At 42.5% G+C, this 56,960-nt stretch carries 60 protein-coding genes, 1 tRNA gene and 3 pseudogenes (2 of these 64 running past the window's edge); 13 read left to right on the top strand and 51 right to left on the bottom strand.

Annotated elements, in window-relative coordinates:
• The 3 genes in view from B5F08_RS01105 to B5F08_RS01095 are tightly spaced (at most 44 nt apart) and all read right to left on the bottom strand, a layout consistent with a single transcriptional unit that may run on beyond the window.
• On the bottom strand, window positions 1-782 hold the 5' portion of the coding sequence (locus B5F08_RS01105; protein ID WP_143256339.1) for a DUF58 domain-containing protein. 313 nt of this gene lie to the left of the window's left edge; 782 of the gene's 1,095 nt are visible here — the first part of the coding sequence; it begins with the start codon at window positions 780-782; the stop codon falls past the left edge of the window.
• Window positions 779-1,735, bottom strand: a complete 957-nt coding sequence (locus B5F08_RS01100; protein ID WP_087375981.1) for an AAA family ATPase — start codon at window positions 1,733-1,735, stop codon at window positions 779-781. Before B5F08_RS01100 ends, B5F08_RS01105 begins: the two co-directional genes overlap by 4 nt.
• A 44-nt stretch (window positions 1,736-1,779) precedes the next feature.
• Complete coding sequence (locus tag B5F08_RS01095) at window positions 1,780-2,343, bottom strand: flavodoxin (protein WP_087375980.1); 564 nt, start codon at window positions 2,341-2,343, stop codon at window positions 1,780-1,782.
• Between the two features lie 207 nt (window positions 2,344-2,550).
• Between B5F08_RS01095 and B5F08_RS01090 the strand changes: the two genes are divergently transcribed.
• Genes B5F08_RS01090 through B5F08_RS01080 form a run of 3 tightly spaced genes read left to right on the top strand, consistent with a single transcriptional unit; the run spans window position 2,551 to window position 5,436 of the window.
• Window positions 2,551-3,288 carry an N-acetylmuramoyl-L-alanine amidase gene (locus B5F08_RS01090; RefSeq protein ID WP_087375979.1) on the top strand — a complete coding sequence of 246 codons (738 nt, stop codon included), beginning with the start codon at window positions 2,551-2,553 and terminating at the stop codon, window positions 3,286-3,288.
• Between the two features lie 21 nt (window positions 3,289-3,309).
• Window positions 3,310-4,680, top strand: a complete 1,371-nt coding sequence (gene radA / locus B5F08_RS01085; RefSeq protein ID WP_087375978.1) for a DNA repair protein RadA — start codon at window positions 3,310-3,312, stop codon at window positions 4,678-4,680.
• A 3-nt stretch (window positions 4,681-4,683) separates the two neighbouring features.
• Window positions 4,684-5,436, top strand: a complete 753-nt coding sequence (locus B5F08_RS01080; RefSeq protein WP_087375977.1) for a DUF6873 family GME fold protein — start codon at window positions 4,684-4,686, stop codon at window positions 5,434-5,436.
• Window positions 5,437-5,760: 324 nt separating this feature from the next.
• On the opposite strand, the gene B5F08_RS01075 is transcribed toward B5F08_RS01080, so the two are convergent.
• Window positions 5,761-6,000, bottom strand: a complete 240-nt coding sequence (locus tag B5F08_RS01075) for a helix-turn-helix domain-containing protein (protein ID WP_087375976.1) — start codon at window positions 5,998-6,000, stop codon at window positions 5,761-5,763.
• 382 nt (window positions 6,001-6,382) lie between these two features.
• On the opposite strand from B5F08_RS01075, the gene B5F08_RS01070 reads away from it, so the two are divergent.
• The 4 genes from B5F08_RS01070 to B5F08_RS01055 are packed head-to-tail and all read left to right on the top strand — an operon-like array spanning window position 6,383 to window position 9,003.
• Entirely contained in the window at window positions 6,383-7,399 is a 1,017-nt protein-coding gene (locus tag B5F08_RS01070; protein WP_087375975.1) for a tyrosine recombinase XerC, read from the top strand.
• Between the two features lie 21 nt (window positions 7,400-7,420).
• Complete coding sequence (locus tag B5F08_RS01065; protein WP_087375974.1) at window positions 7,421-7,846, top strand: GNAT family N-acetyltransferase; 426 nt, start codon at window positions 7,421-7,423, stop codon at window positions 7,844-7,846.
• A 12-nt stretch (window positions 7,847-7,858) separates the two neighbouring features.
• A complete protein-coding gene (locus tag B5F08_RS01060) occupies window positions 7,859-8,443 on the top strand; it encodes a chromate transporter (RefSeq protein ID WP_087375973.1) in 585 nt (194 codons plus the stop codon).
• Window positions 8,440-9,003 carry a chromate transporter gene (locus B5F08_RS01055; RefSeq protein ID WP_087375972.1) on the top strand — a complete coding sequence of 188 codons (564 nt, stop codon included), beginning with the start codon at window positions 8,440-8,442 and terminating at the stop codon, window positions 9,001-9,003. The genes B5F08_RS01060 and B5F08_RS01055 overlap by 4 nt, the downstream gene beginning before the upstream one ends.
• A 47-nt stretch (window positions 9,004-9,050) precedes the next feature.
• Here B5F08_RS01055 and B5F08_RS01050 read toward each other — a convergent pair whose 3' ends face one another.
• Together B5F08_RS01050 and B5F08_RS13350 are read right to left on the bottom strand one after the other, a co-directional pair.
• On the bottom strand, window positions 9,051-10,748 hold the full coding sequence (locus B5F08_RS01050) for a carbohydrate-binding domain-containing protein (protein WP_087375971.1): 1,698 nt from the start codon (window positions 10,746-10,748) through the stop codon (window positions 9,051-9,053).
• A gap of 148 nt (window positions 10,749-10,896) precedes the next feature.
• The gene (locus B5F08_RS13350; RefSeq protein WP_087375970.1) at window positions 10,897-11,058 is read right to left on the bottom strand and encodes a hypothetical protein; all 162 of its coding nucleotides are present in this window, start codon (window positions 11,056-11,058) and stop codon (window positions 10,897-10,899) included.
• 260 nt (window positions 11,059-11,318) lie between these two features.
• On the opposite strand from B5F08_RS13350, the pseudogene B5F08_RS01040 reads away from it, so the two are divergent.
• Window positions 11,319-11,750: pseudogene (locus B5F08_RS01040) on the top strand (IS110 family transposase); the annotation flags it as partial.
• Here B5F08_RS01040 and B5F08_RS01035 read toward each other — a convergent pair.
• From B5F08_RS01035 to B5F08_RS01025, 3 genes and pseudogenes are all read right to left on the bottom strand, one after another.
• A pseudogene (locus B5F08_RS01035) lies at window positions 11,736-12,173 on the bottom strand (P-type ATPase); the annotation flags it as partial. The pseudogenes B5F08_RS01040 and B5F08_RS01035 overlap by 15 nt on opposite strands.
• Entirely contained in the window at window positions 12,149-12,343 is a 195-nt protein-coding gene (locus B5F08_RS01030) for a DUF3784 domain-containing protein (RefSeq protein WP_087376005.1), read from the bottom strand. The pseudogene B5F08_RS01035 and the gene B5F08_RS01030, both read right to left, overlap by 25 nt.
• A 157-nt stretch (window positions 12,344-12,500) precedes the next feature.
• Window positions 12,501-14,087 (bottom strand): peptide chain release factor 3, encoded by a 1,587-nt coding sequence (locus B5F08_RS01025; RefSeq protein WP_087375969.1) that lies wholly within the window; start codon window positions 14,085-14,087, stop codon window positions 12,501-12,503.
• 289 nt (window positions 14,088-14,376) lie between these two features.
• Here B5F08_RS01025 and hemW point away from each other — a divergent pair, with 289 nt between their 5' ends.
• Window positions 14,377-15,501, top strand: a complete 1,125-nt coding sequence (gene hemW, locus B5F08_RS01015) for a radical SAM family heme chaperone HemW (protein ID WP_087375967.1) — start codon at window positions 14,377-14,379, stop codon at window positions 15,499-15,501.
• A gap of 2 nt (window positions 15,502-15,503) precedes the next feature.
• Here the strand turns inward: hemW and B5F08_RS13475 are convergent, their stop codons facing one another.
• A complete protein-coding gene (locus B5F08_RS13475; RefSeq protein ID WP_242968160.1) occupies window positions 15,504-16,121 on the bottom strand; it encodes a hypothetical protein in 618 nt (205 codons plus the stop codon).
• Between the two features lie 14 nt (window positions 16,122-16,135).
• On the bottom strand, window positions 16,136-16,588 hold the full coding sequence (locus B5F08_RS01005; protein WP_330395794.1) for a cell wall hydrolase: 453 nt from the start codon (window positions 16,586-16,588) through the stop codon (window positions 16,136-16,138).
• Window positions 16,589-17,317: 729 nt separating this feature from the next.
• Here B5F08_RS01005 and B5F08_RS01000 point away from each other — a divergent pair.
• Window positions 17,318-17,406: transfer RNA gene (locus B5F08_RS01000), tRNA-Ser, on the top strand.
• 176 nt (window positions 17,407-17,582) lie between these two features.
• Here the strand turns inward: B5F08_RS01000 and B5F08_RS00995 are convergent.
• From B5F08_RS00995 to B5F08_RS00940, 11 genes are all read right to left on the bottom strand, one after another.
• Window positions 17,583-18,749 (bottom strand): tyrosine-type recombinase/integrase, encoded by a 1,167-nt coding sequence (locus B5F08_RS00995; protein ID WP_087375965.1) that lies wholly within the window; start codon window positions 18,747-18,749, stop codon window positions 17,583-17,585.
• Between the two features lie 91 nt (window positions 18,750-18,840).
• Entirely contained in the window at window positions 18,841-19,059 is a 219-nt protein-coding gene (locus B5F08_RS00990) for a helix-turn-helix domain-containing protein (protein ID WP_087375964.1), read from the bottom strand.
• Window positions 19,056-19,421, bottom strand: a complete 366-nt coding sequence (locus B5F08_RS00985) for a type II toxin-antitoxin system PemK/MazF family toxin (protein WP_087375963.1) — start codon at window positions 19,419-19,421, stop codon at window positions 19,056-19,058. Before B5F08_RS00985 ends, B5F08_RS00990 begins: the two co-directional genes overlap by 4 nt.
• 577 nt (window positions 19,422-19,998) lie before the next feature.
• The gene (locus B5F08_RS00975) at window positions 19,999-20,427 is read right to left on the bottom strand and encodes an ECF-type sigma factor (protein WP_087375962.1); all 429 of its coding nucleotides are present in this window, start codon (window positions 20,425-20,427) and stop codon (window positions 19,999-20,001) included.
• Between the two features lie 445 nt (window positions 20,428-20,872).
• Complete coding sequence (locus tag B5F08_RS00970; RefSeq protein ID WP_087375961.1) at window positions 20,873-21,598, bottom strand: transglycosylase domain-containing protein; 726 nt, start codon at window positions 21,596-21,598, stop codon at window positions 20,873-20,875.
• Between the two features lie 24 nt (window positions 21,599-21,622).
• Window positions 21,623-22,021, bottom strand: coding sequence for a GntR family transcriptional regulator (locus B5F08_RS00965; RefSeq protein WP_087375960.1), 399 nt, complete (start codon window positions 22,019-22,021; stop codon window positions 21,623-21,625).
• 155 nt (window positions 22,022-22,176) lie between these two features.
• The gene (locus B5F08_RS00960) at window positions 22,177-22,677 is read right to left on the bottom strand and encodes a hypothetical protein (protein WP_087375959.1); all 501 of its coding nucleotides are present in this window, start codon (window positions 22,675-22,677) and stop codon (window positions 22,177-22,179) included.
• Between the two features lie 15 nt (window positions 22,678-22,692).
• Complete coding sequence (locus tag B5F08_RS00955; RefSeq protein ID WP_087375958.1) at window positions 22,693-22,977, bottom strand: hypothetical protein; 285 nt, start codon at window positions 22,975-22,977, stop codon at window positions 22,693-22,695.
• Window positions 22,978-22,984: 7 nt separating this feature from the next.
• Window positions 22,985-23,755, bottom strand: a complete 771-nt coding sequence (locus B5F08_RS00950) for an ABC transporter permease (RefSeq protein WP_087375957.1) — start codon at window positions 23,753-23,755, stop codon at window positions 22,985-22,987.
• Window positions 23,752-24,474, bottom strand: a complete 723-nt coding sequence (locus B5F08_RS00945) for an ABC transporter permease (protein WP_087375956.1) — start codon at window positions 24,472-24,474, stop codon at window positions 23,752-23,754. The genes B5F08_RS00950 and B5F08_RS00945 overlap by 4 nt, the downstream gene beginning before the upstream one ends.
• Window positions 24,471-25,226 (bottom strand): ABC transporter ATP-binding protein, encoded by a 756-nt coding sequence (locus B5F08_RS00940; protein ID WP_087375955.1) that lies wholly within the window; start codon window positions 25,224-25,226, stop codon window positions 24,471-24,473. Before B5F08_RS00940 ends, B5F08_RS00945 begins: the two co-directional genes overlap by 4 nt.
• A 155-nt stretch (window positions 25,227-25,381) precedes the next feature.
• Here B5F08_RS00940 and B5F08_RS00935 point away from each other — a divergent pair, with 155 nt between their 5' ends.
• Together B5F08_RS00935 and B5F08_RS00930 are read left to right on the top strand one after the other, a co-directional pair.
• A complete protein-coding gene (locus tag B5F08_RS00935; protein ID WP_087375954.1) occupies window positions 25,382-26,086 on the top strand; it encodes a response regulator transcription factor in 705 nt (234 codons plus the stop codon).
• 1 nt (window position 26,087) lies between these two features.
• Complete coding sequence (locus B5F08_RS00930; protein WP_087375953.1) at window positions 26,088-27,476, top strand: sensor histidine kinase; 1,389 nt, start codon at window positions 26,088-26,090, stop codon at window positions 27,474-27,476.
• A gap of 140 nt (window positions 27,477-27,616) precedes the next feature.
• On the opposite strand, the gene B5F08_RS00925 is transcribed toward B5F08_RS00930, so the two are convergent.
• The 9 genes from B5F08_RS00925 to B5F08_RS00880 all read right to left on the bottom strand — a co-directional run bounded on the left by B5F08_RS00925 (window position 27,617) and on the right by B5F08_RS00880 (window position 35,862).
• Window positions 27,617-28,045, bottom strand: coding sequence for an ECF-type sigma factor (locus B5F08_RS00925; RefSeq protein WP_087375952.1), 429 nt, complete (start codon window positions 28,043-28,045; stop codon window positions 27,617-27,619).
• Between the two features lie 482 nt (window positions 28,046-28,527).
• Window positions 28,528-28,698, bottom strand: coding sequence for a cysteine-rich KTR domain-containing protein (locus B5F08_RS00915; protein WP_087376004.1), 171 nt, complete (start codon window positions 28,696-28,698; stop codon window positions 28,528-28,530).
• Window positions 28,699-28,726: 28 nt separating this feature from the next.
• Window positions 28,727-29,362: an ABC transporter ATP-binding protein gene (locus B5F08_RS00910; RefSeq protein ID WP_087375951.1), complete on the bottom strand. Its 636-nt coding sequence runs from the start codon at window positions 29,360-29,362 to the stop codon at window positions 28,727-28,729.
• A 44-nt stretch (window positions 29,363-29,406) separates the two neighbouring features.
• Entirely contained in the window at window positions 29,407-30,672 is a 1,266-nt protein-coding gene (locus tag B5F08_RS00905; protein WP_087375950.1) for an ABC transporter permease, read from the bottom strand.
• 15 nt (window positions 30,673-30,687) lie between these two features.
• Window positions 30,688-31,956: an ABC transporter permease gene (locus B5F08_RS00900; protein ID WP_087375949.1), complete on the bottom strand. Its 1,269-nt coding sequence runs from the start codon at window positions 31,954-31,956 to the stop codon at window positions 30,688-30,690.
• Window positions 31,957-31,966: 10 nt separating this feature from the next.
• Window positions 31,967-33,307, bottom strand: coding sequence for an ABC transporter permease (locus B5F08_RS00895; RefSeq protein WP_087375948.1), 1,341 nt, complete (start codon window positions 33,305-33,307; stop codon window positions 31,967-31,969).
• A 259-nt stretch (window positions 33,308-33,566) separates the two neighbouring features.
• Window positions 33,567-34,967: a sensor histidine kinase gene (locus tag B5F08_RS00890; RefSeq protein WP_204245143.1), complete on the bottom strand. Its 1,401-nt coding sequence runs from the start codon at window positions 34,965-34,967 to the stop codon at window positions 33,567-33,569.
• Window positions 34,951-35,625, bottom strand: a complete 675-nt coding sequence (locus B5F08_RS00885) for a response regulator transcription factor (RefSeq protein ID WP_087375947.1) — start codon at window positions 35,623-35,625, stop codon at window positions 34,951-34,953. Before B5F08_RS00885 ends, B5F08_RS00890 begins: the two co-directional genes overlap by 17 nt.
• A gap of 15 nt (window positions 35,626-35,640) precedes the next feature.
• On the bottom strand, window positions 35,641-35,862 hold the full coding sequence (locus B5F08_RS00880) for a helix-turn-helix domain-containing protein (RefSeq protein ID WP_087375946.1): 222 nt from the start codon (window positions 35,860-35,862) through the stop codon (window positions 35,641-35,643).
• Window positions 35,863-36,062: 200 nt separating this feature from the next.
• Between B5F08_RS00880 and B5F08_RS00875 the strand changes: the two genes are divergently transcribed.
• Window positions 36,063-36,422 (top strand): helix-turn-helix transcriptional regulator, encoded by a 360-nt coding sequence (locus B5F08_RS00875; RefSeq protein WP_087375945.1) that lies wholly within the window; start codon window positions 36,063-36,065, stop codon window positions 36,420-36,422.
• 24 nt (window positions 36,423-36,446) lie between these two features.
• Here B5F08_RS00875 and B5F08_RS00870 read toward each other — a convergent pair whose 3' ends face one another.
• The 20 genes and pseudogenes from B5F08_RS00870 to B5F08_RS00780 form a co-directional block, all read right to left on the bottom strand.
• Window positions 36,447-38,189 (bottom strand): CHAP domain-containing protein, encoded by a 1,743-nt coding sequence (locus B5F08_RS00870; RefSeq protein ID WP_087375944.1) that lies wholly within the window; start codon window positions 38,187-38,189, stop codon window positions 36,447-36,449.
• A 36-nt stretch (window positions 38,190-38,225) separates the two neighbouring features.
• Complete coding sequence (gene srtB / locus B5F08_RS00865) at window positions 38,226-38,999, bottom strand: class B sortase (protein WP_087375943.1); 774 nt, start codon at window positions 38,997-38,999, stop codon at window positions 38,226-38,228.
• An 81-nt stretch (window positions 39,000-39,080) separates the two neighbouring features.
• The gene (locus tag B5F08_RS00860) at window positions 39,081-40,376 is read right to left on the bottom strand and encodes an ATP-binding protein (RefSeq protein WP_087375942.1); all 1,296 of its coding nucleotides are present in this window, start codon (window positions 40,374-40,376) and stop codon (window positions 39,081-39,083) included.
• A 147-nt stretch (window positions 40,377-40,523) separates the two neighbouring features.
• Window positions 40,524-42,857 (bottom strand): VirB4-like conjugal transfer ATPase, CD1110 family, encoded by a 2,334-nt coding sequence (locus B5F08_RS00855; protein WP_087375941.1) that lies wholly within the window; start codon window positions 42,855-42,857, stop codon window positions 40,524-40,526.
• Window positions 42,841-43,257, bottom strand: a complete 417-nt coding sequence (locus tag B5F08_RS00850; protein ID WP_087375940.1) for a PrgI family protein — start codon at window positions 43,255-43,257, stop codon at window positions 42,841-42,843. Before B5F08_RS00850 ends, B5F08_RS00855 begins: the two co-directional genes overlap by 17 nt.
• Window positions 43,258-43,270: 13 nt before the next feature.
• On the bottom strand, window positions 43,271-44,107 hold the full coding sequence (locus B5F08_RS00845) for a hypothetical protein (RefSeq protein ID WP_087375939.1): 837 nt from the start codon (window positions 44,105-44,107) through the stop codon (window positions 43,271-43,273).
• Between the two features lie 87 nt (window positions 44,108-44,194).
• Complete coding sequence (locus tag B5F08_RS00840; protein WP_087375938.1) at window positions 44,195-44,551, bottom strand: glutamyl-tRNA amidotransferase; 357 nt, start codon at window positions 44,549-44,551, stop codon at window positions 44,195-44,197.
• Between the two features lie 16 nt (window positions 44,552-44,567).
• A complete protein-coding gene (locus B5F08_RS00835; protein ID WP_021425625.1) occupies window positions 44,568-46,358 on the bottom strand; it encodes a VirD4-like conjugal transfer protein, CD1115 family in 1,791 nt (596 codons plus the stop codon).
• Window positions 46,345-46,542, bottom strand: a complete 198-nt coding sequence (locus B5F08_RS00830; RefSeq protein WP_032521084.1) for a hypothetical protein — start codon at window positions 46,540-46,542, stop codon at window positions 46,345-46,347. The genes B5F08_RS00835 and B5F08_RS00830 overlap by 14 nt, the downstream gene beginning before the upstream one ends.
• A gap of 15 nt (window positions 46,543-46,557) precedes the next feature.
• Window positions 46,558-47,421 (bottom strand): hypothetical protein, encoded by an 864-nt coding sequence (locus B5F08_RS00825; protein WP_087375937.1) that lies wholly within the window; start codon window positions 47,419-47,421, stop codon window positions 46,558-46,560.
• A 6-nt stretch (window positions 47,422-47,427) separates the two neighbouring features.
• Window positions 47,428-48,243 (bottom strand): PcfB family protein, encoded by an 816-nt coding sequence (locus tag B5F08_RS00820; protein ID WP_087375936.1) that lies wholly within the window; start codon window positions 48,241-48,243, stop codon window positions 47,428-47,430.
• Window positions 48,218-48,916 carry a hypothetical protein gene (locus B5F08_RS13720; RefSeq protein ID WP_242968158.1) on the bottom strand — a complete coding sequence of 233 codons (699 nt, stop codon included), beginning with the start codon at window positions 48,914-48,916 and terminating at the stop codon, window positions 48,218-48,220. Before B5F08_RS13720 ends, B5F08_RS00820 begins: the two co-directional genes overlap by 26 nt.
• Complete coding sequence (locus tag B5F08_RS13715) at window positions 48,901-49,653, bottom strand: relaxase/mobilization nuclease domain-containing protein (RefSeq protein ID WP_242968156.1); 753 nt, start codon at window positions 49,651-49,653, stop codon at window positions 48,901-48,903. Before B5F08_RS13715 ends, B5F08_RS13720 begins: the two co-directional genes overlap by 16 nt.
• Window positions 49,593-49,922, bottom strand: coding sequence for a plasmid mobilization protein (locus B5F08_RS00810; RefSeq protein WP_087375935.1), 330 nt, complete (start codon window positions 49,920-49,922; stop codon window positions 49,593-49,595). Before B5F08_RS00810 ends, B5F08_RS13715 begins: the two co-directional genes overlap by 61 nt.
• Window positions 49,882-50,034: a DUF3789 domain-containing protein gene (locus tag B5F08_RS00805; RefSeq protein ID WP_087376002.1), complete on the bottom strand. Its 153-nt coding sequence runs from the start codon at window positions 50,032-50,034 to the stop codon at window positions 49,882-49,884. The genes B5F08_RS00810 and B5F08_RS00805 overlap by 41 nt, the downstream gene beginning before the upstream one ends.
• An 87-nt stretch (window positions 50,035-50,121) precedes the next feature.
• Window positions 50,122-50,415, bottom strand: coding sequence for a hypothetical protein (locus tag B5F08_RS00800; protein ID WP_087375934.1), 294 nt, complete (start codon window positions 50,413-50,415; stop codon window positions 50,122-50,124).
• A 74-nt stretch (window positions 50,416-50,489) separates the two neighbouring features.
• Window positions 50,490-51,473, bottom strand: coding sequence for a DUF3991 and TOPRIM domain-containing protein (locus B5F08_RS00795; protein WP_087375933.1), 984 nt, complete (start codon window positions 51,471-51,473; stop codon window positions 50,490-50,492).
• A gap of 108 nt (window positions 51,474-51,581) precedes the next feature.
• A complete protein-coding gene (locus B5F08_RS00790) occupies window positions 51,582-51,908 on the bottom strand; it encodes a DUF6664 family protein (RefSeq protein WP_087375932.1) in 327 nt (108 codons plus the stop codon).
• Window positions 51,909-51,983: 75 nt separating this feature from the next.
• Window positions 51,984-56,402, bottom strand: a pseudogene (locus B5F08_RS00785) (helicase-related protein); the annotation flags it as partial.
• Window positions 56,403-56,618: 216 nt separating this feature from the next.
• Window positions 56,619-56,960 carry the end of a GIY-YIG nuclease family protein gene (locus B5F08_RS00780; protein ID WP_055158938.1) on the bottom strand. 510 nt of this gene lie beyond the right edge of the window, so 342 of the gene's 852 nt are visible here — the last part of the coding sequence; the start codon falls outside the window, past its right edge — the gene reads right to left on this strand; the stop codon is at window positions 56,619-56,621.

Raw genomic sequence — 56,960 nt, 5'->3', positions numbered from 1 at the left:
CCAAGGGATATGGCTGAAATAATCTCCCAGAACGCATCCAGCTTTTTAGGGGAGCTGTCAGAGCTTCTCAAATCAATAAAGAAAAACAGCTCTGTGCCAACCTCGTCCATGTACTCTTTGCTCATAAGTTCGTCCATTCGTGCTGTAAGCTTCCAATGAATGTTTCTTATGGAGTCGCCGGGTGTGTATGTTTTTATCTGATATATTTCAGGAGGCTGATTTCCCGGTCGGTTTACAGCTTCTCTGTCAAGGTTGTCAAAGCCTAAAAAGATTTGATTTTTTCTTATATCAATCTTATTCTGTGACGGCATAACAACAAATGTTCCGCCGCCGGAAAGCTTTTTCTTTGATGCAAAAAAGCCAAGATAGTCCCATACTTTTATCTGACCGAGTTCAACTGACAGTATACCGGAGTATATGGAAGAAAGCTGCACTTCAATATCAGTAACACTTCTTGCGCCTACGTAACCCTTTAATGTGTGTTTTTTATTGTCGGAAACTCCGTTTGTTTTGCACACAACACTTAGCTCGAATTTAGTGACGGCAAGCAAGGATTTGTTTTTTATTTTGATACATCCGGTAGTGTATTCGCCCTTTTTTACCTTTTTGTCCGAAAGCAGAACATCAAAGGATAATCTGCGTCCGATAAGCTTGGAAACTATAAACATACCTATGAACAGAAAAAGCTCTGCAAAAAACAATATCATCAAAGGGCCGCTTCTGAAAAATCCGGCAAGATAAAGTGTGGCGCAGGCGGAAAACAAAAATATTATTTTCCTCATCTGTTTTTCCCCCTAAGGGCGGGAGCTTCAATCCTTTTAAGAATATCGTTTAATACATCTCTTTTGTCAACGCCGTCTATACGGGCTTTTACATTGAGCTGTATTCTATGGAGAGCAACAGGTAAAAACTGGCTTGAAACATCTGAAGGAGAAACAAAATCATTTCCGTTAAGCCATGCGTTTGCCCTTGCTATCTTTACAAGAGAAATTGTACCTCTCGGGCTTACGCCTATTTCTATATAAGGATTTTCACGGGTAGCTGTTACAAGGCGTACAATGTAACTGTAGATATGGTCGTGAATATAGACCTGTTCAACGTCCTGCTGCATTTTAAGGAAAGCATCAGCATTGAGCATGGCTGTGAGATTGTCTGTTCTGCCGCCGTTTTGAACACCTTTTGCAAGAAGTATTTCGTTTTGCATATCCGGATAACCCATTGATGTGCTTATCATAAATCTGTCAAGCTGAGCAAAAGGAAGCATCTGTGTACCTGCTGTACCGAATGGGTTTTGTGTTGCAATAACAAAGAAAGGTGACGGTACTTTTCTTGTTATTTTTTCAACAGTAACTTGTTTTTCTTCCATAACCTCAAGAAGTGCAGACTGGGTTTTAGGAGAAGTTCTGTTTATTTCGTCGGCAAGAAGCAGATTGCAGAATACTGCTCCGGGCTGGTAAACAAACTTTTGTATATCCTTTTGATATATGGAAAAACCTGTAAGGTCAGAGGGAAGTACGTCAGGTGTAAACTGCACACGCTTCCATTTAAGGCCTAAAAGCTTTGAGAAAGCCAAAGCCAATGTTGTTTTTCCAACTCCGGGGATATCCTCAAGCAAAACATGTCCTCCTGCGAGAAATGCCGCAAAAACTTCTTTTGTAAGTTCTTCCTTTCCCAGAATAACTTTATTCAAACGTGAAAGCACAATTTGTGCCGCTTCTCTGTATTCCTGATTCATTTTTTCAAATCCTTTCATTTATAATGATTATCGATTGTATACGTTTAATTGTAGCCGTATTCGCTGAGTTTTTCCGTAAGTCCCTGTGTGTTTCCGTTCAGCAGAGCTATACCGTCAAGTATTTTTGCATTGCCGCTGTGGCTCTGAATAACTGATATACTGTTTCCGAACTCACTTCCGCTGTGGGTAGCGACCGGTATTACATATTTTCCTGACAGGCTGTTTTCCTCCATAAATGTAACCATAGGCATGGGGATAGAATTAAGCCAGATTGGATAACATAAAAATACCACGTCATAACTGTTCATGTTATTGACCTTTTCGTTGATAGCGGGAAGCTCGCCGTTTTGCATTTCTTCGGAAACCTCTTTTACACAAGCCTCCAAATTATCAGGGTATGGTTCTGTTCTTGTGATACGGATAATATCAGCTCCGGTATAATCTGCGATAATTTGAGCAGCATCGGCTGTATTTCCTGTTCGTGAAAAGTATACAACCAACGTGTCTTTTTCTCCCTGTGGCAGAGCCTTGCCGGAGGTTTGTCCGCAAGCACAAAGACAGAAAATCATCGAAACAATCATCATCAAGCTCAAGATTATTTTTTTCAAATAACCACCTCTCAGAATTCATTATATTAGGAAAATATATATCCTTTTGTTTCAATCTAATTATACGTCAGAAGCGTTGATTAAGTCAATCTAATGAAAATTTTTTAATATTTATTTTATAATTGAGAGTTTTTTAGGGAAAAAGTAGATAAATAAACATATAAAAATTTGTCTTGTTTCATATACTTTTAAGTAAGAGGTGATTAAATGAAAAAAATCAAAAGTCCATATTTCAACAAGAAAACACTTTACATATTTTCCGTAACCGCAGTTATAACTGCCTTTTGTGTTCTTATGTGTAATGCGTATAATAAAGTGTCCATGGAAACAGCAGAGAATAAAACCATAGGGGACTATAAATATAAGGTTATAATCGACGCAGGGCACGGAGGAGAAGACGGTGGTACTCAGGCATCAGACGGAACTATAGAGAAGGATATAAATCTATCAATAGCCAATATACTTCGTGATATGCTTGTACAAGGCGGTTTTGAAGTTGAGATGATAAGGGAAGAGGATGTATCAGTAGGTGACAATTCCCTTAAAACAGTGAGAGAAAGAAAGCGTTCTGATTTGGAAAAAAGAGTGGAGATATATAATTCGGACGAAAACAATATTGTACTCAGTATTCACCAGAACAATTTTTCAGAAAGCAAATATAACGGCACACAGATATTTTACAGTGATAACACAGAAAGTCAGGAGCTTTCCGAATATATACGCCAAGCGGTTGTTGGATTGGTTCAGCCTGATAATGAAAGGCAATGCAAGCCGGCTGACGACAGTATATTCGTATTGCGCAACGCAAAAGTACCTGCTATAATAATAGAATGTGGATTTTTATCAAATCCCCAGGAGCTTGAAAAATTAAAGGACTATGAATATCAGAAAGAAATAGCATTTGCAATTTATATGGGCTTTGCCGAGTATTGCTATAATAATTGATATGATCAGAAGGATGTATATATGGGAAAAATAAAAAGTGTTTATGTGTGTTCCGAATGTGGATACGAGTCGCCTAAGTGGTACGGTAAATGTCCCGGATGCGGCGAGTGGAACACAATGACAGAGGAAATCAAGGAACAGGTGAAAAACCAGTCGTCAATAGCTGTAAAACGCAGAACAGTCAGCAGCCTGCCTGTGTCTGTGAATGAAATATCCACAGCAGAGGAACAGAGATATAAAACAGGTTATTCAGAACTTGACCGTGTTTTGGGAGGCGGAATTGTAAAGGGCAGTCTTATTCTTTTGGGAGGAGACCCGGGAATAGGAAAGTCAACTATACTTATGCAGATTTGTTCAAGCCTTGACAGTGGACTTAAAATTCTCTATATTTCCGGAGAGGAGTCTGCAAGACAAATTAAACTGAGAGCCAACCGCATAGGCGTAAGCAATCCCAACGTTTTTATAATGACTGAAACCGATATCGAGCTTGCAGCCGAAAACATAAGAGAATTAAAGCCGGATTTGGTTATGGTGGATTCAATTCAGACTATGAATTTTACGGAACTGAGTTCATCTCCGGGAAGCGTTGCCCAGGTCAGAGAGTGTACCTCTGTGCTTATGAGGGTTGCAAAAAACCTTGAAATTCCCGTGTTGATTGTAGGTCATGTTAACAAGGAAGGTTCTATAGCAGGCCCAAAGGTGCTGGAACATATTGTTGACGCAGTTTTATATTTTGAGGGCGACAAGCAGCTGTCTTACAGAATTTTAAGAGCCGTTAAAAACCGATTTGGTTCCACAAATGAAATCGGTGTGTTTCAGATGACTGATAAAGGATTAGCACAGGTGGAAAATCCCTCTCAGATGCTTTTAAGCGAAAGGCCAAAGAATGTATCGGGAACCTGCGTTGCCTGCGCTATGGAGGGCACAAGGCCTATTCTTGCGGAAATTCAGGGACTTGCAACTGCTTCAGGTTTTGGAAATCCAAGAAGAATGTCAACTGGATTTGACTACAGCAGAATGTCACTGCTTATAGCGGTGCTTGAAAAACGTGCAGGATATTATTTTTCCGGAGCCGACGCCTATATAAATGTGGTGGGAGGATTAAGACTTGACGAACCTGCTGTGGACTTAGCTGTGGCAATGGCACTTGTAAGCAGTCTTAAAGATGTACCGATTTCCGAAACAGCAGTGGCTTTTGGTGAAATAGGTTTGGCAGGGGAGATACGTTCTGTTTCTCACGCCCAGTCAAGGGTAAATGAGGCAATACGTCTTGGATTTAAAACCGTTGTTGTTCCTTACTACAATTTAAAGAGTATTAAAAACGAGGATGAAAGCGTTAGGGTTATCGGCGTTAAGTCGGTGCGTGAAGCCTTTAATGCGCTTACGGAATAAGCTATGAGTAATTTACTTTTACCTAATTTGCCGCAAAGTCCTGTCACACATATTATAATGGACAACAGCTGCAAGGCCTTTGAAACATTAAAATCCATGGGTATCAGTGTCACTGATACGGTTTCAATAAATAAGCTTCCTATATATGAACGCACTCACGCAGATATGCAGGTTTTGCCTTTAGATAAGGACACTGTATTTCTACTGAGGGAATCGGAACAGTTATTGCCGGTTCTTGAAGAGCACTATGATAACGTGATTATGTGCAAGGATGAGCTTATAAGGACGTATCCTTTTAACACCGCATTAAATTGCGCCATAGTCAAAAACAATATCTTTTGCAGAATTGATTTTGTGTACGACGAGTTCTTATGGCTTGCTGAGGATTACGGATTTAATATGATAGATACCCAAAACGGCTACGCAAAATGTTCCACTGCAGTGGTAACGGAAAACGCAATCATCACCGACAGCAAGGATATAGGGAAGAGGGCGAGAGAAGAAAACGCCGTTGATGTTCTTGAAATTCCTTACGGCGGAGTAAGGCTTCTGAACACAAACCGGGGATATATCGGAGGCTGTTGTTTCAAGCTTTCAAAAGATATTTTGGCATTTACAGGGCAGATAAAAAATCATCCCAAGTACGAAGAGATAAAAAGTTTTTGTCTAAGTCACGGAGTATTTATTGAGGAATTGTCTGATGAAGAAATGCCGGCGGATATCGGCGGAGCTGTCATAATAGACACGAAAAAATAAATCAGAGAAATTACTAAAAAAAGAAAATACGATGATTAGAAAATAAAAATCTTTTGTATAATTATTTTGTATAATTCATAACATTTAATAATCACAAAAAGCGCAGGGTATTGTTGCTTTACCAATTTATGGTATCAATAATCTGCGCTTTTAATTTTGTTCATAAGTGAAAAGCACACGGTGCTCGCAGTGCGAACAAACCGTGTGCTTTCCATATAAAATGAAATTTGAAGAAGATGTAAGCAATTTTAATATGCCGATAAACAAGTAGAGATTTTACAATATTGTAAGGGTATCGGCAAGCTTTAAATGTAGACCAGGAAATTACTTATCCGATGGATTGTTTTTCCTGGTTTTATTTTTTTCAAGGCCAAGGATGTAATCTACAGAAACTCTGTAGAACCTTGCCAAGGTTATCAAATGATGAACAGGGATTTCTCTGCGGCCCAGTTCGTACTTACTGTATTGCTCTTGACGTGTTTGAAGTATCTGGGCAATTTCACTTTGTGTGAGATCGTTTTGTTCACGAAGCTCACGCAGTTTTTTATAATAGTATGAAGGCATAAACGTCACCATCGCTGATTAAAGATATACAAAACTCTTTACATATTGTATTATAACACAAAGTTTTTTAAGTTGCAATCAAAACTTTAAAATTAGGTGCAAACAGACATAAGAAAATTATATAATTAGAGGCTGAAACAGTCAACTTCAGTCAAGGCGTTCGATTAACCTCTTAAAACCCTGTTAAAATCCCCTTAATTATACAAAATATCAATTTTGTATAATGATTTTCAGAGGTTTTTTCCCTTGCTTTTAAGAGATTTCTTTTAAAGACTTCTCTGTTTTTCAAATACTGTTATTACTGTTATCCTTTGTTTCTCTCACTTGAATTTATTTTTGCAATGCGGTAAAATATTCTAAGTGAATATCGGAGGTTTTCAAAATGGCAATAGATTTCATGACTGAGGCTTCTCCTCAGATAAAAGATTATCTTTTTTACCTTCAGACGGTTCGTGGAAAATCCCCTAAAACCGTTGATGAATATTTTTCAGACCTTAGAACTTTTTTTCGATTTATTAAGAGAAAAAGAAATCTCGTTCCTAAGGATATGGAGTTTACAGAAATTCCTGTAGATGATGTTGATGAAGAATTGATAAAGAGCGTTACCCTTACTGACGCTTATGAGTTTATGAATTATCTCCTCAGAGAACGCAGCAACAGCGCTGTTACCAGAGCCAGAAAATGTTCCAGCTTAAAATCCTTTTTTAATTACTATACAATAAAAAAGCACCTTCTCCCCTCTAACCCGTTGGCTGAGCTTGATATACCAAAGTCCGGTAAAAAGCTTCCCAAGTATTTGACTCTTGAACAGAGTATAGCTTTGCTCAACGCTGTTGACGGAGAAAATAAAGAACGTGATTATTGTATCCTCACTTTGTTCTTAAACTGCGGGCTGCGTCTTTCGGAATTGGTGGGTATAAATTTCAACGATATACGCTCCAACAACACTATAAGAATTACAGGAAAAGGAAATAAACAGCGTGTGGTATATTTGAACGACGCCTGTATAAAAGCTATAAATGACTATAAAAAAGTCCGCCCGGCTGACGGAGTCAAAGATAAAAACGCTTTGTTTTTAAGCGCACGACTTCAAAGAATAAGTCCCAAAACAGTTCAGTTTATTGTAAATAAATATCTGACTAAAATCGGACTTGACGCTCAGGGTTATTCCTGTCACAAGCTGCGCCACACTGCAGCCACTTTGATGTATCAGCACGGCAATGTGGATATAAGAGTTTTGCAGGAAATACTGGGACATGAGAATTTAAACACCACTGAGATTTACACTCACCTCAGTCCTGACCAAATTAAAAACGCCGCCAATGCAAATCCCCTTTCTCACATGATGAGCACGGAAAAAGACAAAGACGGTGATGATAATAATAATGATGAAAACTAAATTATACCGTTGGAGGTTTAAATGGAAAAATGGGAATTTTATAACGGCCTAACTTCTGACTGCGCTGAAATAAGGACAAAGGTTTTTATTGAAGAACAGGGATTCAAAGAAGAGTTTGACCATATAGACAGCAAGGCTATCCACATTGTAATTTTTTGTGACGGTGTCCCCTGCGCTACCGGAAGACTTTTCAAAAGTGATAAAGATGATTCTACATATAAAATAGGCCGTGTTGCGGTTTTAAAGTCATACAGAGGGAAAAACTTAGGAGCTAAGGTAATTTCGCTCCTTGAAGAAAAATGCCGAGAGATTGGCGGTGAAAGGATAGTATTATCTGCCCAGTGCCGAGCGAAAGGATTTTACGAAAAACAAGGATATTCTCAGTTTGGTGAAGAATTTTATGAGGAGTATTGCCCTCATGTAGATATGGAAAAAATATTAAAGTGAGGAGACTTGTTTATGAAAAAAACAAAAGCCAGAACATGCTGGGATTTGCTCTGTACGTTCTTTAAAATAGGTTTGTTTACCTTTGGCGGAGGTTATTCTATGATATCGCTTATTGATGATGAGTGTGTCGTAAAGAAAAAATGGATAACTTCTGACGAGCTGATGAATGTTACAATAATAGCGGAATCTACCCCAGGCCCAATTGCCATAAACTGTGCAACTTATGTAGGCTATCGTCAGGCGGGAATCCTTGGGTCTGTAATATCTACAATCGGTGTGGTTCTCCCCTCCTTTATAATCATTTATATTATCTCTCTTTTCTTTGATAATATTTTGGAAAATAAGATAGTCGCAAGCGCATTTAAAGGAATAAAAATTGCAGTGAGTCTGCTTGTCTTTACAGCCGCTTTGAGAATGTTAAAGATAATACCGAGAAACAAGCTTCCTCTTATAATTATGGCGGTAACATTTGTGGCTATGATTGCAATAAGTGTATTTTCAATAAATTTTTCTTCCATATATCTTATCCTTATTGCCGGTCTTGTGGGATATATTACATTTGCAATATCACGTTTCAGAAAGGAAGATAAAAAATGATTTTTATTGAACTTCTGCTGGCGTTTTTGCAGGTTGGACTTTTTTCTTTTGGCGGCGCTTACGGAGCAATACCTCTTATTCAGGACACAGTTCTTTCTCACGGATGGCTTTCGGAAGATATGATAAAGTACTTCATTGCCGTTGCTGAATCAACCCCGGGTTCTATAATGGTAAATCTCGCTACCTATATAGGCAGCAATCAGGGAGGAATTTTTGGTGCTGTTTTGGCTACAATTAGTGTTGTAATACCTTCCTTTTTGATAATACTTTTGTTTGTGAAATTTTCAGACAAAATTTTCAACAAGCCTTTTATACAGGCTATTCTGGACGGTATTAAGCCGTGTATAATCGGTATTATATTCGCCTCAGGTATTACAATGCTTTACGGAAATCTGTTTCCGTCTGACAGCATATCTGAATTTGATTTATATGCTCTTATTATTACGGTCATTTTAATAGCGGTTTCTGTTGTTTGGCAAAAAATAAAAAAGAAGTCTATGTCCCCTATAGCTTTGATAATTGTTTCAGCAGTACTGGGTATAGTTATTTACGGAATATAAAAAACAGCGGATAAATTCATCAACATAAGAATTTATCCGCTGTTTTTTTATATAGTGATTGTTGTTGCGTAACTACCTATTTTTAATGTGTATGTATAACCTTTCTGAAGCAATGAACTGCTCACAATAATGTTGCTGAACGGTTGTTCTGCTATATCTGAAAAAATCAGATTTCCCGATTGATCCAAAATTTCAATGAAGGTGTTTTGAGGCTGGGAATCAAGATTCAAAGTAATAATTTGCTGTTCCGTTTCTGAGAAATTCTTTTCTCCGGAAAGATTTCCGGTTCCTAATATTGTTCCACCTGTGATATAAAGATCATCGCTGTAATCAATAACCATATCTTCTTCGTTATCGGCAGTTGAAATCATTATAGTTCCGTCGGAAACCGATACTTCTCCTTTTGCGTCAATTCCGTCACCTGAAGCGTTTATGGAAATAAATCCGCTAAAAATTCCTATACCTGAAGTAGCGTTAGAATTTGAAGATGTTTCTCTTAAACCGCTGCCGTCGTTTCCGCCTGCGGCGTTAATGCCGTCATCATCTGAGGTTATATTAAGAGACGCATCCTGTACGAATACTGTGTGGCCTTGAACTCCGATATAACTTTTCTCAATTGCTATATTAGCTTCACCTATTACAACGGTATTCTCTCCGTAAATGCCGTTGGAGTCTGATGTTATAGTAAAGCTTCCTCCGGTTATTGATACGTTTGATTTTGAATAAACAGCATCGTCAGAGGTATTAAAAGTAAATTCTCCTGAACTTACTGAAACCTCTTCCCCTGCGATTAAACCGCATCCGTTTTTCTCATTCTCTGTTGAGCTTGCTGAGCTGACAGCCGATATATTAAAAGCTCCTCCGTCAATCAAAAGAATGGATCTTGCATCGATTGCATTCCCCGATGAGCTTATTGCAAACATGCCATCGGATATATATATAAATCCTAATGAATCATTTTCTTCGTTGTAGGAGTAAATTCCTTTATCATCTGATTCTATAGACATCATAGATGAAGAAATTCTCACACTGTCTGAAGCAGCTATTCCATATTTATCAGAAGATATATAAATTGTTCCGCCTGTAATAACAGCATTTTTTTCTGAAACAATACCGTTGCCTTCCGAAGCGTAAACATTTAAAGTTCCACGGCCGTTTATTGTTATATCTGACTTTGAATAGATAACTCCGTTTGCTCCGTCATTATCTGAAAAATAAAAATTATTGGAAAGTTTGTTTTCTGTATTTTCGGCTAAGGTTATATATACCTTATTTGCATTTTCAATTTGTATAGCTGATGTTGTGTTGTTAAGTATATTTACGCCGTCTAAAACAAGTCTGATATCTTCGTCACTGCCCGCGTCTACAATTATTCTGCCGTTTTCCAGATTTCCGGTAACTATATATGTTCCGGCAGATTTTATTGTAGCGACTGCTCCATCCACTTCTACATTTTCCGAGTCAGAAAAAACCTTGTCACCATTTAGATTGATTGCAGAAGTTTCTGTATCATCGTATCCTATTTCTTTGTCTTCAGCAGAAAATAATGATTCGCTTTCTGTAATGGAAAGCAATGTATCAATAGTTGCGCTTGCAGGAACAATTTGACTCATCAATATATTATTTTCAGTTTCGCTTGTACACCCGGTAAACAAGAGTGTCATAAAAGAAGAAAGTACTATAAATGTAAGAATATATTTTATTTTATATAAAGGTTTGTAAAATCCGTTGTTTTTTAAATCCATTTTACGTTCCCTCCTTACTATGAGATTTTATATAATAAAACATAATTTTACTTTAAAAAACAACAAAACCACAGAGGGTATAAATTTATTGCCTCCGTGGTTTTGCTGTTGATATAGAATATTATTATAAAAATATGATTTGGCACTTTTATTTATGTTTTTTATTATTTACGGGCTTCATACTCCAGAATATAACATTCATAGCTATTACTATAAGTAAAACCGCTGACATAGCTGCCCAAAAGCCTATATTTATTCCTAAAAACTCTGTTCTTCCAAAAAAATTAAGCCAAAGATTCATCAAGTTCATGTTTCATTCCTCCTCGTATTATAAAGTAGTAGTGTTTATAGACCCTCTCCAAGGTCTGTATGCTATACTGTTTGGAGATACTGTGGATTGTATCATTCCTCCTACCACTCGATGGTTTTTGAAAGGCTACAACCACAGTCTCTTTGTATATTTGTTAATCAGTTAGATACCGCATGACGGTTTATTTTAGAACGAGGTTACAACCGCAAAGAGTACCTGTGGCTCTAAACAGTATCAAATTTACTCAAAGGAGATTTCTTATGATTTTCATTGGTATTGATGTCGCTAAGGATAAGCATGACTGCTTTATTACAAACTCAGATGGTCAGGTACTATTTAAACCTTTCACTATCCCTAACAATCGTGACGGTTTTGAAGCCTTATTTCAAAGAATCCTATCCGTATCAGATGATCTAGACAAAGTAAAAGTAGGACTGGAAGCCACCGGACACTACAGTTACAATCTTCTGGGATTTCTTCTTGATAAAGGCTGCCACACCTTTGTTATCAATCCGCTCCACACAAATCTTTACAGAAAAAGTCTTAGCCTTAGAAAGACGAAAACGGATAAGGTTGTTTCCCGTACTATTGCCACTATGATGATGTCTGACATGAACTTAAAGTCCTACTCAGATACATCTTACCACAACGAAGAATTAAAGTCACTGACCCGTTACCGTGCAGAGAATATCAATAGCTCCGAAGTTTTGAATTGAGTTAAGATTCTTTACTATTGTATGCTTTTTGCTCATGGAAACAGCGCCTTTTGCAAGGCAGGTTGTAACTATCATAGGGAGCATTTCCGGTGTAAGTCCCACAGCAATGGATATACCGAACAGAAATGCGTCGAGCCAATCGCCTTTAGTTATTCCGTTAACAAAAAATACAAGGGGAACCATAACCAGCATAAAACGTATCAAAACCCATGATACGGCGTTGACGCCTTTTGTAAAGCTTGTTTCAACTGCTTCTCCTGCAACAGCGGATGCCATTGAACCGAACAATGTTGAATCTCCTACAGAGATAACCACAGCAGCTGCACTTCCTGAGATTACATTACTGCCCATAAAAGATATGTTTGTGTAATCTGTTACTGAGTCTGTGGCTTCGCTGACAGTGAAATCATAGCTCCTACATTTCTGCTTAAAGCACGGATATCAATTTTTTCTTTTTCTTCCGACGGCATATTTTTCCACGCTGAAATATGGAGATATCCTTTTCCAAAGGAAAACCAAATACCTGCCAAAACAAAAGCCAGTCCAAAGAATATACAAGTAAAATTCATTGTTCTCATCTCCTTGTTTTTTATTGTGTCTGTATTATAAAACTTTTTTGGAATTATTAACATGAACAAAACCTTGCGAATTTTTTGCGATTTGAAAAATAAAAAATCCCATATGACAGCAAATCTATACTGTCATATGGGATTAGTGTTATTTAAATTAAACGTTGCCGAACTCTTCCAATATAAGTCCCTTATTATGCTCTAAAGCCCAGTCAATACTCCAATAGCTTGTGAAAAGCAAAAGGTTATTTCCTCTCATATCACATATTCTCTTTGTATCAGAGGCTAAATCAAGCTTTTTAGGGTCTACATCTTTGTTTCCTATCCAGCGTATAAACTGATATGGAAGTCCTTCCATAACAACGTCAACATTGTACTCATTTTCCAGTCTGTACTTAAATACATCAAACTGGAGCACACCAACAACGCCGACAATAACTTCTTCCATACCTGCGTCAAGCTCACGGAAAACCTGAATAGCACCTTCCTGGGCAATCTGTGTGGTTCCTTTTACAAATTGCTTTCTCTTCATTGTGTCCTTTTGACGTACAAGAGAGAAATGCTCAGGAGCAAAGGTTGGAATACCTTTAAACTTAACTTTATTTGACGCCATACATATTGTGTCACCTATGGAAAAAATGCCTGGGTCAAACACACCGATAATATCTCCTGCATATGCTTCGTCTATGATTTCTCTTTCCTGAGCCATAATCTGCTGAGGCTGTGAAAGTCTGATTTTCTTTTCGCCCTGTACATGATATACTTCCATATCTTTTTTGAACTTGCCTGAGCAAATTCTCATGAAAGCGATTCTATCTCTGTGAGCCTTATTCATATTTGCCTGTATTTTAAATACAAAAGCTGAAAAATCTTCATCGTAAGGTTTTACTATTCCGTCAACGGTTTCACGTGGAAGAGGAGGTGTTGTAAGTTTTAAGAACTCCTCCAAAAAAGGTTCAACACCAAAGTTGGTAAGAGCAGAGCCGAAAAATACCGGAGTAAGCTTACCGGTTCTTACTGCTTCCAAGTCGAATTCGTCGCCTGCGCCGTCCAAAAGCTCAATATCATCAAGAAGCTCCTGCTTATGAAGAGAACCTACATACTCTTCAAGGTTTGGATCGTCAGGAGAAACAGTCTTTTTCTCAACCTCATGCTGTCCGTTATTTGCTGTAAAGCAAAGGATTTCTTTTTTGCTTCTGTCGTACACTCCCTTGAAATCCTTACCGGAAGCAATAGGCCAGTTCATAGGACAAGTGTTTATGCCAAGTACGTTTTCTATATCTTCCAAAAGGTCATAAGGGCTTTTGGCGTCTCTATCCATCTTATTTATGAAAGTAATAATAGGGATGTGTCGCATAACACAAACCTTAAAAAGCTTTTTTGTCTGGTTTTCAACACCTTTAGACGCATCAATTACCATGACCGCTGAGTCAGCCGCCATAAGTGTTCTGTATGTGTCCTCGGAAAAGTCCTGGTGTCCCGGTGTATCCAAAATGTTTATGCAATATCCATTATAATTAAACTGAAGTACAGATGAAGTAACGGAAATACCTCTCTGCTTTTCAATTTCCATCCAGTCAGAAACTGCGTGCTTTGCCGTCTTTTTTCCTTTTACAGAACCTGCCACATTTATAGCACCGCCGTAAAGAAGCAGCTTTTCTGTAAGTGTTGTTTTACCTGCGTCAGGGTGCGAAATAATCGCAAAAGTTCTGCGCTTGTCAATCTGATTTTTTAAATCTGACACTTTATTTCCTCCGCTTGCCTAAAAATTTCTATCTTTATTATTTTACTATTTTCTTGTGATACAGTCAATAATAACAGTAAAATTATAGAAAATTAGCATATTAAGCAAATTAAACCGGAAAAGTATTGACATTTTATCTATTTTAGTGTATGATTGTTTCAAAGTAAGGATATGATTTTTATTCCTGCTTTTTGAATTTAGCTTTTTTTCATATTTTTTCATATACCTTCCAAATTGGGGCAGAAGCTTTGAGAGTTTCTGCCCCTCTCCCCTTTTTAAGGAGGCTTTTATGGTTAATTCAAATTTTTTAGGATTATATATACACATCCCTTTTTGTTCCTCGAAATGTGCATACTGTGACTTTTTCAGCATGCGTGGAAATGAGTCCAGATTTTCTGATTATACAGAGATAGTAAAAAAACGAATAAAGTTTTTTTCTGAAAAATACGGCGACAGAACCGTAGACACAATTTATTTCGGCGGCGGTACTCCAAGTATCATTGGCGCTGAGAGAATTACAGACATTATAAAGACAATAAAAGAGTCTTTTCCAGTCAGTGAAGTTTGTGAAATCACAGTGGAGGCAAATCCAGAGTGTGTATCACAGGGATTTGACTTTAATATATTAAAAAATGAAGGCGTCAACAGACTGTCTTTAGGAATGCAAACCGCTGTTTCGGAAGAATTATCTTTGCTTGGCAGAAATCATACAAATAAAGATGTTATGAATGCGGTAGCCAATGCCAAAAACAGCGGCATATCCAATATATCACTTGATATTATGCTGGGAATACCTAATCAAAGCGAATTGTCTTTAAAGGAAACAATTGATTTTTGTACCGGTCTTGATATCACTCATATATCTTCATATATTTTAAAAATTGAAGAAAATACACTATTTTGGAAAAGAAAAGATAAATATAATTTTCCTGATGAAGATTGTCAGGCAAATCTCTATCTGGAAGCTTGCCGACTATTAGAAGAAAACGGATTTATGCAGTACGAAATCTCTAATTTTTCTAAGCCCGGATTTGAAAGCCGCCACAATCTTAAATACTGGAACATGGAAAATTATCTTGGAATAGGGCCTGCCGCACATTCGTTTATTGACGGTAAAAGATTTAATTACGACAGAAGCACAGAGAAATTTAAAAACAATATTTGGAATAGAGATGATGACTGCTCTGATATTGAAACATATATAATGCTTAAGCTCAGACTAAAATCAGGCTTGAATTTTGATGAATTAAAAGAACATTTTGGTATATCTGTTTCTCAGAGGTTTTTAACAAAAGCAAAGGCGTTTCAAAATGCCGGATACTGCAATCTTCAGGATAGTTCCGTCATTTCTCTTACGCCTAAGGGCTTTTTGCTTTCAAATTCAATTATAGTTGAACTTCTCGAAACTTTATAAACTCAATAGAATATTCTTATAAATTTAATGTTATAGAAATCACAGGCTGTAATATCGTTGGTATCAATTTCATTTATAAGGATATAGTTTGCGCCAACCCCCAAAAGGAAGCCCTCTTTTGATGTCATTGTATTGCTTCCCACAAGAAAGTCAACATGAACACGGCGTCCTATTTGTGTTCGGATAAAACCGTTTAAAAACTGAATGCTTTCTGAGGTGACAGGAAACGCATCGCTGTAGCTGTTGATTCCGTTGTTCATCTCGTTTAATCTTTCTTCCTGTGTAAGTTCTCTTTGATTTTGATTACTCATGTCCTTCATGCCGGTATCCGGACCATATCCTATTGTTGTAGAAGGAGTCGGAACAAAATCCTGTGGAGGGAAATAAGGTAAGGTACTCGGGGTCTGACTGTTCTGAATCTGATTTTCTCTGTCTTTAGTATTGTTAGGTTTATCCTGATATTCAGGAAGAATTTCAACACCTTTGCTCAGTGCAATATTATACGCCGCAATTTGTTCCAATGAAGGAATATTCGGATTTACTACTCCTGTATACACGCAGCCGTCTTCCGGACAACTTCCTACACCATAAATCTTTCCCAGGTCAATACTGTTGTTCATAAAAAATCGCTCCCTTATGTTTTGTCGTATAGCTGAGTTGGAGCATAAAAGCAATGTGCTCCTACCCTGTTGTAAATAACCCCGACTTTTGTCGGAAAGTAAGGCGGACAATCCGGACTGTATGGATTAAAGAAAAACAGTGAGTTTCCAACAGCTGGAAAAGTATTTCCGGCCAATACAGAATCCACAATTTCATAGTGCTCTTCGTCAGGATCCATGTTGTAAACATTCTGTGGGTTGTACATTCCTCCGACATCGGTTTTCATACAGGTAAACTGCCCCTGCTGTTCGATAATTGCCCGAACGTCTCCGCCGTTGCTTACTCTTGAGAATTCTCCTGTTTCAGCATTCGCACGATTTACAATTACGGAAGCGACAGCACGCATACCATCGTTTCCTTCTCCGCCTGCTTCACACTGAATCAAGCGTGCAAAAAGTTCTCGTGTATCAAAAGCCAAATTTAACACCCCTTGTTTTCCGGTTTAACATTATATAATATGAAAGGAATATAAGGTTGTTAATTATTTCTTGACAAACAATAAAAAAAAGTATATTATAATTAAGTCTAAAATTAAGGAGATGTACCCAAGCGGCTGAAGGGTACGGATTCGAAATCGAATGACCTTATTGGTTGCCGCATCCCTCAAAACTATTGATTTTACGGGATTTTTCGGCTATTATGTTTGATAGAAATGCGGTTAGTTCTCTCCGATAGTTCTCTCGCATTTCGAACTGTCAGAAGTAGTCAAAATGGAGATGGTAACCACTTTCTGCGGACAAGAGCATTTACCCTTAAAATGGGGCATTTTTCCTCAAAATCCACTAAAGCGTGTTGGGAGTAAAACACTCGAAAACGAATGCCCTTTTTGGAAGCTCACCTCTGAAAAACCTTGATTTTACGGGGTTTTTCGGCTATCATTGAAAAGTAAATATCCCTTAGTTCTCTCCATCAGTTCTCTCCTTTTTCCGAGATGTTTTTGAGGGCTGATGTGAAGATAAATACACGGAGAGATGTCCGAGTGGTCGAAGGTGCGACTCTCGAAAACGAATGACCTTTTTGGAAGCTCACCTCTGAAAAACCTTGATTTTACGGGGTTTTTCAGCTATCATTGAAAAGTGAATATCCCTTAGTTCTCTCCATCAGTTCTCTCCTTTTTCCGAGGTGTTTTTGAGGGCTGATGTGAAGATAAATACACGGAGTGGTATCGAAGTGGTCATAACGGGACTGACTCGAAATCAGTTGTACCTTCGGGTACCGTGGGTTCGAATCCCACCCACTCCGCCAGAAAACTCAGTCTGCAAGCGGTTTTTGCCGTTTGCAGGCTTTTTCTTTTTTCTGCACCTTTGGGATTTTTCCGTGAGTTCTCTCCTGAAAATCGGTAGTTCTCTCCTAAATTTTCTGAGATTTGAACTCTGGATATGTAGTTGGCGTATCCTTAGTAAAGCGATACGCCGCAGAAGCTATGAAATAACCTCTAATGCACCACTCAGACCGTTTACCATTGCGTCAGCCGATGACAGCTTGGAATTGTAATCCAAATGGGCATATACATTTGCCGTAGTTGAAAAATCGCTGTGTCCGAGCCATTCCTGTATCTGCTTCATAGGAACACCATTCGCAAGAAGCAGCGAAGCACAACTATGACGCAGGTCGTGGAAGCGAATGTGGCGCAAATTGTTCTTTTCAAGCAGCTTTGGAAATGATGCTGTGAGATAGTGCGGAGAAATCAATGTCCCCATCTCATCTACGCAGATATACTCCAAATACTTTTTGTTGTAGCATCGTCCGCATACCCGCCTGTATTCTTCCTGCTGTTCCTTGAGCTTTAGCAGCTTCTCTTTGAACGCAGGAACAAGGGGCAGCGTTCTCATACTCGATTTGGTTTTGGTCGTATCCTGTGCTATCTGGATATGCTTGCCGTCAAGGTTGCAGGAAGTAACGGTATGTCTAATGGTAATCGTGTTGTTTTGAAAATCAATAGCGTCCCATTTTAAACCCAGAGCTTCACTTCGCCTCAATCCATAGAACGCACCAAGAAAAATCGGTATTTCAATCAGCGTTCCTTTGGCGGCTTCAAATAATGCCTGTACCTCGTTGCTGTCATAGAAGCTGCCGATAAACTTATCAGCTTTAGGGCGTTCCACTTTATCCGCAGGATTGACAGAAATAAGGTCAATCTTTACGGCATATTTCAAAGCTCTATGGATAACGGAATGGTAGTGGATAACCGTGTTGGCTTTTACTCGCTTCAACTGCTTCATATAGAAAGCCTGAATGTCTGTTGCCTTCATTTCGGAAAGTGTTATTTCTCTTTCCTTGAAATACGGAATGATAACGCTCTTTGCCATACCTGAGTATGATGCGTATGTGGTAAGTGCGATAGTCGGCTTTGCGATTTCCAACCATTGAAGCAGAAAATCCGAAAACAGCATATCCTCCTGTATGGGTTTGCACTCAGGCACAAAGGTCTGCCTTGTTTCCATCAGCATCTTTTCCGCTTTCTTTTTATTGCCCTTGACAGGCAATCCTGTCGGCAACCACTTCGTTTTTCTTTTTCCCGCAGCATCGGGATAGCTCAAAACCATATAAAAATAGCCTTTTTTCTCTTGCAGATGTCCTGCTACCATAAATATAACCTCCTTTGCGTAGCACCGACTTCTGCTGTTGACCATATACATTGTAACAACTTAAGCCAAAGAAGTCGAATGTGCAAATTCTTTAATTTTCCGCATTTCGCAGACCTAACCGCAAATAAGAAAGAAGATGAGCTTTCGGTACTTTGTACGCTCTGCCCACCTTCAGGTGTTCTATTTTGTTTTCACGAAGTAATTGATAACCTGTTTTTGTGCTGACACCAAGAGCCTTACTCATTTCATCAACGGTTAAAATATCTGGGTATTCTTTTAAGACTAACGCATATATATCTCCAAAGTTCATAAGCTCCTCCTTTTTTCAACTCCGATACTGATGAGGAGAGGAAATTCAAGCGATTTCAAATACTGCTCATCAAGGTGTGTGAGATGTTCTTTCAAGCGGCTTTTATCAATCGTGCGTAACTGCTCAAAGAGAATGATTGAGTTCGCAGGAAGCCCCTCAATTTGCCCCAAATATAAGTGTGTAGGTAATTTCTTCTTTTTGTGTACTCGGCTTGTGATAGCGGCGATAATGACCGTAGGGCTGTACTTGTTGCCTGTATCATTGGAAATGATAAGTACAGGGCGTGTCCCGCCTTGCTCCGAGCCGACAACAGGGTTTAAGTCTGCGTAGTAGATGTCATCACGCTTAATTGTTTTATCCATTAGTTTGACCTCCTATCTGGATATAAGCAGGTAAGCTCTGCCTATGTAATCAGCCAAACACAAAGAAGTTTTTGAGGTCGGGAGAGCATAAACAATTCTCTGGTTCCATAGACCGCTTTGTATTTGGCTTTATGATAGAAGCATCTCTATTTGTCCTCGACACCCCAAGATGCAAATGCGTTTCACGCAGGGAAGTCGTCAAACGGTCAGCAGCGAACTGACACCACAGGAGTTTCACCTCAACTGACGGTCTGCCAGAGCCGCCCTCATTGCCTGCGACGGTTTTATCACGCTCGGACTGTGACTGGACGGGAGTATCATTATCCTCTTTGCGGGTTACGGCGAAATCGGGAGCTGCCCGATATTTTGAGTAGGTAGTTATCGCTCTCTGCCTTGCGGCAGGTCGTGGCGTACCTCTCGACACGCTTATGCTCATCACAATCGCAAAGAGAAGGTATTTGACGAATGACTATTCGGTTGTCAAGGGGCAGTCCTGTTTTTGCCACACAAAGGAAAACAGGGTGTGAGGATTTTGTCCTCTCACCTTGTAGCCCGTGGGGAACAGCGATTTTCCCCTCTATTCAAAAAACTTTTTTAATTTTTCTTTGAGCCTGTCCATTCGCCTGTAAACAGCCTTCTCGGTTATGTTGAGAGAGTGGGCTATTTCACGGGTGGAATAGCCTTGTATCTTCAGCAAGGCGATTTGCAGGGTCAGCTTGTCCACCTTAATCAAAATCTGATAGAGCTGCTGATTTTCGATACTATCCAGAAAGTCCTCAACTGTCTTGATTTCGGGCTGCTGCGTATCATCAGCAACTCCCTCAAGGTATGTACCCGCTTCCTGCATACGCTGATAGTACCGCCTGTCTGAATTGAAAATCGCCCAATCGTGAGTACGGAGCGTTTCAATGGTACTTTCATCAACGCCGAGCTTCCTTAACTGTTTTTCTTCGGCTTCTTTCCAGAGCCGCCATTTCTTTTCTTCTTTGGCTTTATTGTAAGCCATACCGTTTTACCTCCAATCTGAATTTTTGAAAAATCCAGATTGAAGGGCGGCGAACGGCAACCAACACCAGATATAGGCTTGTCCTTTATTCCGACAAATAACGACAAAAGAAAAACCGCAAAGGCTGTCATACCTTTGCGGTTATAAGCAATATAAGCTCTATTATGTAGATATATAGCTTCTACTTTAGGGGCGTAATAGTACCACGAATAACTTAGGATTTTTTTAACAGGTTATCCTCACTTATTCGTGATGCTATGTAAGTAACTGCTGCTTCTGATAAGCAGCAAGGCGCTCAGGGCAGACCAGCGCATAAAAAATCCCTCCAAACTCAAAACGGGTTTAGAGGGCTGTGATATTTTGTTCAGGCGTGACAGAGCAGCCCACCAAAGCACCGTTTTTTTTATTTGGTGGGCTTGCCACAATTATAGCTTGTAAAATATGACTACTTACCGTCCGTTAAGATGACCTCTGCTTCTTCTTGGGTGATTGCATTACATTCAACCATTTTTGATAGAACAATTTTCATACGGCTATATGCCAATTCGGGATTGGTGCTTGGAGAATAGGCAGAAGGCGCATTAGGCAAACCTGCTAACATTATGGCTTCGTAATCACTTAATTCAGATGGCTGCTTTCCGAAATATCCTTTTGCGGCGTCATAAATTCCGTAATATCCGTCGCCAAAATAGATTGTGTTTACATACAACTCGAATATTTCTTGTTTAGAGCAATACTTTTCCAACTCTATAGCTGTGAATATCTCCGCAAATTTTCTTTCGAGCTTCTTTTCCTGCGTATAGTATTGATTTTTAGCTATTTGCTGTGTAATTGTGCTTCCGCCTTCTACAAAAGACATAGCTTTAATATCATTCCAAACTGCACGGCCAATGGCGATAAAATCTACTCCGCAATGGCTTTCAAATCTTTTATCTTCAACCGAAATTACAGCATCTATATAAATTGTCGGCAATTCTTCATATTCGACAAAATTTTCTCTGCTTTGAATAGAGGACACCATTTGGGGAATGGGACACGCTGTTACGGCATCTCGATACATTGAGTACCCTTTGATGCCAAATACAAGAAATACAACAGCGATAATGCAAAACAGGGCTGCAAACAAACGAAGCACAAATTTCTTTATAAGACTTTTTGGTTTCCTTTTCATTTGACAGCTCCTTTCGCATTACATTCAATGATTGCATTTATTCGGCTCTTTCAATTTGCTTGAATATTCCGTTAAAAAGTTAGTTGCTTCCTCTTTGGAAAACCCAAGACTCATCATATTGCTCAAATAGGAAATACAAAGCTCCCGTACCTTTTCATCTCTCGCTTGCAAGACATACTGTTCGTTATCAATTACAGAATAATGTCCGTTTCTGGAAGAAACAATCAAACCGCTTTGACAAAGGCGCATATATGCCCTCATTACAGTATTGGGACTGATTTTTAACATTTTTGCCATTACACGAATAGAGGGCAGTTCCTCTCCCGCAGAAAGCTGCGTACTTAAAATTGCACACTCTATTTTCTTTATAAGCTGTAAATAGATAGGCTCTATATCGTGAAAAGCCCATTCACTATAAATCATCTTTTTCTCCTTTTTCACACCAGCAAATAATGTGGTCAGCAAAAGTCCAAATAAAATGGATTATTACCACAAGTATGCCTATGGGTATCAGCAGTAACCCTATAAAAGTCAAGCTGATACCCAACACCGCATACCGAAAAACGGTTTTGTATTTTTTATTCCTGCACATCTTTAACCGTTAATTCGAGATTTCCGCTAAAATCATCGCCCCTCAGCACAATGTAGTTATCTCCTGAGCCGAGCGTAAATTTATAAGTATCGTCTGCGCTTTCTTCACAAATGATATGTTCCTCACCAGAACTCAGCCAATAGAGGGTGGCTTTTCCAGATTTAACTGTCAGCGAATAAGTTGCTTCCAGATTGCTTCCGTTTTCCCGTTCTAAAGCTGTACCGCCGAAAATAAACTCCTCGCCGTTAAAACCATCATACGAGGCGGTGTAACTGCCTGTATATTGGTCGATGTCGTTTTCCCTTTCGCCTTGAAGATTTTTATCTTTTGTAACGGCGTGTTTACTGAAAGACTCCAGCCAATTATTAAATCCGTTCACCAGATTGTCTTTCAGATTTCCTTCATCATTGTTAGAGCTACAGCCTGCAAAGCAAAGCACCATACAAAGTGCCAAAGATAAAGCAACAAGAGATTTTACCTTTTTCATTTGAAAGCCCTCCCATTAAGAAAACTTCGTAACAGCCATTAAGATAAAGACAATTACGCCGAATACGGCATAAAGGCTATTTATGACCAAATCAACTTTCATCAGGTTGTTCTGCACCTTAGCTTTCGCATAAGAAACAATGGTAAAAATCCCACTGAAAATCATAAATGCGGCATAGCAGGAAATCATTATTTCTGCAACAGGCGACTCCAAGGCCCAATCGAAAGCTCGCAAAGGTAAAATAGTCCACGGGACAAAAAGCATAATGGTACTAATAGCGGTCAAGATTTTGTTTTTCATAATAGTTTTATCTCCTTTCTGCCTGCCCAAAACGGAAGCAGGAAATGCACAAGCAAACAACGGTGATGGCGATTGCCACGGGTATCCACGGGAAAAACTCTACCTGTGAAGTCGTAAGGTTTGTCGCAAGTTTTCCGTATTCTGAAGTGATAACGAAAAACGGATATGACATCGGGTACGCAAACCACGCTTTTGTGTTAATCATCAGAACTGACGGTACAATGGAAGCTAATCCAATACCGATGGAAAAAATCGGGGTCTGAATACATACCGCAAGCAACCAGAAAAACGCCAGCATTGGTATGGTCGAAGCAGCTATAAAGCCAACTTCTTTGAAAACAAATAGCGGGGACAAAATAAAATTGTAATCCTGCGTCCCTGTTACGATGGCGGCGCTAATGTAGTACATTCCAACCATCATCAAAATTTGCGATGCGGCTAAAGCAAGCAGCACAACAAACTTTGCCAAGCAGAGTTTGACGGTGCTTATGGGTAAAGCAAGCATCTTTAAGATACCTTTGTTTGTTCTTTCGGTTTGACTCAAAAGAACAGTACCCACTACCATACTTGCAGGGAACATAAACCACGCCATTCCCATAAAGCCCTGAATGAAAAAATTGTTTTCTGGAGAAATTCCTTCTGCCTGCATATTGAAATTCATATCGGCATTGAGTATTGATGGTATCCAGAGAATGAGCGTCGCAGCAAACAATATTAGAAATATCTTTGAGCGTTTTATTTTCTTAAACTCAACGCCGACGAGAGATAAAAAACTCATTCAAACGACCTCCTAACCTTTATAAATACAAGCTCCGCAATGCCGATAACAACGATTTCAGCAATCGCCGCATAAACATAGTGCATTGCCTGTGCCATTTCCGTATTCACAAAGACTTGAAATGGAGTGGCAAAAGGAAAAAGAGAAAGCATAAAGTTGTTTGTCGGCAGCATTGTCGCAGTAAACACGCACACAACGCCAATCCCCAGAGATACCCACATATTTTTACAAGCCGATGAAATCAACAGTGATAACAGTACACACGGCAACATCAGTAAAAATGAATATCCGAAGTTCTTACCTAATTCCAGCCAAAAATCATTTCCAATTTCAAACCAGTGCGAAACGCAAAACGCAATCGAAGCGGCTTCAATGGCAAGTACAACCACGCTCATAATCGAGGTCAAAACAAATTTCCCAAAGAAAATGGAACTTTCTCTGATAGGAAGTGACTTCATTTTCTGCATTGCGTTATCGGCAAACTCTGTATGATACAACAGGCAGCTTCCCGCAACAACAAGCAGAATGTTAAGCATCGCCATCATTTGCCAATTTGTTCCCATTAGAATTTGCATCGGGGAGCTTTGTTGTCCGACATACATTTCGGAACGGACTGCCATATTGACAATCGGAACAGCCGCCGCCAAAATGCCGCCGCATAAAAATGCGGGGATAAATCCTGTTCGCTTTGCTTTTTTACATTCCAGAGATAGACTCATTTTACTGCTCCTCTCTGGCGGTTGTCTGCGTCAATCAAAGCAAGGAATGTATCTTCCAAGTTGTCGGTAGGATACCCTTGTGCGGCGGCACCGCTTCTGAGCTGTTCAAGCGTTCCCTCAAACAGCAAACGCCCGTGATTTAAGATGCCGACTGTATCCGCCATTAGTTCAACTTCCGACAGCAGATGTGATGATACAAACACCGTACAGTTAAATTTTTCGGGCAGAGAACGGATAAGCGTTCTTATCTCGTGAATGCCCACAGGATCAAGTCCATTGGTCGGTTCGTCCAAAATCAAAATCGGCGGCTGACCGATTAAAGCACTTGCAAGTCCTAACCTCTGCTTCATTCCGAGGGAATATTTCTTTGCAAGACGCTTCCTGAATTGTGTAAGCCCTACGATTTCCAGTGCTTCAGACACAGAGGACTTCGGCAGTCCTAATATCTTGCGGATAATTTCCAAGTTTTCTTCACCACTTAAATTCCCGTAAAAAGCAGGGGCTTCAATGAATGAGCCAACTTCCTTCAGAATTTCTACTCTTGCTTCAGGGTACTTTTTCCCATCAATGGTAAACGAGCCGCTTGTAGGTTTTGTAAGCCCCAAAAACATCTTCATTGTTGTAGATTTTCCTGCACCGTTCGGGCCGAGAAAGCCATATACAGCTCCTTTGGGAATATGCAGATTGACATTTGATACGGCTGTAAAATCAGCGTATGATTTTGTCAAATTTTGAGTTTCAATGATATTCATAGTGTTTTGCTCCTTTCTCATCATTGCAAGCTCATTCTAACTTGCCAACCTTGTGATAACCTTCTCCCTACCTTACATTTACCTTACTTTTTAATTGCACACTAAAAAGAAGCGCTTATTTGTGTTATAATGAGATACACAAAGGGGGCGTTAAAATGGATTTTGACTACTTAAAGCAAAAACGCATCTTGCTTGTTGACGACGAGCAGGAGCTTTTAGATATGGTTTCTTCCATCTTTACAAACGAGGGCTTTTGCAATGTAAAAACTGCAAAAACGGTTAAAGAAGCACTTTGTATAGCTGAGACATTTCAGCCAGAGCTTGCAATTCTTGATGTAATGCTGCCTGATGGCAATGGCTTTGACCTTATGAAGCAATTAAAAAACAAGTCTGATTATCCTGTACTGTTTTTAACTGCTCGTGGAGAAGATGAAGATAAATTCCGTGGATTTGGACTCGGCGCTGATGATTATATTGTTAAGCCGTTCTTGCCCAAAGAGCTTATCTATCGAGTAAACGCCATTCTCCGCAGAAGTTATAAAGGCGAAAATCCGATTGTCAAGCTGTCGGGCAGCGAGATAGATTTTGACCGTGCCGAAGTCATAAAAAATGGAGAACATATTGCGCTCACGGCAAAAGAGCACGATATACTTGCGGCATTATACCGAAACGCAGGGCGCATTGTTACACTTGATGCCTTATGCGAAGCGGCTTGGGGTGACAATCCGTATGGGTATGAAAACTCTCTAATGGCACATATTCGCCGCATTCGTGAAAAGATTGAAGTCAATCCTTCGCAGCCTGTTTCTCTGATAACAATTAAGGGATTGGGATATAAGCTCATCGTGGGGGACAAATAATATGAAAAGCGTACCAAAGCTAATCAAACGCTTTGTGGGAATTTTGATGTTAAGTTCGCTTTTAATTCTTGTTATAAATTTTGCCGTCTTAGCAATCATAACTGCCACACAAGCACCAAATGGCTCTCCGTGGACTACGGCAGAGCAAGCCGCAGAAAGTATGGAAAAATCAGAGCAAGGCTATAAGATGTCTGATGAAATGATTGAGGAGCTGAACGCTCAGAATGTGTGGGCTGTTTACATTGATAACGCAACGGGAGAATGCGTCTGGCATTCGGACAATCTTCCCGATACTGTTCCTCTGGAATATACAGCTTCCGATATTGCCAATACCACCCGTGGATATATTGACGGATACCCAACCTTCACAGGCGAAGGCGAAGATGGGCTGATTATTCTTGGGTATCCAAGAGACAGCTACTGGAAACATATGTGGCCGAGTTGGGATTATCAATTTATTGCCAACTTGCCCAAAACCATTCTCATTGTTTTAGCTCTGAATGTTTTAATCATTTTTCTTATTTATATGGCAGCGAACACTAAGCTACTGAAGTCTGTAAAGCCTATAACGGACGGCATTCAGGCATTGCACACAGGGCAACCTGTTGTGCTTAAGGAAAAAGGCGTACTCTCAGAAATAGCTGCAAACATCAATCAAACTTCTGAGGTGCTTCAAAGCCAGAATTATCAGCTTAAGAAAAAAGAAACAGCAAGAGCAAATTGGATTGCAGGAGTATCTCACGATATACGCACACCTCTTTCAATGGTTATGGGTTATGCAAGTCAGTTGGAAAGCAACAAACAATTGCCAGAAGAAGAACGGCAAAAGGCTGCGGTTATTGTTAAGCAGAGCCAACGAATGAAAAACCTCATAAACGACCTTAACCTTGCTTCAAAATTGGAGTATAATATGCAGCCTACACATATTGCGCAGGTTAATCTTATTTCTGTTGTTCGGCAGGTAGTGGTAGATTTCATCAACTTGGATATTAGCGGTAAATATCCTATTGAGTGGCTTACCGACAGTAACTTGAATACCGTTATCATAAATGCCGATAAAGATTTGATAAAAAGAGCTGTCAGCAATTTGATACAAAACAGCATAAACCATAATGAAAATGGTTGCACTATTTATGTTGCTGTCAAGGAAGAACACGGTAAAGTCTGCAAGATAGTTGTTTCAGATAATGGAGTAGGGGCTACAGACGAACAAATCGACAAGCTGAATAATTCCCCTCACTATATGGTTTGTGATGAAAATACATCAGAGCAACGCCACGGCTTAGGCTTGCTGATTGTGAAACAAATTGCTGCTGCTCACAAAGGAACAGTAGAAATAAGACACAGCGAATACGGTGGGCTTGAAGTCGAAATATGCTTACCTGTGTAATTTATTAAACTAAAATATAGAGCCAATGAATTCTTTGTTCACTGACTCTATATTTTTTTGTTTCGCCACACAAAGGAAAACAGGGTGTGGGGATTTTGTCCTCTCACCCTGTAGCCCGTGGGGAACTGCGTTTTTTCCCTCTACTCAAAACAGTTTTTTATTTTTTCTTTGAGCCTATCCATTCGCCTGTAAACAGCTTTCTCCGTAATGCTGAGAGAGTGAGCTATTTCGCAGGTAGAATAGCCTTGTATTTTCATCAAGGCGATTTGCAGGGTCAGCTTGTCCACCTTAATCAAAATCTGATAGAGCTGCTGATTTTCGATACTGTTCAGAAAGTCCTCAACCGTCTTTATTTCGGGCTGCTGCGTATCATCGGCAACTCCATCAAGATATGTACCCGCTTCCTGCATACGCTGATAGTACCGCCTGTCTGAATTGAAAATCGCCCAATCGTGAGTGCGGAGCGTTTCGATGGTACTTTCGTCAACTCCGAGCTTCCTTAACTGTTTTTCTTCGGCTTCTTTCCAGAGCCGCCATTTCTTTTCTTCTCTGGCTTTGTTGTAAGCCATACCGTTTTACCTCCAATCTGAATTTTTTTGAAAAATCCAGATTGAAAGGCGGCGAACGGCAACCAACGCCAGATGTGGTCTTGTTTTTTGTTACGACAAATAACGACAAACAAAAAACCGCAAAGGTAGTCAGACCTTTGCGGTTATAGGCAATATAAACTCTATTATGTAGATATTTGACTTCTACTTCAAGGGCGTAAGAGTGCCACAGGCAACTGAGGATTTTTTTAACAGGTTATCCTCACTTAATCGTGATACTATGTAAGATAATTGCTGTTTCTGATAAGCAGCAAGGTGCTTAGGGCAGACCAGCACAAAAAAATCCCTCCAAACTCAAAACGGGTTTAGAGGGCGTTGATAATTTTGTTCGGGCGTGACAGAACAGCCCACCAAAGCACCGTTTTTTTTATTTGGTGGGCTTATCCAAATATAAGAGAAAGAGCCGATGCCTGTGATTACTCACAAGGTCATCGGCTCTGCGTCTATGCGTCTGGCTCTTTGATGACGGTTATTTGTAAATGCCTTGCTTCAATTAGCGTTTCTTGTTTACACTTCGGACAGTAAAGGGGATAGTTTATCAAAACTGTATCTTCTCTAAGCCTGTCACGGGTTTTATTCCCGCAAACAGGACATAGTATCCATTCTGTATTCATAGTTTTATCTTTCTCTATACTTATCCGTTTAATTAGCAGCAATTTGCAAATCGCCTTTCCTCAATCGAAATATCACATCAGCCTGTTTTGCAAGCTCGTTCGAGTGAGTCACGATAACGACGCACTTGTTCATCTGATGAGCGCACTCCTTTAGGATAGCGGTTACATCGGCTGCGGTATCTTCGTCAAGATTTCCCGTCGGCTCATCAGCAAGGATAACTTTTGCGTCAGAAGCTAATGCACGGGCAATCGCCACACGCTGCTGTTGACCGCCTGATAATTTCAGCACATTCCTTTTACTTTCCTCATCTGTAAGTCCGACACGCTCCAAAATAGGAAGTGGCGGCAATTTAGAAGTGAGAGCGACATTCTCTTTTGGTGTTAGATAGTCAATCAGGTTGTAGCTTTGGAAAATAAACGCTATATTGTTTTTACGGTGGGCGGAAAGCCCCATTTTCTCAATATCCTGTCCGTCATACAAAATCTGCCCATTTGTGGGACTATCCAAGCCTCCCATCAAAGAAAGCAATGTTGTTTTTCCACACCCTGACGGACCGAGGATAGCGTACATTTTTCCTTCCTCAACGGAAAGGTTTATACCTTTTAACACCTTTTTCTTATTTTCATAGGCATACACAACATTTTTTAATTCCATAATATTCATACTGATTACCTCATTTCTTTTTGTGTAGTTATATCAGCTCAAAGTTACTCCATCTGCGACAGTATTTGTTTCGGCTTAAAGCGCAGGGCGGGTATGCAGGATACGATTACTGCTATAATCAGCAGGATACCTCCTACAACTGCCACCAAAGCGAAATGCTGCGGTGTAACAACTACATTCTCCGCCGCCTTTCCAAAGAGAGTACCAATCGCTCCTGCAACCTGCCTACTGGATAAGTAAGCAAGAGGGAATGCGACAACCGCTATCAAAGCGGTTTCAAGTATATACTGTAAGATTACAGAGGGCTTTGCGATACCTACAGCAAGCAAAATACCCATTTCTCTTTTTCTGCTCCGTACAGACATCGACAAAATCAGGATAATCAACACCATACTTACCACTGTGATAACAATGATAAGTGTAGTAATCAGTGTTCCAGTATCAGAAAGGGAACTGGAAATATTTTGATACACCTCATCATTGGAAGTTATCTTATAATTGTTCCAGTTGACAGAGGAAATGCCCTGTACTTCTTTGATAACGCTGTCTAACTGTGCGGCGTCTGAAACATAGTAATATGCTTCTGAAATGCCGTCGCCGTCTTCGCCCCAACCTTTTATCAAGCCTTTCGCTGCTTCCATACTGCAAAAAACATAGTTGGAATAGTCATAGTAAGATGAGTCATCATACATATTAACTGCATCGTCCTTGTCAGCTACAATGTCGAAAAGACCGACAATTTCCATATCTACTGCAGGAGTATTGTTCTCAGGATAATAAATACCCGTTACGGTATCTCCGACTTTCAAATTGTTCCTGTCTGCAAGCTCCTTGCTGATGATAACACCATTCGACATATCATCTGTGATATGTTTTCCTTCTACCAATTCAAAACGCCCAGATAAAAACAGTTCGTGATATTGAGAATTGTAAGAGCCATAGCAATAGTAGCTATAATTTTCTACTGTTACAAAAGCCTCTCCCTTATCATTAAAGAAACGGGGTAAGGTTATCAGAGAAGCGTCGTAGCCAGCAATACCATCGACTGCGGCAATCTCTTTTATCATATCGTCCGTCATAAATTCCTGCGTACTATAACCACTCGTCCAACCGCCAGTAGATATGTCACGCTCCACCGTAAAACTTGCTCCCGTTGTCCCACGCACTTCCTCTGTCTGTTCTTCTTGTGCATCAGCGATAGCAAGACCTGACAGTACCAGCGTTGTAATGGAAAGAAGCAGACAAAATATGAGCAGCGTCTTTTTCCATTTTCGGGTTGTATATAGAATTGCTCTTATTCCTAAATTCATTATGCCTGACCTCCTTTATTCCATCTGTGAGAGTATTTGTTTCGGCTTAAAGCGCAGGGCGGGTATGCAGGATACGATTACTGCTATAATCAGCAGGATACTTCCTACAACTGCCACCAGAGCAAAGTGCTGCGATGTAACAACAACATTCTCTGCCGCCTTTCCAAAGAGAGTACCAAGCGTTCCCGCTACCTGACGACTTGACAGATATGCAAGAGGAAATGCAACAACCGCTATCAGCGCAGTTTCAAGCACATACTGTAAGATAACCGAGGGCTTTGCGATACCGACAGCAAGCAAAATACCCATTTCTCTTTTCCTGCTCCGTACAGACATCGACAAAATCAGGATAATCAACACCATACTCACAACTGTGATGACGATGATAAGCGTAGTAATCAAAGTCCCAGTATCAGAAAGAGAACTGGAAATGTTTTGATAGACTTCATCGTTGGCAGTGATATTAAAATTGTTCCAGTTGATAGATGAAATCTTTTTCACTTCTTCAATTACATTGTCTAATTGTGCAGCGTCTGAAACATAAAAATATGCTTCTTCAATTTCATCATCTCCCCATCCTTCAACCATCTTATCCATTGCTCCCATACTGCAAAAAGTGTAATCAGAATAATCAAAGTAGGATGAAGCGTCATACATATTTACTTGGTCATCTTTGTCTGCTACCACATCAAAAATACCGACCAGCTCCATTTCTACCTCTGGGGTATTATTCTCTGGATAGCATACACCAGTTATCATATCGCCTATTTTCAGCCCATTATCTTCAGCAAGTTCACGACTAATGATAATACCATTGGTCATCTCGTCTGTGATATGAGAGCCTTCGACTAATTCAAATCTTCCAGACAAAAACAGTTCGCTGTATTCAGAGTTGAGCGTACCATAAGTAAAAAAGCTGTAAATTGTTGCAGGTAATGCTTTTCCCGTTTCGTCATAAAAAAACGGCATTAAAATAAACGAAGCATCATATCCAGCTATTCCGTCCACTGACGCAATTTCTTTAATCATATCTTCAGAAATAAATTCTTGTGTACTATAAGTGCCATCGCTGCCATTAGACCAACCGCCTGTGGATAAATTCCTTTCCACCGTGAAACTTGCTCCCGTTGTCCCACGGACTTCCTCTGCTTGTTCTTCTTGTGCATCAGCGATAGCAAGACCTGACAGCGTTAGAGTTGTAATGGAAAGAAGCAGGCAGAATATAAGCAGCGTCTTTTTCCACTTTCGGACAGTATATAAAATCGCTCTTATTCCTAAATTCATTGTGAGCCTCCTAACTCATTTGCGATAAAATATTCTTTGGTTTCATTTTCATAATCGGATATGCGGCAAGTGCAGTGGAAGCCAGACAAAGCACCAATCCAAAGCCCCATACAAGCGCATAGTCCTCTGCTGAAACATCTACGACAATTTCAGATAATCCCAAGTCCTCGGCGGACGGTTGCTCTGTATTTTCCGCTTCATCGGTAAGCTCAACCGTTTCATAGGTTTCTGCTGTAACCTGTGAGAGAAGCCTACTACCAATCTGGTCGGAAATTGCCGAGCTTGCTCCATAAGAAATAAGCAAGGCTGCTACAGCCACAATCAGAACTTCCAATAAATACTGCATCAGCACAGCACCTTTTGAAATCCCCATTGCCAGATAAACGCCCGTTTCGTGGATACGCCCACGCAGCCGCAAAGTCAGGAACAGGGCAAGTACCAAAAAGCAGATGACAGATACAACCGCTATGGCAATAAAAACGATATTCTGCAAGCCTGCAAGCGACTCTTTTGCGTTTTGGTAGTCGTTATCATAGCGGGTCAGCGTACAGTTGTCCCAATTCACACCTTCAATTTCCTCAACTTCTGTCATAATGCGGTCAAGCTCGTCAGGGTCATTCACATAGAAATCCCCATACTGTACACTCGTTTCTCCATCTGTCCCATAGAGCAGATAAGACACAGTAGAGAGGTCAGTAAACACAATGTTATCGTATAAATCATAAGACGGAGCGATACCGATAGAGTCCTGCTCCTTTGTGTTCGTAAAAATCCCTGCCACGGTTGCACTAATACTGCGGTTTTCGTCTGTGACATCTGTAAGCCGCATAGTGTCGCCCACAGACAGACCGTTTCGCTCGGCAAATTTTTCGTGGATAAGTACACTGTTTTTATTTGCTGATGTAATGGCAGTCCCTTTTACCAACTCAAAGCCGCCATCTGTAAAATAACTGTCGTTGTCTGAATTCGTATTTGCCACGATTCGCCCTGCATTTTCATAGCCTTCAGGGACTTGCGCCGCATCTTCCGTGTTAATTGCGAGAGGTTTTCCGTCTGCATCAGAATAATTTGCGTAAGAATAAGAACGAAGCGTGTAATTGCCACTCAATCCGTCTATGGATAAAATCTGATTTAGAGTATCTTCTGTAATACCCGTTTGAAGCTGCTTCGCATTGATAGTAAAGTATCCCATCAGCGCCTTTTTAATATTAGCGTTTGCTGTTTCTGTTGCAGACTGAATAGAAAGACAGGTCAGCATCAGCGTTGCCATTACAAGTAAAAAGGCAAGCAGCGTTGCTGTTTTTCCTTTCTTTCGCACTAAGTACAGACACGCCCTTTTTGCTAAATTCATTTTTCAGCCACCTCGTTTTTTCTGTGATGAATACTGCTTTGTATATAAGTCACTTTTGCACCTCCTGTTTTTCATATCGTTGTGTGCGCTCAGGTCTGACTGAGGACATCATAAAAATACGAAAGAAAAATGGAGTTGAGGTGGAGTTGAGGAGTATTTTAGGTGGAGCAGTCATTCAATGAAAAACCGAGAGGCTTTCACAAGGAAAACCTCTCGGTTATATAAAGAGATATTGAGATTTAGTGTGGAGCAAAGATTTTCATTTATTTAGATAATGTTGTTCCGCTATATCGAAAATCGCCGTAAACCGTACACCATTTTCTGTATTCTCCATTTTATGTGAGATGCCGTGATGGTCGAGTATTGTTTTTGTAATATACAGTCCCAAGCCACTACCCCCGCTATTCCGATTGCGGGATTTATCTACCCGATAAAAAGGTACAAATATTTGTTTCAAATCTTCCTCTGCTATATGAACGCCTGTATTTTCCACAGAAAAAACTCCGTTTTTTAATGAAACAGTTATAACAGCACCCATCGGAGAGTAAGCAATCGCATTGCTGATAACATTGGAAAACACCTTTTCGAGCAGCCGTCCGTCGCCCTCATAATGAAAGTCTGGCTGTATCTCCATATTCAGCTTCATTTCTTTATCCTCAATCCTGCCGCTATTATTTCGGCAAACCTTTTGAAGCATCTGACTGATATTCAAGTCAGAACGCACAAGCTGAAAATCGCTTCCACCCATTCTTGCCGCCGATAGAATTTCTTTTACGATATGTTCCATATCATTGACAGTTTTCAGACAATGGCGCAAATAAGTATCTCTGTCTTTATATTCACCGACCTTGTATATCATACCTTCCAGTTCGCCCTTGATGATTGCGATAGGAGTTTTAAGCTCGTGGGAAACAGAAGTAAAAAAGTCAACTCGTTGTTTTTCCTGTTCTCGTTCCTTTTCAATATCCTGCTGTAGCTGCTCATTTGCTGTTTTCAGACTATCTAATGCAACACTTAACCGACCTGACATTTCATTCAAGCTGGCTGCTAAAACTCCAATTTCATCTTGCCGTTTCACATCGCACTTCCAAGTCATATCAAGCCTTGTCATTCGTTTCGCAACGCTGCAAATATCCACCAACGGTTTTGAAAAATAGCGGGAGCAGACGAAAGCACCGATAACGGAAATGAAAAGTATCATAGCTGCGATAAATGGCAGGAGCTTTATCAAAATATCATAGGACTGGCTTACCGCTACAAGGGAAACGATAGCAGAAAGCTGGTAAGTCCGTCCGCCCTGTACGAAAGTTGCCGAGCAGCTCATCGACGGTGAAGATGATGAAGCAATTTCTCCGTCCTCCATATTTGCAAAATTCACAGAGAATACATTGTTATTATTTTCATCATTGATTTTAACGGTGGCATTGTTCTTCATAGAAAACTCAAGTAGGCTGTCAGAGCTTGCTTCCCAACCGTCCCTTTCCAACATCTCAACCATATTATAAAAGTCTGCCGAAACCTGATGTTCAAGCTCTGTCTGATAATTTTTCGGCAGGAATATCATTACCATACTGTAGATGATGATACAGCAGCCGATGAGCAGTACCATCATACTGATAAAAGTTTTTGCCTGAATACTTTTGCTAATTCTCTTTTTCAATTTTATATCCCACCCCTCTGATTGTATCTATGTAGTCCACACCCAATTTTCTGCGGATATTTTTGATGTGTGTATTCACAATCTTAGCATCTCCAAAGTAGTCATAGCCCCAGATAGTATTCAGCAGGTTGTCCCTTGTAAAAACACGCCCTTGATTTTCCAATAACAGCTTCAATATTTCAAATTCTCGTGTTGTGAGAGAAATGTTTTCTCCATTCACAAGTACAGTAAAGCTGTCGATGTCTAAGGAAATGTTTTTGTAGTGTATTACTGTGTTCTCAGTCTGGTTTCCCTGCTCCGTGCGGCGCAATACGGCTTCAATCCGACGCATGACAAGGGGCATCGTAAATGGTTTGGTAATATAATCGTCTGCCAGTGCATCAAAACCTTTTATCTGGCTGTCATCATCGTCCCGTGCGGTCAACATAATAACAGGTATACTGCTTTCTTTTCTAATCAATTCGCAGACTGCAAAACCGTCGATTTTCGGCAGCATCAGGTCAAGCAGCACTAAATCGGGGCTGCACTTATGGAATTGTTCAATTCCTTCAAGTCCGTCATCTGCTAAAACTGTGGTATATCCTGCGTCCTCAAGGAAGGCTTTAATAATATTTTGTATGGCTTTTTCGTCCTCTATAATTAAAATTGTTTTCGACACGATAAACACCTCCGACTATAGTTTATCAAGGGAAAGTGGAGTTGAGGTGGAGTTGGAAGATTTTTTATGCTTCCTTTTTCGGGCATCAGAAGGTTTTTTTGCGTTTTTCGGAATAAGCCATACACGATTTATATTCATAGCGCCGTCAATACGATTTTCCTTACAAAACCGTTGCACCCACCTGAGAGATACTTCCCACTTTTCGGCAGCTTCCTGTGCGGTCATATAATCAAACATTTTAGCCCTCCTAAATGGTTATCGGTGTTGCATACATTATAGCCGTTTGAACGAACTGTATCAAGTGTGTAAATGTGAATTTTTAACTCCATTCACAGGAAGTGAAATATCTTATAATCGGCATTTTCACATCGTTTAATAAGAAGCCACATATCCATACAATATAAGGGAAAGATATATTGAAGCAAGGTGGTGAGCTTATGGACGAGAGAAACAACGATTTTGATTTCGATTTTATGCCGATAGGACAGGCGATTAAGAAAGCCCGTGAAGCAAAAGGAATGACGAGAGAGCAGCTTTCTGAAATAATCGGCTACGCTCCCAGACACATTCAAGCCATTGAAAATGAGGGAAAATATCCAAGCATCGAGCTGTTTATCCAACTTATTCAAATGTTTGATGTTTCGGTTGATGAGTATATATTTCCTGACAAAGAAGTCAAAAAGAGTTCCGTCCGCAGACGCTTAGACGCACAGCTCGATAAATCAGACGATAAAGAACTGTCCGTGATTGAAGCGACTGTAAACGGTCTATGTAAGGCAAAAGAGCCAGAGGAGTAACCTCTGGTTTTCTTTTGCCCATTTTTAATAAGCGGGAATACCGTAGCCATAGATAACGCTGCTGCCGATAGCATAGCTGTTCTGTCGGCAAGCATCTCCAGAATTACCCTCAACCGTATAGACAGTCCCGTTTTCTACACGCTCTACAATCCCTACATGGTCTGTAAGACCATCACCTTCCCAGTCAAAGAAGATAATGTGTCCTGCTTCTGGCGTAAAGCCGCCGTCCTGCCATTGTCCTCTGTCCATAAACCATTCAGAGCCTTGTATGCAGCCTGCAAACTTTGGGATAACGCCGTTTTCAATATAACCGCACTCGTTAGCGCACCACGAAACGAAGCAGGCGCACCACTCGACACGGGAGCTGAAGCCGTACCACGACCAATAGGGCTGACCGCCTATATTACCGACCTGCGATAGAGCCACGGTCACGATTTCGCCGTCGCCTACAGATATACCGTAAAGCACCTGCGACCATAGCGAATTGTTTTCATCGGCAAGTAATTCGGATAACATCTGCCTTTGCTCATCGTCAAAACCGCATTGGTCTGCCATTTCCTCGGCGGTTTTGTGGCTGACTGTGATATACAGGTAAGTCCGTGTCTGGGTGGTTTCGGTCTGGACGATATTCCCGTGACCGTCATCGGTTTCGGTTATCACGGTTTCAGTCTTGCTTTCCGTTCTGGAGCTGATTTCGTTCATTTCCCAGAAGATGTCCGTTAATAGCTGCTTTTTATTATCGTCCATTGTCGCCACTTCCTGCGGATTGTCTGGATCGGTAGTAGTCTTGACCGAGTAAACCGCAAGCACCTCTTTCCAGACGGCACGGCTTCCTGACATCTCCAGAACATCATAGGCATTATCGTTTTTGATTTCATCAAGGCGGCTGTCATATTCGGTATTGATTTCCCTCACCACGGTCTGCATCGTCATTCCGCTGCCTGAGTCTTCGCCCGCAAAAAAGATACCGAACACCGAGCCTACAAGCATACCGATAAGGCAGATGACCAAAATCACAACAACCGCAATCCAACCGCCCGCCGCAATCGCCGCAATCAGCGCCTTTGTTCCTGCGATAATCGCCTTGACCGCCGCCGCAGTCGCTTTGACCGCAGCTTTTACAGCAGCAATCGTAGCCCTTGCCGTGACTCTGGCTGCCTGTGCAGCTCTTTGAGCCGCTTTTACGGAAGCCTTTGCCGCCGTCTGTGTCGCTTTAGCAGTATGCTCGGCAGTTTTTATCGCCGCCTTTGAGGTCGCCTGTGCGGTTTTTACGGATTTTTGCGTAGTCTTTACTGTACCTCTGGCGGCTGTTTTTATTGTCTTTTTTCCGCTTCGGGCAGTCTGCGTTATGGTCTTTTCCGCTTGATTTGCGCCCTTGACCGCCTTATCTGCGGAACGGCTGACGGTACTGCGGTAGGTCTGTACGCTGTTTCCAGACATACGCTTCTCAGCGGCTTTAGCGGCTCGTTTCTGTTTGAAATCGGCTATTTTATCCTTTGCCTTAACGATATTGTCCTTTGTGGTTTTTACCGCCTTTTGACCTTGCTTATTGAACTGATGAACGCCCTCATTTGTAATGCGCTCTGAAGCCGCCGAAACTCTGTCGGCGGCATACTCGGTAGCGGAGCCTTCCTCAGCGTAATAGCCTTGCTCTGCCTTGTCCTTTATTTTGGAATAAGCCGACTTCATACGCTCGGAAGCTACCGCAGCCTTGTCAATGGTCTTAATCGTACCCTTGACCGCATCTCTGGTTTTTATATCAGCCATAGATAACCTCCTTCCCCAGAAGATTTGCAGTCAAAATTAAGCTGTCTTTTTTGCGACCACCACAAGCCTGCCGTTCTGCGCCGAGTATTCACAGGTAGAGAGTGTGATGAGCCTGTCGCCGTATTCTGCGTTTACGCCTGTTTCATACAATGCAAGCTCCTTGCATTTTTCAATGTAGGCGTTAAACTCGTCCTCGTTTTCCGCATCGACAAAATCATAGTAGCGGAAGCCCTGAGAGCTGTACGCCACAGTCTTAAAGACAGCGACAATCTCATATTCGCCACGCTCCGTAAGGGTATCAAACTGAATGGTCTTGTGTTCCTCATAGAAGCTCTGGGACTTGTAATCCTCCAAAGCTCCGAACATCTTGCCGCCCGTAATGTGATGACCGTAGATAACAAGGTTATCGCTGCCTGCAAGGTCGCAGTTTTCCTGAATATACGGCGTTCCCAAGTCGCTGTATTCTTTATCAAAGTTGCGTTTCAGATAGTAGTTCGGCGCATTCGGCGTCTGCATCACGGGGTAATTGACGGTTGTGCCTACAATGGAAAGCCAGCCGACCATATCCGTGTTTTTCAAAAACAGTTCGCCGTACTCTGCAAGGACATTTTCTTCCTCAGTCAAGGGGACTTCTGGGGCGTTACTGTCCTCTGTCTGAGCCTGCTCTACGATTTCGGCAATATTCTCAAAGGCTTCGGTCTGTTCAGCTTCATCGGCATAATGGTCGTAAATGTGATAGCCGCAAAAAGCCGCCGTACCTAAAAGGCACACGGCGGCAATCAGACAAATTTGCTTTTTATATTTTTTCATAAACATATCCTTTCTTTTTTTGCAAAGAATAACGCTCGCTTTGTAAAAAGCGAGCGTTACGATTGCCGTATTTGTTTAGATTTAGATACAGAATGTGGCGTAAAGAGGGACAATCTTTTTGTTATCCTCAAAACCAAAGTTCTTTGCTGAGAGCTTAATCGCATAGGCGGGCTTGTAGGTTTCCATATATACCTTTAAGCTCTTTGCCCGTGTGTTATCGGCAGACTTGACCTCGATAGGAATAAGCTGACCGTCACGCTGAATGACAAAATCAATCTCAGCCCCACGCTCAGACTCCCAATAGTAGGTCTTATACCCGTTTGCGGTAAGCTGCACATTGACATAGTTTTCTGCCATACCGCCCTTAAAATCATTGATTTCCTCAACCATATAGAGAACATCATTCGCTGCCAAATCTTTTTTAGCGCAAAGCAAACCCAAATCAGATACATAGATTTTGAAAGCGTCAATATTACGATAGTTCTCAAGGGGCTTTTTTACCTGCTCCACTTTGTAAACCTGTGAAACGATACCTGACAGACAAAGCCATTCGATTGCGTTTTCAAACTCGGAAGCTCTGCCGCCTTTTTTAATCAGTTTATATTGGAAACGGGTGTTTTTCTTGGAAAGCTGCACGGTGATGTTATCATAAGCAAGCCTTGTTTTTTTGATTTCATTCAGATTGTTATACTTGCTCATATCATTGAGATAGCTTGCCAAAATCGTATCCTGCGTGTGGCGCACAAGGATATAGTCCTTTGTTTCCACAAACTGCATCACACATTCAGGCATACCGCCCACAATAAGATATTGACGGTAAAGCTGCATTGCCGCATCGTGCAAAGCAGAGGGCAAAGGTTTATCCTCTGCAAAGCACTTCTTAATCTGTTCTACAAGGGCGCTTTCGCCGCAGGCTATCATAAATTCCTCCATATCCATAGGATAGAGGGTTTTCATATCCACCTTACCCACGGGAAAAGAAAACTTTGCTCTGTTCACCGCAACACCGAGCAGGCTTCCTGCTACGATGATATGATAATCAGGTGCGTCCTCGCAAAAATATTTCAGACTTGTCAAGGCTCTTTCGCAAAGCTGCACTTCGTCAAATACAATCAGCGTTTTCTCCTTTACTATCGTTTGCCCTGCAATATGCGATAAAATGGGTATCAGATAATCGGGGCTGATGTTTTCCTCAAAAGTTTCATTCAGCTTGGGATTGGTTTCAAAATTGAAATACGCCACATTTTCATAACAGGTACGACCAAACTCTAAAATGGAATAAGTTTTTCCGACCTGCCTTGCTCCCTGCAAAATCAGGGGCTTACGGTGTTCGCTATCTTTCCACGCTTCTAAAAAGCTCATTATTTTTCGATACATAGCCAGACCTCCTTTAAGGTGCTGAACATAGTATATCACATATTCGTGTAAATATCAATGACTTTTACGCAAATTATCACACTAAATTACACGAACATTTTTGAGTTTGATTGGTTTTTCGACACGAACACCGTCAAGCCCTCTTTTTTACACCTCCCCGAATTTGGTAGTCATCAGCTTGTAAAGCTCGGTATTGCGTGGGAACTTGTTGACGAACGGCACAAGGGAGCTACCGACTTTGAGCAAGCCCTGACCTGCACCGACATTCGTGATATAACTCATCTGAAGGTCAGAGATGTTAAGCAATTTGGCAAGCTCGAACTTATCGGTCGAACTCTGATTTAACATAATGATAAATTCACTATTGGCAAGCATCGTCCTCGCCGTATGGCTCTGCAAAAGGTCGTCCACATTTTGCGTAATACCCGTACAGTACGCACCGTACTTACGCACACGCTTCCAGAGAGTAAAGAGGAAGTTTGCCGAGTATTCGTGTTGGAACAGCAAATAGATTTCATCAATGAAAATAAATGTGTTTCTGCCTTTTGCTCTGTTCTGGGTAATACGGTTTAAGATACTGTCGAGAACGACAAGCATACCGATGGGCTGTAACTGCTTGCCTAAATCCAGAATGTCATAACAGATAAGGCGGCTGTGCGTATCCACATTGGTGTGCTTTGCAAAGGTATTCAGAGAGCCGTCCGTAAACAGCTCGATAGCAAGGGCGATTTCTTTCGCTTCTGGCTCGTCCTGCTTTAACAGTTCCTCACGGAAGTCCTGTAAGGTGGGCGGTACTCCCTGATAATTGCCTTGCTGATAGTGGCGGTACACGCTTGCCGTACAACGGTCAATAATCGACTTTTGTTTTGCACCCAGACTTGCGCCACCGATGAGCTGCTCGCACAAAGATAAAATAAACTCCGATTTCAAAATGACGGGGTTTGCGCCGTCACCGTAATCGGAGTTCATATCCATAGCGTTGATATGGTTTTCGCTCGTTGCCGAGATGTGAATAACCTCGCCCTGCATAGCCTTTACAAGCGGCGAATATTCTCGCTCAGGGTCAATGATAATAACATCGGCATTAGGGTCTGTGAGAATAATATTTGTCATTTCTTCTTTCGCCGTAAAGGATTTTCCTGCTCCAGACACACCGAGAATAAAAGAGTTGCCGTTGAGCAAATAGCGGCGGTTAGCAATAATCATATTTTTGCTGATAACATTTTGACCGTAGTAAACGCCGTTTTCGTGGTGAATTTCCTGTACTCTGAAAGGAATAAATACCGCAAGACTTTCCGTTGTAAGAGTACGCATTGCATTGATTTTGCGAACACCAAACGGCAGGGCGGTATTCAGTCCGTCCATCTGCTGATATTTCAGCACCGCAAACTGACACAGGTGCTTTCTGGCAGTTGTGAGCAGAGCTTCGGTGTCATTGTCAAGCTGTTCCTTTGTTTCAGCCGTATGCACCATTGTCAAAACCGCAAACATCATTCTTTGGTCACGGGTTGTCAAATCGTCCAAGAACTCCTTGCTTTCTTTGCGCTGCTGTTCAAGGTCGTAAGGAATGACCGCCGAAAAATTGTTGTTCTGATTTTGTTTACGCTGCCAATTCGTGATATTGGTTTCCACGCCGAGCAGTCTGTTTTCGACCTCACGCACGGCTTCGTCTGTGGGTACGGGGATAATGTCAATGGACATCATCATATTGCGGTTAAGCTCGCAAAGCTCCGCCATCATACTATCCTTAATATATGCTGCATATTCACGCAGGAAAATCACACGCCCATATCTATCACCCATACGAAAGTAGTCTTTTTCAAACTCAAAGGTATCTGGGCAAATGAAATCCTTAAAATCGTGACCTTTACGCATTGTCTGCTTCAGGTCAAAATAGAACGCCGTTTCCTCACCTGTGCGATAGAAGTCGTGGAAGATACGGAGTTTTTCTTCCGCTTCAAGCTCTACGCATTTTGAGCCGAGCCGTGCGAAATGGGAAATCAAATCAGCTCCCACACGGGCAAAATAGTTCCTTGCTTCCTCGATATTCTTTTTGCATACGGAAACCGTTACATACTTATCCTGTACGATAGAATTAGCCCCCGTTACTTTATCAAGCAGCATTTTATTGTATTCTTTACGGTAATTATCCAATCCGTCCTCTGCCATAGGAATTAAAATGGTCTGTTCAAAGTCCGTTTTATTAAGGCGGCGGTTGTTGACCGTGATTTTTGTAGTTGCTCCGCTGTCGAGAGCGTTTAGCAGCTCTGAGTATTCAAGAAACATCGCCTCTTTGTCCTCACGGCTTGCCACGGAATAGTTTATATCCTCAAACTTAAATGTCTTTGCGTATTTGTTGTTGCCGACAAGAAAAATGCCGTCCTCCCAGATAGTCTTAATCGGAATAATCGCCTGTACCGATTTGGGAATGACAAACTTTTCCTTATCCTGCTTAAATAGAGTTTTAAGAGTTTTCAGCATTCTTTACCTCCTTGCTGCGCTTTGCTTTTTTTGATTTTTTCGCCACGGGGCAAATGCCTTTTTCGTGGTTTTGAATTGTGGTTTTCAGCGTTTCATAGTAGAGATTGTCGGGGTTAAACATCAGCTTTTTCGGCATCAAAAACTCCGACTTAATCCACGCCCATACAAATTGCTCTGCGGTCATACCGTTGTACTTAACAAAGCCCATTACCGCAAAGGGAGCAGCACCGAGAATACACACCCAACTGAGGGTTTCTGTCCCGAAGTACGGGCGGAGAATAAAATACAGTCCAACCGCCACACCGCAGGCAAGTAAAGAAAAAATGAACTGTCTGAGCGACAGTCCAAAGAACATACTCTCCGTGTAATTACGGATTTCCTTATTTATCTTGACTTCCAAAAGTTACACCTCCTTATAAGCCCATCATTTCTCTTACAACACGGTCTGCCATTTTGACGGCACCGACCAAGACGAGCATATTAAATACTAACTCACCGATATAGCTCCACACCATAGATACCGCCGCAGCGTTCGGGTCAACAGCAGGGGGCGAAGCCGCAAAGAGTGAGAAGATGATACAGGCAAGCACAATGATTGCACCCTCCAGACAGACGGCGGCATAAGACTTGATAAAGCTCTTGCCGACACTCTGGCTCGGCTCTCCCGCAAAAGTGGAAAGAGGGACGGGAGCGATTGCGGTATAGAGATACAGGCGAAAAAATCTTCCGTACACCGACATAATCATAATGAATGACAATATCGTGATGAAAAGTCCGCCGATGAGCGTAACAGCCCACAATGGAATGCTCTCAAAAAAGCCGCAGTCCTCAACAGCCGTGACAATCTCCTGCGGCAATACCGTCTGTGCAGCCGAGCCGAAACCTGCGGCGTTCATAATGGTTGATATTAAACCCTGCACAATGTTGAACAGAGCCATCATCAGTTCCAAACCATAGGTCACAACACCTTTTGCAAGGGCAAAGCGAATAAACAGCTTCAGAGCGTGTTCGGGCTTTTTAACCTCGGCAAAGCTGCCACAGGTTTTCATCACACCGATTACAAAGAAAAGGACAAGCAAGGCAAGTCCGATAGCCTGTACTGCGCCGTGAATATCTACTATGACATTCCAAATCGTCCCGCCTTTGAACTGCTCTGGAGATTGGGTAATGAGCTGCCATATTTCCGATAGCTTATCGTTCCAAGTCTTGAGTGCGTTCTCCAAGTTTTGCACAATCCAATTATCCGACATTCGACCACCTCCTTAGATAATTGGATAACGGGAGTAAATCCGCAAAGCGGATCTGCTCCCGTTATCTTGTCTTGTGTCAGTTCCTCATCAGCCTGTAATGAGGGTAAGGATTTCTTTGGCAAAAGTAATGACAACGCCGCCTGCAAGGGTCAAGAAGCCGTTAGCTCTCTGGGACGGGTCGTGGGATTTGAGGGACAGACCAATCTGCACCACGCCGAAGCCGAGCAAAATCATACCTACGGCACGGATTAAGCCGAAAATGAAGTCGGACAAATTATTGACTACGGTAAGAGGGTCGCTTGCTGCAAAGGCAGTCATAGAAGTGCCGACTACCAAAGCCGTTGTCATAACGGTCACGCAGTAAAAGCGGAAGCCCTTTTTTACCTTGCCAGACATTGGCAGCTTTACGGTTTCCTTGTTTTCGTTTTTCTTAAAAAGTTTCATAAATAAAAATCCTCCTTTAGATATTAAAGATTTCTTCCAAGTCCTCATTGGAGAGAAGTTCATAGGAAGTGCTGACAGCTTTTACGCTTACGGCGTTCTTCGGAATATCGCTGTCAAACACAAGGGTTGCGACAGCCTGTGTCGGCTCACCGTGGATATACGGCGGTTTACCTCCATCGGTTGTCAGCCTTACATTGGGGTGCTTCATAATGTCGTACTTAAAGTCCATTACAGGGCGTTCCCCACGAACAAAAAGAAGTGCGTAGCGGTTATCAAGCATACGCACTTCATCGGGTGTCATCAGCTCACGCCCTGAAATTTGATAGTTGGTTGAGTAGCTGCCGCTTCGACCTTCGCTCTTTCCGTAAGTGTTCGTATCAATCGTTTCCTTGCCCAAAAGCTCCGACACATATTTGTGGGTGCTTTGTTCGTTGCCGCCCAAATACAGAAAAGTATCGCAGTTGCCGACTATGCTTTCCCATTGCTTTTCAAAAAGAGCTTTGAGCTGCGCCAGATTTTGCAGGATAATACTGACCGACACACCTCTGGAACGCATAACGCTCAAAATCTTATCGAAGTCATCAGGCAGGCTCACATTGGCAAATTCGTCCATTATGAAATGGCAATGCACAGGCAGGCTTCCTCCGTATTTGTGGTCTGCCAGATAGAAAAGCTGCTGAAATAACTGCGTATAAAGGATACTCACGAGAAAATTAAAGCTCGTGTCGTTATCGGGAATGAGAGCGAACAAAGCAACTTTCTTTTCGCCCAAAGAGGGCAGGTCAAGCTCATCGGTGGCGGTAAGCCCCGCAAGGCTTTCAAGGTTGAACTTTTCAAGCCTTGCGGCAAGGGTAATCTGGATACTCTTTAAGGTCTTAGCCGAGCCTGAGTGATAGTCCCTGTAATACTTCAGGGCAATATGCTCTGGGTTTACCATTTCCAGACGGTCAAACAGTTCGTCCAGAGGGCTTACATAGCTGTCATCGTCCTCACGGACTTCACCCGCACGAAGCAGCTCCATTACCATCGGGAAGTTTTGCTCATCGGGCGGTGCTTCATATTTCAGATAGAACACCAACGCCAACAGAAGCATACTTGCCGCCGTATCCCAGAATGGGTCTTGCGACTGTGAGCCTTTCGGAGTGGTCGCCTTGAACAGATTGGTCACAAGCCTTTGCACATCATTGTCATTCCGCAGATAAACAAAGGGATTGTAACAATGGCTGCGGTGCATATTGATAAGGTCAAGGACACGCACCTCATAGCCTTTCTTTTCAAGCAGTCCGCCCACATCTCGCACGATTTCGCCTTTCGGGTCTAAAATTACCATTGAGGTGTTGCATTGCATTGCGTTCGGCTTACAAAAAAACCTCGTCTTTCCTGCTCCAGAGCCGCCGCACACAAGGATATTCAGATTTCGGCGGTGCTTTTTCCCGTCTAAGCCTATGCGGACATTCTGGGTGAGCAGCTTATTTGCGGACGGGTCTTTATCACGGTATTTCTTGTTCAAAGTCCCCGCATCGCCCCATTTAGCCGAGCCGTGTTCCTCACGCCTGCGGTAGTTCCTGCGTGTAGAGAAATAAATGCCGATACCCATAGCGTAGGCAAGCAAAAAAATAAGGACAGTCTTTACGCTGTCCTCACACACCGTTATTTGAAACGGATTGCCCATTGCCACGGGCAGACCTCGGATTATTTCAACTAAACCTCCACCCACATAGGGTGCTGTCATCAAGGCAAGCCATATAACAGGAACAATACCGCAGACAGAAAGGATTAAGCCCGTTTTTTTGTCATCGTTCCTCATTGCACCTGCACGGAACAACCTTGACCTTTCTGGTCGGTGCGTTGGCTACCTTGTCAATCAGCTCATCAACAGGCTCGGTGGGGCGTTCCTCCTGTATCTGCCGATTTCTCAGGTTGTTGAGCGCATTGATAACGATATTTTTATCGTACTTATCAAGTGCGATATGGTATCGTTCTTCTTTCATAAGCTGCACCTCCGATTAGCGTTCCTGCTCTTTATTCCTTGCAGACTTGTTTTTCTCCATACTCTTATACATATCGTTCTGCATTTCACCCAGAACATCACGCATTGTACCAAGCTCTCCCTTAAATACCTGCGTATCCATTCCGTCATACTCTCTGGGCAGTCTGGAAAAATCAAAGCCTTTGGTATCCACGCCGTAACGGGAGCTTACCATATAGGCAACGCAAAAGGATTTGAAATCGGAAGTATCACGGCTCTCATTATACTTAAAGTCATAAACCGCCGCAGATACTTCCTTTGCCATACTGATAAACAGCACTTCCTCAGAGAGTCCCTTTTTGACAAAGATAGTCTGCTGAGAGCTGTCATAGTAGGCAGGCAGTTCCAAGTCATCAACGGGAACGCAAGGCACGGGGCTTGTGTCAATCAAAGCCGATACAAGCTCACGCATAGATTTCTGCTCCTGCGGCTGCATTCTTTCTTTTGCCGATGTTTCGGAAATGTCATATACCACTTTGGCGTTATAGGAAATACCTTTTGTACCGTCATCACGGGTATATTCCTTGCTCGGCTCAAGGATAACAACTTTCTGTGCGTCCTTGTTCACATAGACACGGCTCTGCTTCCAAGTGTTGTAGTCTTTAAGCTGTGTCGCTTCGGGCATCTGTGCCGATACCAAAATAGCGTTTGCAACCGAGTAACGGTCAAAACGCCCTTGCACATCAAGATACTGACGGAAGCTGTCGCCGCTTATCATCATTTCAGCGCAGGTGTTGTCAATCAGCTCATAGGCTTCCTTGCGCTGCGCCTGTTTCTGGGCTGCCCATTCCGCTTTATCAAACGGTTTGCTGCCGCCGTTAAACACATCATAAATGCTCATTCTGTTTTACCTCGTTTCTTTAGATTTGGGTTTCTTTTTCTTTCTCTGGGGCTGCTTATGCTCGGTCTTGCCTGTGGGCTGCTTCTTCGCCCTGTCAGAAGCAGAGCTTTTGTCCAGGGCAGAAGAAGTATCCGCTTCCTGTTCTTTTCGGCTTTCCTTGATTTTCCGCAGTTCCTCTCTGACGGACGGTTTTTCGTCCTTAGTCATAGTAGCCCCCTCTGCGGACTTCTTTGGCTGCTCTGAGATAGGCTCGGACTGAGGGGATTTTTCGGTCTTTGCCAATGAGGGGTTTTGAGCATTTTCCTCCTTTTGGATAGGCTTACCCATAAGCTCATCGAGCAGCTTGTCTTTCTCGGCTTTTTCCTGTACGCCGATGTCTGGCTCTGGCTGACCTGTTTTTTCATCTTTGGATTTTTCTGCTTCGGTCACAATGGTATCGCTTTCTACCGCTGCCAGCTTGAAGCGTTCCACAATACGGCTGATTTTTGCTGCGTCTTCTATCGGAGCTAAAATATCCACTTCCGCCTTTGGGTCTTTATTTTTTCGGTCAACCATAGCATAATAAAGAACGCCGTATTTTTTTGCTTCCTGTGCAAACTTTCGTAAGTCATCATTTTTCAAAGTATAAATCTTTAACGGCTTTCCTGAACGGAGCAGATTTGTAAGTCTCGCTTTACCTTTGGTTTTCTGTTCCTCTTTTAGAATGGAGTATAACAGAACGGCAATATTTTTTGCTCCTGCACCTGTAATTTTAACGGCGACCTCAAAGCCCTCTAAACTCATACGGACAATCTGTTCAGCCGCTTCGCCGCTTGTATTCATTCGTCATCAGCTCCTTTCGTTGTTGTTCTTCATCTGCCCGTATGGTGGATAACTTTTCTTTGAGAGCAGCGTTACGGGCTTCGATACTCTCGCACAACTTGACCTCCTTTCGTATAACGCTCAGGCGTTTGGATAAATCGGAAAGCTGTGACCGTATTGCTTCCTTTTCTTCGCCGCCTGTTTTGCGGGAGATAGAATAAAGTTCCTTGCGCTTTTGAAGCAGGTCGGTTTTTTCCGTTTCCAAAGAGCCTTTATATGACAAGAGCTGCTCTACCGTATCAATGCGATTACGGCATAGCAGCCTTGTTTCCTGTGTGATAGCTTCCATTTTCATTAAGTCGTCTTTCAAAAGATAATGAAGCCTTGCGTAATTCTGTTTTTTATTTTTAGGCAGGATACCGAGCTTGTAACAGTAGTGCAGATACAGCCCCCGCAATCCGCCGATTTTTTTAGCCCCCGTTAGAGAGCCTTTGACACGGAATACCTTGACCGTCCTTTGCGGCTCGGTAAATCTGGAGAACTTTACGGCGTAGGAGTTTTCTGTGATACGCTCCATAATCCTCTCGTTGGTATATTCTTCTCCGAGCTTATACAGCCGCTTCGGGCGTTTCCACCCCTTACCGATGACCGTCCAATATTTGCGGTTTGGGTCAAAGCTCACACGGTATCCCATTCAGCCATAATGCGGTCAAAGTCTTTCAGCGTGAATGACTTGCTGATAGCTTCGTCCACCGCCTGCCGTGTAACATTATCCCTCGTGGGCATACCGTTTTTCTCAGCCTGATACAAAGCGTATGGCTTTTTCTTTCCGCTTGGGTGTTCAATGACGGACAGAGCATATTCACGGCAAAGCTCATCGGAACGCTGTCGCAAAAGCCGCAGGTTTGCTTTGTTGTCGTGGTAATGCTTGCCGTCCGTAAAGGATACGGAGTTTACGACAAAGTGGTTATGCAGACAGTCGGTATTTAGGTGAGTGGCAACGATAACCTGAAATCTGTCGCCCCACATCTTTTGGGCAAGTTTTACACCGACCTCGTGCGCCTGCTCTGGCGTAACCTCACCGTGCTTAAAGCTCTGGAAACCGTGATAGCAGACAATCTCGCTTTCATCGTTCCATTGCGCCTTTGCAATCATCATTTCATCTCTGGCGGTGGTCGGGTCGCAGTTTACGCCTGTGACAAAATAACGCTGCTCGGTCTTATCCTTGTTGGTGGCATATTCCATTACATCGACCATAGCCTGCAAATCCGCTTCGGTGTATTTGGGGTTAGCTGTCTTTTCGGGATTTTCCGCATAATCTATGGGGTGGTCGAGCCTGCCACGCACATCCCATATTTCGCAGACTGCCATTACGGTGCTTTTCTTGGAAGCAGATATTTTTTTCGGACAGCGATTTGAAACTCGTGCCACCTTTGCGCTTCCTCTTTCAGCATCGGAGCGTCCACAAAGTTCAGGGCGTTGGCTTTCGCTGCAAGCTGATTGATACGGTTGCCGATGGCGGACAGCTCACGCATTATTTTGTAAAACTCTGGGTCAGGCTTTTCGCAGAGCCGATAGCCTTTTACCATTCCTCTCAGGAACGCTTCTTTGGAGCAGCCTGATTTTTGAACGAGAGAGTAGAGCTGTTCGGCTTCCTCCTCAGTCAAGCGGAAAAGTATCTGCACATTTCGTTTTCGCATTTTTCACTTCCTCTCTCTCGGCAAGTCGGTTTATCTGCAAGCAGCACATAATCACGATGCCAGTCAGACCGCCGAGCATTACGCCGATGATGAAAAATATAAACTCAATCATTCTTAAACTCCTTTCTGCCTGTGGGGTATTAGGGGTTGCCCCCTAACAAGCGAATTTGGATAACCAAATTCAGTGCTTGGTAAGACATTACTCGTTGCACTCGTCCTCACACATACATTCTCCGCACACGGGACAGAAGTACGGACAGTCCGAACAACATTCGTCCTCGTTCCCTTCTTCTTCGTCGGTATCTTCAGCACCGTCCTCGCAAGACTCGTTGATTTTGGCTTCACCGCAGATAAAATCCTCATCGGTAAAGTTGATAAGGTCGGTATCGAACAGGATAATTTCGGTCTTTGCCTTTGCCTGTTCTGCGCTTTCAGCACAAACAGAAATGGTCTTTTCATAGTGGGCAGTCAGGGTTACATCATACTTTTTCAATGGTTATTTCCTCGCTTTCAACATTTAATTTTTTGGTTTGTCGTGTTATTCTTCGGGTCAAAATCTGCGGACAATCAACGGGCATCACTCCTTTCACGGCTTGAAATCGGTCTTGCAATTCCCAGATAGGACAATAAAAAATCGTTGAAGTCCTTACCGACAGGCGGCGGCTCATCAACGATTTTGTAGTCTTTCTGCAACAGTTCTTTGAGGGCGGCGGTACACAGCCTGCCCGTTTTGTCGTTATCCAGATGCAGAAAAATAGTATCGATATGAGGATTTGCTTTCAAAAATGTGGTCAGGGCTATGGGGATTTTACTATCTTTAATCTCTTTCTTGGGCTGATACACACCCGAAAGAGAGAGCAGGTTTTCCGATTTATAGTCTTTTCCCTCACACTTTAGATAGGTGGCGTAGGACAGCAAATCAATGGCGGCTTCAAATAAATGCACGGTATCAGTCGGTTTGTCTGCCAGAAGCCGAAACGAATACCGTTTGTCGCTGCCCGATGCGTCCCCCTTAAAAGAGCTTCCTATCGTACCACGGTAGGCAGCGTACTTGGGCGTTCCGCTTTCGTCCTTTCCGATAAATACAACATTGTGATACTTAGAGCTTTCAAAAATCGTGCCGTCCGCAATACAATCCTGTATGAGTGCAAGGTCAATCCCACGCCCGAAAAGGTACTTGGTCACACGGTTGTAGTCCTTGTTTTTCGGCGGCAGGAGCAGCTCCTTCGGCTCATCTTTGGGAGCAGGGGCGGGCGGCGGCTTCCAGTCCGCCGTGACACCCGTAAGCAGTTCTACGGCTTCCACAAAGCTGTACTCCTTAACTTTGATTAGATAATCAAGGGCAGAAACGCCGCCGAAACCTCTCGACCACCAATACCATTTGCCGTTGGAAATCTTCAAGCTGTCGTGTTCTTTGGTGCAATATACATTGCCTGCCACACGCTTCAGGTTGTTCGGCTCATACCGTTGCAGATAGGACAGCAAGTCCATTTGCCGTGCCTGCTCAATCACGGCAGGGTCAAGCTGCACATAGGGTCTGTTACTTCTCATTCAAATAAATCACCTCCTTTACAATAGAAAAAGCCGAGGAATTTTCCGTTAAGAAAACCTCTCGGCTATGTAAAAGCGGCATCAGCTTCACGCCAATGCCGCAATGGGTTAGAGAATACTTAGCTTTTTAAGGTAGCTGACGCAATCAATACAGCCTTTGAAATAAACCTCTTTCAGCTCTAAGTTTGCTATTTCGTTTTTGCATTTCAGCACTTCACTCAAAGCGGTACATTCTTCCGCAGACAGCTCGCAGGGTCTATCTACATCAAGGACGGCTTTCACATTGGGGTGCTGTTCGTAGAGCATTTTTATCTGCTCCGTCAGCTCTTTATACCTCGTTTCGGAATGACAAGCTGTGCTTGTTTTGCTGAGATAATCGAAAAAGTCAGTATCGTATTCATCAAGAAATGTGCTGAAGCTCAAATCCTTTGCCATCTAACCACCTCCAAATTTCATTTCACAGCCCTATTATACATCTCGAAAAAGAGCTTCACAAATGTGGAAATCTGATTATCTCTCACGATTTGCACATTTTCTTTCGGGCTGTTCCTCAGTTTCTTCTGGCTCTGCGTCAAGTACGGCAGGGTCTTTTTTATCCAGATTTAGCTCGATGTTGAGAGCGTTCAGCCGTTCCGACTTTTCTTTCAGTTCTTCCTCAAAGGTAAACGGCTTTTGTACCTCGACTTTTGCGGTTTCAAGCTGTTCGATTGTTTCCGCCAGTTTAATCTGTGCGGCTTCCAACCGTGCGGGGAGCTTGGCAAGCTCGTTTTCAATTCGGGTCAGGTTTCCCAGAGGGTCAGAGCCTAATTCCACCTTGTATTTCGCTTGCCCACAGAGGTTAAGGCAGTAATGAGTACCCACCGTATCATAGAAAATCTCCATTTTGAAGCCACGATAAGAGCCGATTTCGATAGGTGCGGACAAGGGATATTCCTTGCAAATCGCAAGGAGCATTTCACCTGCGGCGGCTTTTTCGGTGTAGCTGATACCACGCAATGTCATCGGACAGAACTTTTCCTCGCCCTGCGGCTTGTGCTGTTCGGTAAGAGCTGTGTCAGCTTGGTAGCAGACAATGCGCTGTTCATACTCCGCAATGGTCTGAGGAAAGTGTTTGAGTATCCTGTCCTCAAGGTCGTAATGCTCGGATAGATAGCTTTGTTTCAGCACTTTGAGCTTGGAAACCTGAATGTCTAAGTCCATTTTTTCCTTAAAACGCTCGTCACCTGTGGCAAGCATTTTGACCTCCGCAAAGGACAAAGCAACCTCGTCCACATCTTCAGCAGAACGGACAGGGCTTTTGCTCGTCATTATCTGGGATATGAATTTCTGTTTGCTTTCTACCAACTGATAGAGATAAGCGTCAAAGGTCTGCTCAGTTACATAGCGGTAAACCTCAACCTCTGGGAACATATTTCCCTGTCTTTCAATACGCCCTTGCCGTTGTTCAAGGTCGCTCGGTCGCCACGGACAGTCCAAATTGTGAATGGCTATGAGCCTGTCCTGAACATTCGTGCCTGCGCCCATTTTTGGGGTAGAGCCTAACAATACACGGACTTCGCCGCTTCGTACCTTTGCGAACAGTTCTTTTTTCTGTGCGTCTGAGGTCGCTTCGTGGATAAACCGTATCTGCTCGGCAGGGATACCACGGGCAACCAATTTCTCACGCACATCATCGTAGATGTTGAATGTGCCGTCATTCTTCGGAGTGGAGAGGTCGCAAAACACAAGCTGCGTAGCTTTTGTGTCGGCGTATTTCTCCCAGATACGGTACACATTGTCGATACAGGCGTTGACTTTGCTGTTCGGGTCATCTGGCAGCATCGGGTCAATCATTCTCTGGTCGAGAGCAAGGTTGCGCCCGTCATTCGTGATTTTGAGCATATTATCAACATTCGGCTCTACAAGCCTTGCCCTGACTTTCTCAGCTCGCTTTGCAAGAGAAGCTACCATTTCGCTTTGTATCTCGCTCGGCTTTGTCTTGATATTGTGGTAATTGACTTTCGGCACGGGGAGTTTTAACATATCGGCGGTCTGTATATCCGCCACCTCACGGAACATCAGCATCAGCTCTGGCAGATTAAAAAACTTGGCAAAGCGTGTCTTGGCTCGGTAGTTTGTACCCTCTGGGGCAAGCTCCAGAGCTGTTATGGTTTCTCCGAAGGTTGAAGCCCAACTGTCAAAATGCTGCAAGCCGTTTCTTAGCAAAGTATCGTACTGCAAGTACCGTTGAACAGAATACAGTTCTACCATTGAATTGCTGATAGGCGTACCCGTTGCGAATATCGTTCCTCGGTTGCCTGTGATTTCGTCCAGATAACGGCACTTCATAAAGAGGTCGGAGCTTTTCTGTGCTTCGGTCTGGGCAATGCCGCCGACATTCCGCATTTTCGTGTAGAGGTACAAGTTCTTATAAAAATGGCTCTCGTCAATGAAAATCCTGTCAATACCGAGCTGTTCAAAGTCGATTACCGTATCCTTGCGCTTGGTATCGTTGAGCTTGTCGAGCTTTGCTTTTATCCCTTTACGGGTTTTCATAAGCTGCTTGACCGTGAACTGTTCGCCCTTGCTTGCCTTCACATCGTCAATCCCACGCTCAATGTCATCGAGCTGCCGTTCGAGCTGTTCCCGTTGCCGTTCAATACTCATCGGGATTTTTTCAAATTGACTATGCCCGATAATGACCGCATCGTAGTCGCCTGTGGCAATGCGGGAACAGAACTTTTTACGGTTTCCCGTTTCAAAATCCTGCTTCCGTGTCACAAGGATATTGGCGCTCGGATACAGCCGCAGATACTCGGAAGCCCACTGACCGACAAGGTGGTTGGGGACAACGAACATCGCTTTATTGCAAAGTCCGAGCCGCTTGCTTTCCTGTGCGGCGGCTACCATTTCAAAGGTTTTTCCCGCACCTACCTTGTGGGCAAGGAGCGTATTGCCGCCATATAGGATATGAGCGATAGCGTTTACTTGGTGCGGTCTTAGTGTGATTTCTGGACTGATGCCGCCGAAAGTAATATGACTTCCATCGTACTCACGGGGACGGACAGAGTTAAAAGTATCATTGTAATACCTGACAAGGCGGTTTCTCCGTTCTGGGTCTTTCCATATCCAGTCCTGAAACGCCTGCTTGATGACTTCCTGCTTTGCCTGCGCCGCCGTGGTTTCCTTTGCGTTGAATACTGCCTTTCTGTTTCCGTTCTCGTCATAGACATAATCGAAAATACGGGTGTCACGGAGATTTAGAGTATCCTCAATAATGCGATAGGCGGAAGCCCTCTTTGTACCGTAGGTGCTGTCCGCCTTTACATTCCCGTAATCGGAACTCTTATTCTCAATAAACCAGTCGCCGTTAATCGGCGTGTACCGTACTTTGATACGGCTTGCCGCAGAGCTTGACGGAGTTAAAAGCTCCATTACAAACCTCTGAATATCCTCCTGCGGTATCCAAGTCGTACCCAGACGGACGGAAATTTCAGCCGCCGACAGGTCTTGCGGTATGACCTGCCTTAATGCCTGTGCGTTGACCGCAAACTCTGGATTTTCCTTTGCTGCGGCTTCGGCGGTTATGAGTTTGGCTCTTACATTGCCAGACAAATACTCATCGGCAGTCACATACTGAGCTGGCTCGGCTGCGGGGATACGGAAGATAACGCCCTGCAAGTCCTTTATGATTTCTTCTTTCGGTTTGCCTGTGAGCTGTTCCATATAGGGCAAGTCAACACGGGCTTTTTCACCGATAGACAGGGCAAGAGCTTCGCTTGCGGTTTCAACGGAAGTGATTTCACGGTGGGGCTTTATCGTCCTTTTCGTGAACATATCCGCTTTTCTTTTGAAATTGCCCTCATCGTCAAGCACCTCCAGAGAACACAAAAGGAAGTAGCTCTCGTCCGACGCAAAAGCGAGATAGTTTCCTCGGCTGTTGATAAGTCCGTACTGCTGCGTAAAGCTGTCATACAAACGGTTTAGATTTTCCTGCTCGGTGCGTATCAAATCATCTGGGTAATCCTCTGTCTGATACTCTATGAGCTTTCTCACGCAATCACGGATTTGGATAAGTCCCTTAATGCGGTTTTCTGCGGTAACAGACGCCGCCGCAGGGGTCATACGGTCATTTTCTCTGAAATAAACCTTGCCGTCCACCAGCGCATACGAGAAGTTACGCACATTCGGGTCGGCGGGAATGGAAGCGTCCTGCCCGTCAGAGATTTCGTCAATCTCGCTTTCGTACTCTGGGATTTCTCCCTGAATGTTCTGGACGGCGTTATGAAGCAGCTCCGACAGAGGTATATCCTGATAGGCTTTGCAGGCGGAGTCAAAACCAAAGCGTGTGCTTTCCATTTTCATCTCGCCTAAAATCATCTCTGGGTGCTGCACAAAATAGCTGTTCATCGTAATGCCGTTCTCATCGGTATCAAGGTGTACCCAATCTGGCTCGATGTCTGCAATGCGGTCACGCTTCTGCAAAAAGAGAATGTCACTTGTAACCTCTGTGCCTGCGTTTGCTCGAAAAGTGTTGTCGGGCAGTCGGACAGCTCCGAGCAGCTCGGCTCGCTGGGCAATATATTTGCGTATTTCGGGGCTTGCCTTATCCATTGTTCCCTTAGAGGTAATGAACGCAACGACACCGCCTGCACGGACTTTATCAAGAGCCTTTGCGAAAAAATAATCGTGAATAAGGAACTTCTGGGCGTTGTAACGGCTGTCGTTGACCTTAAAATCGCCAAACGGCACATTGCCGATAACCACATCAAAGTGGTCGTCTGGGAGCTTTGTTTCTTCAAACCCCTGCACGGCAATATTGGCTTTCTGATAGAGCTGCTTTGCGATTTTTCCCGTAAGAGGGTCGATTTCTACACCGTGGAGCTTTGAGCCTGCCATCGTATCGGGAAGCAGTCCGAAGAAATTGCCCGTTCCGCAGGACGGCTCTATGTTCTTACTGATTTTGATACAAAAGAAAAAGCCCTCTCCGGGGCAAAAGCCACCGAAAAAGGCTTGAAATAAGGGCTTCCGAGGTCGTGCTCTGACTTTGGAAGCCCTTGTTTTATGTGTTCAGTTGTCCTGCTGCCGCTCGATAATGTGGCGGAGTGACAGCCTTGCGGTGTAGTGATTTTGGAATAATTAAAAGGTGGGGCAAAATTAAAAGGTTCAATCTGCTTCAAGAAGCTCTTTCAGTGTTTTCCCTTCAGCATCTTTCCAGAGTGCATTTCCACTTAAGGAAGCACCACCAACAAATCCGGCTGCTGATGAAGGACTGGAAAGCAGTACATCAGCTATTAAGATTCCATTGCTGTCAATCTTATCCTCATACTTCTTACGGTCCTTTATCGTTCTTTCGGGGCAACTTTTGGTCATGGTAGGATTGATTGTACTGCCTTTCAGCACAACAAACCCATCGCTTGTTCTTTTGCCGGAAGCCTTGCCTTTTCCATATTCCATGTATAGGACCGGTTCTGTGTCAGCGGATTCTGCAGAAGGCGCAAACGGCTC

It is taken from the genome of Anaeromassilibacillus sp. An172, assembly GCF_002160515.1.
Taxonomy (GTDB): Bacteria; Bacillota; Clostridia; order Oscillospirales; family Acutalibacteraceae; genus Limousia; species Limousia pullorum.
The sequence above is the reverse complement of the archived record's forward strand: the minus strand, read 5'-3'. Positions and strand labels throughout refer to the sequence as shown.

Coding starts and splice junctions, on each gene's coding strand:
- B5F08_RS01100 (WP_087375981.1), bottom strand. CDS start 1,735: ATGAATCAGGAATACAGAGAAGCGGCACAAATTGTGCTTTCACGTTTG.
- B5F08_RS01090 (WP_087375979.1), top strand. CDS start 2,551: ATGAAAAAAATCAAAAGTCCATATTTCAACAAGAAAACACTTTACATA.
- radA (WP_087375978.1), top strand. CDS start 3,310: ATGGGAAAAATAAAAAGTGTTTATGTGTGTTCCGAATGTGGATACGAG.
- B5F08_RS01080 (WP_087375977.1), top strand. CDS start 4,684: ATGAGTAATTTACTTTTACCTAATTTGCCGCAAAGTCCTGTCACACAT.
- B5F08_RS01075 (WP_087375976.1), bottom strand. CDS start 6,000: ATGCCTTCATACTATTATAAAAAACTGCGTGAGCTTCGTGAACAAAAC.
- B5F08_RS01070 (WP_087375975.1), top strand. CDS start 6,383: ATGGCAATAGATTTCATGACTGAGGCTTCTCCTCAGATAAAAGATTAT.
- B5F08_RS01065 (WP_087375974.1), top strand. CDS start 7,421: ATGGAAAAATGGGAATTTTATAACGGCCTAACTTCTGACTGCGCTGAA.
- B5F08_RS01060 (WP_087375973.1), top strand. CDS start 7,859: ATGAAAAAAACAAAAGCCAGAACATGCTGGGATTTGCTCTGTACGTTC.
- B5F08_RS01055 (WP_087375972.1), top strand. CDS start 8,440: ATGATTTTTATTGAACTTCTGCTGGCGTTTTTGCAGGTTGGACTTTTT.
- B5F08_RS01050 (WP_087375971.1), bottom strand. CDS start 10,748: ATGGATTTAAAAAACAACGGATTTTACAAACCTTTATATAAAATAAAA.
- B5F08_RS13350 (WP_087375970.1), bottom strand. CDS start 11,058: ATGAACTTGATGAATCTTTGGCTTAATTTTTTTGGAAGAACAGAGTTT.
- B5F08_RS01030 (WP_087376005.1), bottom strand. CDS start 12,343: ATGAATTTTACTTGTATATTCTTTGGACTGGCTTTTGTTTTGGCAGGT.
- hemW (WP_087375967.1), top strand. CDS start 14,377: ATGGTTAATTCAAATTTTTTAGGATTATATATACACATCCCTTTTTGT.
- B5F08_RS13475 (WP_242968160.1), bottom strand. CDS start 16,121: ATGAACAACAGTATTGACCTGGGAAAGATTTATGGTGTAGGAAGTTGT.
- B5F08_RS00995 (WP_087375965.1), bottom strand. CDS start 18,749: ATGGTAGCAGGACATCTGCAAGAGAAAAAAGGCTATTTTTATATGGTT.
- B5F08_RS00990 (WP_087375964.1), bottom strand. CDS start 19,059: ATGAACTTTGGAGATATATATGCGTTAGTCTTAAAAGAATACCCAGAT.
- B5F08_RS00985 (WP_087375963.1), bottom strand. CDS start 19,421: ATGGATAAAACAATTAAGCGTGATGACATCTACTACGCAGACTTAAAC.
- B5F08_RS00975 (WP_087375962.1), bottom strand. CDS start 20,427: ATGGCTTACAATAAAGCCAAAGAAGAAAAGAAATGGCGGCTCTGGAAA.
- B5F08_RS00970 (WP_087375961.1), bottom strand. CDS start 21,598: ATGAAAAGGAAACCAAAAAGTCTTATAAAGAAATTTGTGCTTCGTTTG.
- B5F08_RS00965 (WP_087375960.1), bottom strand. CDS start 22,021: ATGATTTATAGTGAATGGGCTTTTCACGATATAGAGCCTATCTATTTA.
- B5F08_RS00960 (WP_087375959.1), bottom strand. CDS start 22,677: ATGAAAAAGGTAAAATCTCTTGTTGCTTTATCTTTGGCACTTTGTATG.
- B5F08_RS00955 (WP_087375958.1), bottom strand. CDS start 22,977: ATGAAAAACAAAATCTTGACCGCTATTAGTACCATTATGCTTTTTGTC.
- B5F08_RS00950 (WP_087375957.1), bottom strand. CDS start 23,755: ATGAGTTTTTTATCTCTCGTCGGCGTTGAGTTTAAGAAAATAAAACGC.
- B5F08_RS00945 (WP_087375956.1), bottom strand. CDS start 24,474: ATGAGTCTATCTCTGGAATGTAAAAAAGCAAAGCGAACAGGATTTATC.
- B5F08_RS00940 (WP_087375955.1), bottom strand. CDS start 25,226: ATGAATATCATTGAAACTCAAAATTTGACAAAATCATACGCTGATTTT.
- B5F08_RS00935 (WP_087375954.1), top strand. CDS start 25,382: ATGGATTTTGACTACTTAAAGCAAAAACGCATCTTGCTTGTTGACGAC.
- B5F08_RS00930 (WP_087375953.1), top strand. CDS start 26,088: ATGAAAAGCGTACCAAAGCTAATCAAACGCTTTGTGGGAATTTTGATG.
- B5F08_RS00925 (WP_087375952.1), bottom strand. CDS start 28,045: ATGGCTTACAACAAAGCCAGAGAAGAAAAGAAATGGCGGCTCTGGAAA.
- B5F08_RS00915 (WP_087376004.1), bottom strand. CDS start 28,698: ATGAATACAGAATGGATACTATGTCCTGTTTGCGGGAATAAAACCCGT.
- B5F08_RS00910 (WP_087375951.1), bottom strand. CDS start 29,362: ATGAATATTATGGAATTAAAAAATGTTGTGTATGCCTATGAAAATAAG.
- B5F08_RS00905 (WP_087375950.1), bottom strand. CDS start 30,672: ATGAATTTAGGAATAAGAGCAATTCTATATACAACCCGAAAATGGAAA.
- B5F08_RS00900 (WP_087375949.1), bottom strand. CDS start 31,956: ATGAATTTAGGAATAAGAGCGATTTTATATACTGTCCGAAAGTGGAAA.
- B5F08_RS00895 (WP_087375948.1), bottom strand. CDS start 33,307: ATGAATTTAGCAAAAAGGGCGTGTCTGTACTTAGTGCGAAAGAAAGGA.
- B5F08_RS00880 (WP_087375946.1), bottom strand. CDS start 35,862: ATGTTTGATTATATGACCGCACAGGAAGCTGCCGAAAAGTGGGAAGTA.
- B5F08_RS00875 (WP_087375945.1), top strand. CDS start 36,063: ATGGACGAGAGAAACAACGATTTTGATTTCGATTTTATGCCGATAGGA.
- B5F08_RS00870 (WP_087375944.1), bottom strand. CDS start 38,189: ATGGCTGATATAAAAACCAGAGATGCGGTCAAGGGTACGATTAAGACC.
- srtB (WP_087375943.1), bottom strand. CDS start 38,999: ATGAAAAAATATAAAAAGCAAATTTGTCTGATTGCCGCCGTGTGCCTT.
- B5F08_RS00860 (WP_087375942.1), bottom strand. CDS start 40,376: ATGTATCGAAAAATAATGAGCTTTTTAGAAGCGTGGAAAGATAGCGAA.
- B5F08_RS00855 (WP_087375941.1), bottom strand. CDS start 42,857: ATGCTGAAAACTCTTAAAACTCTATTTAAGCAGGATAAGGAAAAGTTT.
- B5F08_RS00845 (WP_087375939.1), bottom strand. CDS start 44,107: ATGTCGGATAATTGGATTGTGCAAAACTTGGAGAACGCACTCAAGACT.
- B5F08_RS00840 (WP_087375938.1), bottom strand. CDS start 44,551: ATGAAACTTTTTAAGAAAAACGAAAACAAGGAAACCGTAAAGCTGCCA.
- B5F08_RS00835 (WP_021425625.1), bottom strand. CDS start 46,358: ATGAGGAACGATGACAAAAAAACGGGCTTAATCCTTTCTGTCTGCGGT.
- B5F08_RS00830 (WP_032521084.1), bottom strand. CDS start 46,542: ATGAAAGAAGAACGATACCATATCGCACTTGATAAGTACGATAAAAAT.
- B5F08_RS00825 (WP_087375937.1), bottom strand. CDS start 47,421: ATGAGCATTTATGATGTGTTTAACGGCGGCAGCAAACCGTTTGATAAA.
- B5F08_RS00820 (WP_087375936.1), bottom strand. CDS start 48,243: ATGAATACAAGCGGCGAAGCGGCTGAACAGATTGTCCGTATGAGTTTA.
- B5F08_RS13720 (WP_242968158.1), bottom strand. CDS start 48,916: ATGGGATACCGTGTGAGCTTTGACCCAAACCGCAAATATTGGACGGTC.
- B5F08_RS00810 (WP_087375935.1), bottom strand. CDS start 49,922: ATGCGAAAACGAAATGTGCAGATACTTTTCCGCTTGACTGAGGAGGAA.
- B5F08_RS00805 (WP_087376002.1), bottom strand. CDS start 50,034: ATGATTGAGTTTATATTTTTCATCATCGGCGTAATGCTCGGCGGTCTG.
- B5F08_RS00795 (WP_087375933.1), bottom strand. CDS start 51,473: ATGAGAAGTAACAGACCCTATGTGCAGCTTGACCCTGCCGTGATTGAG.
- B5F08_RS00790 (WP_087375932.1), bottom strand. CDS start 51,908: ATGGCAAAGGATTTGAGCTTCAGCACATTTCTTGATGAATACGATACT.